62 protein-coding genes and 1 pseudogene (2 of these 63 running past the window's edge) are annotated in these 56077 nt (G+C 63.6%); 22 read left to right on the plus strand and 41 right to left on the minus strand.

What is annotated here, in order from left to right:
• On the plus strand, positions 1-621 hold the 3' portion of the coding sequence (locus APAU_RS09075; RefSeq protein ID WP_006301441.1) for a dTDP-4-dehydrorhamnose reductase family protein. 285 nt of this gene lie to the left of the window's left edge; 621 of the gene's 906 nt are visible here — the last part of the coding sequence; its start codon lies beyond the left edge, outside the window; the stop codon is at positions 619-621.
• The gene (locus APAU_RS09080; RefSeq protein ID WP_006301442.1) at positions 618-1697 is read left to right on the plus strand and encodes a polysaccharide biosynthesis protein; all 1080 of its coding nucleotides are present in this window, start codon (positions 618-620) and stop codon (positions 1695-1697) included. The genes APAU_RS09075 and APAU_RS09080 overlap by 4 nt, the downstream gene beginning before the upstream one ends.
• Before the next feature lie 22 nt (positions 1698-1719).
• On the opposite strand, the gene APAU_RS09085 is transcribed toward APAU_RS09080, so the two are convergent.
• Positions 1720-2121, minus strand: a complete 402-nt coding sequence (locus tag APAU_RS09085) for a nucleotidyltransferase substrate binding protein (protein ID WP_006301443.1) — start codon at positions 2119-2121, stop codon at positions 1720-1722.
• On the minus strand, positions 2106-2426 hold the full coding sequence (locus APAU_RS09090; RefSeq protein WP_006301444.1) for a nucleotidyltransferase family protein: 321 nt from the start codon (positions 2424-2426) through the stop codon (positions 2106-2108). The genes APAU_RS09085 and APAU_RS09090 overlap by 16 nt, the downstream gene beginning before the upstream one ends.
• A gap of 238 nt (positions 2427-2664) precedes the next feature.
• Here APAU_RS09090 and APAU_RS09095 point away from each other — a divergent pair, with 238 nt between their 5' ends.
• Genes APAU_RS09095 through APAU_RS12650 form a run of 4 tightly spaced genes read left to right on the plus strand, consistent with a single transcriptional unit; the run spans position 2665 to position 5622 of the window.
• On the plus strand, positions 2665-2946 hold the full coding sequence (locus APAU_RS09095) for a TA system antitoxin ParD family protein (RefSeq protein ID WP_006301445.1): 282 nt from the start codon (positions 2665-2667) through the stop codon (positions 2944-2946).
• Entirely contained in the window at positions 2943-3230 is a 288-nt protein-coding gene (locus APAU_RS09100; protein WP_006301446.1) for a type II toxin-antitoxin system RelE/ParE family toxin, read from the plus strand. Before APAU_RS09095 ends, APAU_RS09100 begins: the two co-directional genes overlap by 4 nt.
• A gap of 23 nt (positions 3231-3253) precedes the next feature.
• On the plus strand, positions 3254-4390 hold the full coding sequence (gene wecB / locus APAU_RS09105; RefSeq protein ID WP_006301447.1) for a non-hydrolyzing UDP-N-acetylglucosamine 2-epimerase: 1137 nt from the start codon (positions 3254-3256) through the stop codon (positions 4388-4390).
• Positions 4387-5622 (plus strand): glycosyltransferase family 4 protein, encoded by a 1236-nt coding sequence (locus APAU_RS12650; RefSeq protein ID WP_006301448.1) that lies wholly within the window; start codon positions 4387-4389, stop codon positions 5620-5622. The genes wecB (APAU_RS09105) and APAU_RS12650 overlap by 4 nt, the downstream gene beginning before the upstream one ends.
• Here APAU_RS12650 and APAU_RS09120 read toward each other — a convergent pair.
• From APAU_RS09120 to APAU_RS09245, 31 genes are all read right to left on the minus strand, one after another.
• A complete protein-coding gene (locus tag APAU_RS09120) occupies positions 5593-6717 on the minus strand; it encodes an N-acetyl sugar amidotransferase (protein ID WP_006301449.1) in 1125 nt (374 codons plus the stop codon). The two genes, APAU_RS12650 and APAU_RS09120, sit on opposite strands and share 30 nt — an antisense overlap.
• Before the next feature lie 17 nt (positions 6718-6734).
• A complete protein-coding gene (locus APAU_RS09125) occupies positions 6735-7496 on the minus strand; it encodes an AglZ/HisF2 family acetamidino modification protein (RefSeq protein ID WP_006301450.1) in 762 nt (253 codons plus the stop codon).
• Complete coding sequence (gene hisH / locus APAU_RS09130; protein WP_006301452.1) at positions 7493-8122, minus strand: imidazole glycerol phosphate synthase subunit HisH; 630 nt, start codon at positions 8120-8122, stop codon at positions 7493-7495. The genes APAU_RS09125 and hisH overlap by 4 nt, the downstream gene beginning before the upstream one ends.
• A gap of 38 nt (positions 8123-8160) precedes the next feature.
• On the minus strand, positions 8161-9594 hold the full coding sequence (locus APAU_RS09135; protein ID WP_156789473.1) for a hypothetical protein: 1434 nt from the start codon (positions 9592-9594) through the stop codon (positions 8161-8163).
• Positions 9595-9598: 4 nt separating this feature from the next.
• Positions 9599-10369, minus strand: coding sequence for an acylneuraminate cytidylyltransferase family protein (locus APAU_RS09140; protein WP_232207726.1), 771 nt, complete (start codon positions 10367-10369; stop codon positions 9599-9601).
• A gap of 388 nt (positions 10370-10757) precedes the next feature.
• Positions 10758-11486 carry a class I SAM-dependent methyltransferase gene (locus tag APAU_RS13070; RefSeq protein ID WP_006301455.1) on the minus strand — a complete coding sequence of 243 codons (729 nt, stop codon included), beginning with the start codon at positions 11484-11486 and terminating at the stop codon, positions 10758-10760.
• Between the two features lie 29 nt (positions 11487-11515).
• The gene (locus tag APAU_RS09145) at positions 11516-12604 is read right to left on the minus strand and encodes a nucleotidyltransferase family protein (protein WP_006301456.1); all 1089 of its coding nucleotides are present in this window, start codon (positions 12602-12604) and stop codon (positions 11516-11518) included.
• Positions 12594-13727, minus strand: coding sequence for an N-acetyl sugar amidotransferase (locus APAU_RS09150; protein WP_006301457.1), 1134 nt, complete (start codon positions 13725-13727; stop codon positions 12594-12596). Before APAU_RS09150 ends, APAU_RS09145 begins: the two co-directional genes overlap by 11 nt.
• Complete coding sequence (locus APAU_RS14910; protein ID WP_006301458.1) at positions 13724-14389, minus strand: acetyltransferase; 666 nt, start codon at positions 14387-14389, stop codon at positions 13724-13726. Before APAU_RS14910 ends, APAU_RS09150 begins: the two co-directional genes overlap by 4 nt.
• Positions 14367-15440 carry an N-acetylneuraminate synthase gene (neuB, locus tag APAU_RS09155; RefSeq protein ID WP_006301459.1) on the minus strand — a complete coding sequence of 358 codons (1074 nt, stop codon included), beginning with the start codon at positions 15438-15440 and terminating at the stop codon, positions 14367-14369. The genes APAU_RS14910 and neuB overlap by 23 nt, the downstream gene beginning before the upstream one ends.
• A 1-nt stretch (position 15441) precedes the next feature.
• Complete coding sequence (neuC, locus tag APAU_RS09160) at positions 15442-16605, minus strand: UDP-N-acetylglucosamine 2-epimerase (protein ID WP_006301460.1); 1164 nt, start codon at positions 16603-16605, stop codon at positions 15442-15444.
• The gene (locus APAU_RS09165) at positions 16602-17735 is read right to left on the minus strand and encodes an aminotransferase class I/II-fold pyridoxal phosphate-dependent enzyme (RefSeq protein WP_006301461.1); all 1134 of its coding nucleotides are present in this window, start codon (positions 17733-17735) and stop codon (positions 16602-16604) included. The genes neuC and APAU_RS09165 overlap by 4 nt, the downstream gene beginning before the upstream one ends.
• 25 nt (positions 17736-17760) lie before the next feature.
• The gene (locus tag APAU_RS09170) at positions 17761-18756 is read right to left on the minus strand and encodes an NAD-dependent 4,6-dehydratase LegB (RefSeq protein ID WP_006301462.1); all 996 of its coding nucleotides are present in this window, start codon (positions 18754-18756) and stop codon (positions 17761-17763) included.
• Entirely contained in the window at positions 18753-19760 is a 1008-nt protein-coding gene (locus APAU_RS09175; protein WP_006301463.1) for a radical SAM/SPASM domain-containing protein, read from the minus strand. Before APAU_RS09175 ends, APAU_RS09170 begins: the two co-directional genes overlap by 4 nt.
• Positions 19761-20128: 368 nt before the next feature.
• Positions 20129-20728, minus strand: a complete 600-nt coding sequence (locus tag APAU_RS13350; RefSeq protein WP_156789474.1) for a hypothetical protein — start codon at positions 20726-20728, stop codon at positions 20129-20131.
• Between the two features lie 126 nt (positions 20729-20854).
• On the minus strand, positions 20855-21874 hold the full coding sequence (locus APAU_RS09180) for a Gfo/Idh/MocA family protein (protein ID WP_006301465.1): 1020 nt from the start codon (positions 21872-21874) through the stop codon (positions 20855-20857).
• 41 nt (positions 21875-21915) lie between these two features.
• Positions 21916-22209, minus strand: a complete 294-nt coding sequence (locus APAU_RS13555) for a nucleotidyltransferase family protein (RefSeq protein WP_006301466.1) — start codon at positions 22207-22209, stop codon at positions 21916-21918.
• Positions 22197-22646, minus strand: coding sequence for an HI0074 family nucleotidyltransferase substrate-binding subunit (locus tag APAU_RS09190; protein WP_006301467.1), 450 nt, complete (start codon positions 22644-22646; stop codon positions 22197-22199). The genes APAU_RS13555 and APAU_RS09190 overlap by 13 nt, the downstream gene beginning before the upstream one ends.
• Before the next feature lie 34 nt (positions 22647-22680).
• Positions 22681-23997, minus strand: a complete 1317-nt coding sequence (locus APAU_RS09195) for a nucleotide sugar dehydrogenase (RefSeq protein ID WP_006301468.1) — start codon at positions 23995-23997, stop codon at positions 22681-22683.
• Between the two features lie 25 nt (positions 23998-24022).
• Entirely contained in the window at positions 24023-25120 is a 1098-nt protein-coding gene (gene wecB, locus APAU_RS09200; RefSeq protein WP_232207729.1) for a non-hydrolyzing UDP-N-acetylglucosamine 2-epimerase, read from the minus strand.
• 46 nt (positions 25121-25166) lie between these two features.
• Positions 25167-25928: an acyltransferase gene (locus APAU_RS09205; RefSeq protein WP_006301470.1), complete on the minus strand. Its 762-nt coding sequence runs from the start codon at positions 25926-25928 to the stop codon at positions 25167-25169.
• A 103-nt stretch (positions 25929-26031) separates the two neighbouring features.
• Complete coding sequence (locus APAU_RS09210; protein ID WP_006301471.1) at positions 26032-26316, minus strand: hypothetical protein; 285 nt, start codon at positions 26314-26316, stop codon at positions 26032-26034.
• Positions 26313-26960, minus strand: a complete 648-nt coding sequence (locus APAU_RS09215) for a DUF4276 family protein (RefSeq protein WP_006301473.1) — start codon at positions 26958-26960, stop codon at positions 26313-26315. The genes APAU_RS09210 and APAU_RS09215 overlap by 4 nt, the downstream gene beginning before the upstream one ends.
• Positions 26957-28141, minus strand: a complete 1185-nt coding sequence (locus tag APAU_RS09220) for an AAA family ATPase (protein WP_006301475.1) — start codon at positions 28139-28141, stop codon at positions 26957-26959. The genes APAU_RS09215 and APAU_RS09220 overlap by 4 nt, the downstream gene beginning before the upstream one ends.
• A 148-nt stretch (positions 28142-28289) precedes the next feature.
• Positions 28290-28868, minus strand: coding sequence for a hypothetical protein (locus APAU_RS13360; protein ID WP_006301477.1), 579 nt, complete (start codon positions 28866-28868; stop codon positions 28290-28292).
• Complete coding sequence (locus APAU_RS13080; RefSeq protein ID WP_006301478.1) at positions 28865-30004, minus strand: AAA family ATPase; 1140 nt, start codon at positions 30002-30004, stop codon at positions 28865-28867. Before APAU_RS13080 ends, APAU_RS13360 begins: the two co-directional genes overlap by 4 nt.
• An 81-nt stretch (positions 30005-30085) precedes the next feature.
• Positions 30086-30640, minus strand: coding sequence for a winged helix-turn-helix domain-containing protein (locus tag APAU_RS09225; RefSeq protein ID WP_006301479.1), 555 nt, complete (start codon positions 30638-30640; stop codon positions 30086-30088).
• Between the two features lie 40 nt (positions 30641-30680).
• Entirely contained in the window at positions 30681-31661 is a 981-nt protein-coding gene (gene galE, locus APAU_RS09230) for a UDP-glucose 4-epimerase GalE (protein WP_006301480.1), read from the minus strand.
• Positions 31658-33748, minus strand: a complete 2091-nt coding sequence (locus APAU_RS14685) for a hypothetical protein (RefSeq protein ID WP_006301481.1) — start codon at positions 33746-33748, stop codon at positions 31658-31660. The genes galE and APAU_RS14685 overlap by 4 nt, the downstream gene beginning before the upstream one ends.
• 7 nt (positions 33749-33755) lie before the next feature.
• The gene (locus APAU_RS14690) at positions 33756-35615 is read right to left on the minus strand and encodes a polysaccharide biosynthesis protein (RefSeq protein ID WP_006301482.1); all 1860 of its coding nucleotides are present in this window, start codon (positions 35613-35615) and stop codon (positions 33756-33758) included.
• A gap of 4 nt (positions 35616-35619) precedes the next feature.
• The gene (locus tag APAU_RS09245; protein WP_006301483.1) at positions 35620-36057 is read right to left on the minus strand and encodes a hypothetical protein; all 438 of its coding nucleotides are present in this window, start codon (positions 36055-36057) and stop codon (positions 35620-35622) included.
• 141 nt (positions 36058-36198) lie between these two features.
• On the opposite strand from APAU_RS09245, the gene APAU_RS09250 reads away from it, so the two are divergent.
• Together APAU_RS09250 and APAU_RS13085 are read left to right on the plus strand one after the other, a co-directional pair.
• A complete protein-coding gene (locus tag APAU_RS09250; protein ID WP_006301484.1) occupies positions 36199-37092 on the plus strand; it encodes a YitT family protein in 894 nt (297 codons plus the stop codon).
• Positions 37077-38699: a lipid II flippase MurJ gene (locus APAU_RS13085; RefSeq protein ID WP_083806803.1), complete on the plus strand. Its 1623-nt coding sequence runs from the start codon at positions 37077-37079 to the stop codon at positions 38697-38699. The genes APAU_RS09250 and APAU_RS13085 overlap by 16 nt, the downstream gene beginning before the upstream one ends.
• Here APAU_RS13085 and APAU_RS09260 read toward each other — a convergent pair.
• Genes APAU_RS09260 through ychF form a run of 4 tightly spaced genes read right to left on the minus strand, consistent with a single transcriptional unit; the run spans position 38665 to position 42539 of the window.
• Positions 38665-39603 (minus strand): ROK family protein, encoded by a 939-nt coding sequence (locus APAU_RS09260; RefSeq protein ID WP_006301485.1) that lies wholly within the window; start codon positions 39601-39603, stop codon positions 38665-38667. The genes APAU_RS13085 and APAU_RS09260 overlap by 35 nt on opposite strands.
• Positions 39600-40433, minus strand: coding sequence for a M55 family metallopeptidase (locus tag APAU_RS09265; protein WP_006301486.1), 834 nt, complete (start codon positions 40431-40433; stop codon positions 39600-39602). Before APAU_RS09265 ends, APAU_RS09260 begins: the two co-directional genes overlap by 4 nt.
• Positions 40430-41434 (minus strand): oxidoreductase, encoded by a 1005-nt coding sequence (locus APAU_RS09270; RefSeq protein ID WP_006301487.1) that lies wholly within the window; start codon positions 41432-41434, stop codon positions 40430-40432. Before APAU_RS09270 ends, APAU_RS09265 begins: the two co-directional genes overlap by 4 nt.
• Positions 41435-41444: 10 nt before the next feature.
• Positions 41445-42539, minus strand: coding sequence for a redox-regulated ATPase YchF (gene ychF / locus APAU_RS09275; protein ID WP_006301488.1), 1095 nt, complete (start codon positions 42537-42539; stop codon positions 41445-41447).
• A gap of 154 nt (positions 42540-42693) precedes the next feature.
• On the opposite strand from ychF, the gene APAU_RS09280 reads away from it, so the two are divergent.
• From APAU_RS09280 to APAU_RS09290, 3 genes are all read left to right on the plus strand, one after another.
• Positions 42694-43104, plus strand: a complete 411-nt coding sequence (locus tag APAU_RS09280; RefSeq protein ID WP_006301489.1) for a response regulator — start codon at positions 42694-42696, stop codon at positions 43102-43104.
• Between the two features lie 96 nt (positions 43105-43200).
• Entirely contained in the window at positions 43201-43458 is a 258-nt protein-coding gene (locus tag APAU_RS09285) for a FeoA family protein (protein WP_006301490.1), read from the plus strand.
• A complete protein-coding gene (locus APAU_RS09290) occupies positions 43455-45251 on the plus strand; it encodes a ferrous iron transporter B (protein WP_006301491.1) in 1797 nt (598 codons plus the stop codon). The genes APAU_RS09285 and APAU_RS09290 overlap by 4 nt, the downstream gene beginning before the upstream one ends.
• On the opposite strand, the gene APAU_RS12655 is transcribed toward APAU_RS09290, so the two are convergent.
• From APAU_RS12655 to cobT, 4 genes are read right to left on the minus strand one after another with little or no spacing between them, the layout of a single operon-like run.
• On the minus strand, positions 45223-45456 hold the full coding sequence (locus APAU_RS12655) for a hypothetical protein (protein WP_006301492.1): 234 nt from the start codon (positions 45454-45456) through the stop codon (positions 45223-45225). The genes APAU_RS09290 and APAU_RS12655 overlap by 29 nt on opposite strands.
• Positions 45426-45968, minus strand: a complete 543-nt coding sequence (locus APAU_RS13560; RefSeq protein WP_198004007.1) for an ATP-binding cassette domain-containing protein — start codon at positions 45966-45968, stop codon at positions 45426-45428. Before APAU_RS13560 ends, APAU_RS12655 begins: the two co-directional genes overlap by 31 nt.
• Positions 45969-46018: 50 nt before the next feature.
• On the minus strand, positions 46019-46981 hold the full coding sequence (locus APAU_RS09300) for a FecCD family ABC transporter permease (protein ID WP_006301494.1): 963 nt from the start codon (positions 46979-46981) through the stop codon (positions 46019-46021).
• 2 nt (positions 46982-46983) lie between these two features.
• Positions 46984-48069: a nicotinate mononucleotide-dependent phosphoribosyltransferase CobT gene (gene cobT / locus APAU_RS09305; protein ID WP_083806804.1), complete on the minus strand. Its 1086-nt coding sequence runs from the start codon at positions 48067-48069 to the stop codon at positions 46984-46986.
• 126 nt (positions 48070-48195) lie between these two features.
• Here cobT and APAU_RS09310 point away from each other — a divergent pair, with 126 nt between their 5' ends.
• From APAU_RS09310 to APAU_RS09355, 11 genes and pseudogenes are all read left to right on the plus strand, one after another.
• A complete protein-coding gene (locus APAU_RS09310) occupies positions 48196-48822 on the plus strand; it encodes a V-type ATP synthase subunit D (protein WP_006301496.1) in 627 nt (208 codons plus the stop codon).
• 2 nt (positions 48823-48824) lie between these two features.
• Entirely contained in the window at positions 48825-49166 is a 342-nt protein-coding gene (locus tag APAU_RS09315) for a hypothetical protein (RefSeq protein WP_006301497.1), read from the plus strand.
• Between the two features lie 3 nt (positions 49167-49169).
• Complete coding sequence (locus APAU_RS09320) at positions 49170-50258, plus strand: V-type ATPase subunit (RefSeq protein ID WP_006301498.1); 1089 nt, start codon at positions 49170-49172, stop codon at positions 50256-50258.
• Positions 50249-52216 (plus strand): V-type ATP synthase subunit I, encoded by a 1968-nt coding sequence (locus APAU_RS09325; RefSeq protein ID WP_006301499.1) that lies wholly within the window; start codon positions 50249-50251, stop codon positions 52214-52216. Before APAU_RS09320 ends, APAU_RS09325 begins: the two co-directional genes overlap by 10 nt.
• A gap of 77 nt (positions 52217-52293) precedes the next feature.
• Positions 52294-52719, plus strand: coding sequence for an ATP synthase subunit C (locus APAU_RS09330; RefSeq protein WP_006301500.1), 426 nt, complete (start codon positions 52294-52296; stop codon positions 52717-52719).
• A gap of 16 nt (positions 52720-52735) precedes the next feature.
• Positions 52736-53047, plus strand: a complete 312-nt coding sequence (locus APAU_RS09335) for a V-type ATP synthase subunit F (protein ID WP_006301501.1) — start codon at positions 52736-52738, stop codon at positions 53045-53047.
• Positions 53044-53658, plus strand: a complete 615-nt coding sequence (locus APAU_RS09340; RefSeq protein ID WP_006301502.1) for a V-type ATP synthase subunit E — start codon at positions 53044-53046, stop codon at positions 53656-53658. Before APAU_RS09335 ends, APAU_RS09340 begins: the two co-directional genes overlap by 4 nt.
• Positions 53659-53670: 12 nt before the next feature.
• A complete protein-coding gene (locus APAU_RS09345; RefSeq protein WP_040345050.1) occupies positions 53671-53940 on the plus strand; it encodes a hypothetical protein in 270 nt (89 codons plus the stop codon).
• A gap of 52 nt (positions 53941-53992) precedes the next feature.
• Positions 53993-54877, plus strand: a pseudogene (locus APAU_RS09350) (ISL3 family transposase); the annotation flags it as partial.
• A gap of 70 nt (positions 54878-54947) precedes the next feature.
• Complete coding sequence (locus APAU_RS14695) at positions 54948-55268, plus strand: transposase (protein WP_269490285.1); 321 nt, start codon at positions 54948-54950, stop codon at positions 55266-55268.
• Positions 55268-56077 carry the beginning of a V-type ATP synthase subunit A gene (locus APAU_RS09355; RefSeq protein ID WP_232207730.1) on the plus strand. The gene runs 846 nt beyond the window's last position, so 810 of the gene's 1656 nt are visible here — the first part of the coding sequence; the start codon lies at positions 55268-55270; the stop codon falls past the right edge of the window. The genes APAU_RS14695 and APAU_RS09355 overlap by 1 nt, the downstream gene beginning before the upstream one ends.

Raw genomic sequence — 56077 nt, forward strand, 5'->3', positions numbered from 1 at the left:
GCCATCACCGTGAACGCCCAGCTTCCCCACCGTATCAGCCTCATCTGTCGGGCCGCCAAGGCCCGGATGATCCAGATCGGCACGGACTGCGTCTTCGACGGGACCCGGGGGGGCTATCGGGAGGACGACCCTTCCGACGCCAAGGACCTCTACGGACGCACCAAGTACCTGGGGGAGGTGACCTATCCTCACTGCATCACCCTCCGGACCTCCATCATCGGCCACGAGTTGAAGGGGCGCCTCTCCCTGGTGGAGTGGTTCCTGGCCCAGAAGGCCCCCGTCCGGGGCTACACCCGGGCCCTCTATTCCGGTCTCACCACCCCGGAGCTGGCCCGGGTGGTGGCGGACTACGTCCTGCCCCATCCGGAGCTGAACGGCCTCTACCACCTCTCCGTGGATCCCATCAGCAAGTACGACCTGCTGCGCCTGTTGGCGACCCACTACGGCGTGTCCACCCCCATCGAACCCTTCGACAGGGTGGTCATCGACCGATCCCTGGACTCCACCCGGTTCCGGGAGACCACGGGGTATTTCCCCCCCACCTGGCCAGAACTGGTGGAGGCCCTGCATCGGGACTACCTGGCATGCGGCATCTACGCTTTGGGAGGCGACGGACGATGATCCTGCAGGACAAACGGGTTCTGGTCACCGGGGGCACCGGCTCCCTGGGCAAGGTGCTGGTGCGGCGCATCCTGGCGGGAGAGGTGGGGCTTCCCTCGAAGCTCATCGTCTTCTCCCGGGACGAGGCCAAGCAGCACGACATGCGCATGGGCTACCTGAACCGCACCGTGGCCACCGACGAGACCATCTACCGGAACTTCATGAACCTCCTGGAGTTCCGCATCGGGGACGTGCGACGCTTCGAGGATCTGGTGGCGGCGTTGCGGGACGTGGAGGTGGTGGTGAACGCGGCGGCGCTGAAGCAGGTCCCCGCCTGCGAGTACTTCCCCGACCAGGCGGTGGCCACAAACTGTCTGGGAGCCCTGAACCTGGTTCGGGCTGTGGGAGAGGCCGCCGCCCCCCCGGAAACGGTGCTCTCCGTGAGCACCGACAAGGCCTGCAAGCCCGTGAACGTCATGGGCATGACCAAAGCCCTGCAGGAAAAGATCTTCATCGCCGCCGGCGTCACCAACCCCCGGACCCGATTCGTGGGGGTGCGGTACGGCAACGTGCTGGCCTCCCGGGGCTCCGTCATCCCCCTCTTCCACGACCAGATCCGGGGCGGTGGCCCCGTCACGGTGACCCACCCGGACATGACGCGCTTTCTCATGTCCCTGGACCAGGCGGTGGACACCATCTTCGCCGCCCTTCGGGGCGCCTGCCCCGGGGAGATCTACGTCCCCCGGGTGCCCGGGGCCCGCATCCTCGACGTGGCCCGTGCCCTGGTGGGAGAGCGGAACGTGGAGATCCGCGTCACCGGCATCCGCCCGGGGGAGAAGATGCACGAGACCCTGGTCTCCGAGGAGGAAGGGGCCCGCACCGCCGCACGAGGCGCCTGGATGGCCCTGCGCCCCATGCTCCCGGAGCTGCTGGAGCGGTGCAAAGAGGGGGACTTCGCCCCCGTGCCCCTGGAGGGGCGGGAGTACAGCTCCGCCGACGACCTCCTGGACCTGGAGGGAGTGCGCGCCCTCCTGGCCCGGCACCGCCTGCGCCTGGAGGACCTGGAACCCGGCGCGAAGGGAGAGCTGCTGCGGTAACGCCCCGAACCGACGGGATCCTTCAGGATCGAGCCAAGGCAGCCTCGATCCTCTCCAAAAGGACCTCCATCAGCCCCCGGTAGAGGGGCAGGTTCCCGTGGATCCGTACCGCCAGAGGTTCCAGATAAGTGTGGACCGTCAGGTTGCGGTCCTGGGCCATCGCCAGGGCAAGGCTCGTCTCCTCCTGGCTCAGCAACCCTGCCAGGGCCAGGTTTCGGAAGACCCCGTTCGGGGAGTTCGCCTGCAGGGCTTCCACCACGTACAGGTAACGCTGCCCCAGCTTCCAGAGGGCTTCAAACGTGTATTCGAAGCGCTGGATGGCTCCGTCCCGCTCCAAAGGGGACGGAGCTTCCAGCGCCAACGCCTCCGTAAGGGTGACCAGGGATCTTTTCGCATCGTCGAGGCGCTCTACCAATCTCTCCATAGCAGCCCCTCCTTCCGCACCTTCTCCCGCAAACCCTCGGAGGCCCGAGCCCCGTCCACCAGATCGACGAAGCAGGGAACGACGCTTGCCTCCAGAGCCTCCGCCAGGCGAGCCAGAAGGTCCGGCGGCACCGCCCCGCCTTCGGGCATCTGCAGAAAAAGGTCCCAATCCGACAGGGGGCGCGCATCTCCCCGGGCCCGGGAGCCGAACAGCCACACCCGAACCGGAGACCCTTTCAGGACTTCCTCCAGGATCCCCCGAATCACCCCTTCCGAGGCCACCCCGTCCAGTGCCCCTCCCGTCATTCGGTCGTTCCGTTTCGGATCATCGCCATTACCGCACCCCCCTTGGGGGCTTCTTCCTCCCGAGGATCGGCCCACAGACTCCACTCTACCCTCCCGCAACTCCCCTGCCAAGACGCCCTTCTACGAGGACGCCCCCGGGAACCTCCATGCCTCCGCCGGGGGACAGCGGTCGCCTCGTCACGGGATCCTTGCGCCCCCTCCTCTCCCTGGCTACAATCGTAGGCAGGAGGGATGGGCCATGCAGACAGCTCGAAATCCCGCGAAAAAGCAGGACAGGCCCCCCCATCGGGGGACCTCGGTCCGCATCGAACGCAGCTTTTACGAATCCGCCATGAAAACAGCCAAGGCGGAATGCCGTACCATCTCGGGACAGGTGGAATACTGGGCCCGAATCGGCAAGGCAAGCCTGGACAACCCGGACCTGCCGGTGGAGTTCATCCAGCAGATCCTGGTGGCAAGGGAACGCATGGAAACGGAACCCTTTGTCCCCGAAGACACCTCTTCAGCGGACGTGCCGTGAAGGCCCCGGAAAATCCCGTTCAGGTCGTTCAGGAAAGACAGTTCCGGGTCGCCTACAAGAAGCTCCATCCCCATCAGAAGAGTGCGGTGAACCAGGCCATCCGGGACCTCGTGGAAAACCCCCTCGCAGGCAAGGAAAAAGCAGGAGACCTTCGCGGAATCTTCGTCCACAAGTTCTCTTGCGCAGGCACGGAATACCTCTTGGCCTACCTGTGGGACCCGCAAACCCGCGTCCTTCTCGCCCTGGGAGTTCACGAGAACTTCTATCGCGACCTGAAGCGCTAAACCAAGAAAAAGGAGAAACCGCCATGACCCTCAAGGTGCTCACCCTGGTGGGGACACGGCCGGAGATCATCAAGCTCTCCCGGGTGATCCCCGCCCTGGACGCCCACACGGACCACCTGCTGGTCCACTCCGGCCAAAACTACGACTACGAGCTGAACGAGATCTTCTTCCAGGAGATGGAGATCCGCCGACCCGACCGGTTCCTCGAGGCCGCCCGCCCCACCGCCGCGGAGACCATCGGGGAGGTCATCGCCCGCACGGACCGGCTGCTGGAGGAGACCCGTCCGGACGCCTTCCTCATCCTGGGGGACACCAACTCCTGTCTGGGGTGCCTCGCCGCCAAACGGCGCCACATCCCGGTGTTCCACATGGAGGCGGGGAACCGTTGCTTCGACGACCGGGTGCCCGAAGAGGTGAACCGCCGGGTCATCGACCACGCCAGCGACATCAACATGCCCTACAGCGCCATCGCCCGGGAGTACCTCCTCCGGGAAGGCATCGCCCCGGATCGGGTCATCAAGACCGGATCCCCTATGTTCGAGGTGCTGGAACACTACCGCCCCCGCATCGACGCCTCCGACGTCCTTTCCCGTCTGGGGCTCTCCGAAGGGGACTACTACGTGGTGAGCGCTCACCGGGAGGAGAACGTGGACTCCCCGGAGAAGCTGCGGCGCCTGGTGGGGATCCTGAATCGCCTGGCGACGGAGACGGGACGCCGGATCATCTTCTCCGCCCACCCCCGCACCCGCAAGCGCCTGGAGGCGGCGGGGCTCAGCCTGCACGAGAAGGTCCAGGCCATGAAACCCCTGGGGTTCTTCGACTACGTGCACCTGCAGCTCCACGCCGCCGCCACCCTATCGGACAGCGGCACCATCACCGAGGAATCCTCCCTCCTCAACTTCCCCGCCCTGAACCTGCGGGAGGCCCACGAGCGCCCCGAAGGAATGGAAGAAGGCTCGGTGATGATGACGGGCCTCGACCCGGACCGGGTCTTCGAGGGACTGGACATCCTGGCCCGTCAGCCCCGGGGGAGGGAACGCCTCCTCCGCCCCGTGGAGGACTACCTCATGCCCAACGTCTCCGCCAAGGTCCTGCGGATCCTGGAGTCCTACACGGACTACGTGGGGCGGAAGCTCTACGGAGACAAGGCCTCCTCGTGACCGACCCCGCAAGGGAACCCGACGTTCCCGCAAAGCCGCTGAAGGTCCTGTACCTGCACGCCTGCCCCACCCGGGGAGGGTCCTCCACCAGCCTCCGAAACCTCATCGCCGCCTTCCTCCCGGGAACGGTGGATCCGTTGGTGCTCTGCCCCGAGGGCTCGGCGCAGGACCTCTTCCGTGCCAGCGGGATCCCCGCAGAAACCCTGCCCCGCCTACCGGAGTTCTCCAACCTCCGGGCCAAGCCCATGAGGGGGCTCCAGAGCCTCCGGATGCTCTTCCATCTGCGCCGAAGCTACGAACCTCCCCTGAGGCAGGCCCTGGATCGGTTCCGCCCCCATCTGGTCCACCTCAACGACAGCACCCTCCTGCATCCCCTGGGCGTGGTCCGCTCCCTGGGCTATCGGACGGTGCTCCACGCCCGCTCCACCCTCTCCGAGACCCCCCGGTGGGCCTGGACCTACCAGACGGACCGGATGCGCCGCGAGGCGGATTCCATCCTGGCCATCGACGAGAGCGTCCTGCGCACCCTGGGGGATCAGCCCCGAGCCCGGGTGGTCTACAACCCGGTCTTCACGGAACCCATCCCTACATCCCCCGAACACGTTCCCTCCCCCGAAGGAGCCCTTCGGGTAGGATTCGTCTCCCTCTTCCACGATTTCAAAGGGGTCTGGGAACTGCTGGAGGCGGCCAGAATGCTGCGCGACCGCAAGGACGTGACCTTTCTGTTCGCCGGAGGCAACGGAAGGCCCGCGTCGTTCTACCGAAGCCCCGGGGGAAGGATCTGCGATCTTTTGGGGTTGGCCCCCGACACGGAGAGGCGCATGAAAGCCTTCGTCGCAAAGAACCGGTTGACCCACGTGACCATCCGGGGTTTCGTGGAGGACGTGCCGGAGCTGCTCCGCACCGTCGACCTGCTGGCCTTCCCCAGCCGTCTCGACGCCATCCCCCGAAGCGTCTTCGAGGCGGGCGCCCTGGGAATCCCCTCCGTGGTGGCCCTGGTCCACCGGGTGGACGACATCGTCCGGGACGGGATCAACGCCCTGGTGGTACCGGAACGGGACCCGCAGGCCCTGGCGGAGGCGATCCTCCGGGCCGCCCAGAATCGCCCCCTGCTCCAGGCCCTGGGGCAAAGGGCCCGGGAGCAGTACCGGGAACAGTTCTCCGCCCGCCGAAGCGCCGAAGCGGTCCTGCGTGCCTATGCCTCAGCGATCGGAGCGCAGCCTGCGGTATAGGGTCCGACCCCAGCGGTACCACCCCTGCTCCAGCAGGTCGAAATGGGGATAGTCCCGGTAGTCCTTCGGAGGATTCCGCAGGATCCCTTCGAACTTCTGCTCCGTCAGCCCGAACTTCTTGGTGGCGTACTCCCGATCTTCCCGCTGCAGCTCCTCCGGGTAGGGGGGCTTCTTGAGTTCTTCCAGCGCCTCTTCCCGGCTCATTTTCCCGGAACAGATCAAGGAGGAGAGATGGGTCTTTCGCTTGTCGAAACCGAACTTCCGGGGAAGGATGTACCCCTGGTAGAAGCGGGTGTAGATGGATTCGTAGTGCTTTCCTCCGTAGTACTTCCATCCCAGGGTCTCTTCCATCTCCCGGATCGCCCGCTCCTTGTCGTAGTCCACCAGATTGAGCAGGTCCACCCACTCCAGGCGTCCCGTGGCAAGCCAAAGACTCAGCTGCAACACGGAGACGTGGGGAAAGGTCCTCAGGGGACGTCCGCCGAAACGTCGATTCAGCTCCCGAATGTACTTCCAGTCCAGGTGTCCCGAGGACCAGCGCCTCGGAAGGTGGGATTCGGTCTGGTAGTTCCGCCCCGTCACCATGAATCGGATCCGGTGCTTCACCGCGGTGCGGCACAGCAGGGCTACGATGGCATGGTCCGAGGGAATCTCCGAATCGGGGGTGGAGGCCCTCAGGAAGGCCAGTTGAAGGTCCCGGAACTCCTCCCAGTCCACCACGTGGGTGATCAGATCGATTCCCAGTTTCGTCACCAGGTTCTCGATGTTCTTCACTGCCAGCTCCGAATTCCACCCGTTGTCCAGATGAACCGCCAGGGGACGCACCCCGTGACGCACCAGCAGATGGGCCACGTAGGAACTGTCCACGCCGCCGCTCAGGCCGATGACGCAGTCGTAGTCCTTGCCCTTCCCTTCCTGGCGCATCCGGGCGACGAGGGCGTCGAACCGCTGCTGTCGTTCCTCCGGCGAGAAGGCGAAGCGGGCGGCGTTGGCATCGTAGGCTCGACAGTGGTTGCAGATCCCTCGTTCGTCGAAGACGATCTCCGGATCGGTGATATCCATGACGCAGCGTGAACACACGCGGATCGGTTCCATCGCACCCTCCTGCCTCTCTAGGTCAGTCCCGCCTCCAGCAGTTGCTCGTCCTGGGGGAACTGGATGAGCACCGCCCGATGCTTGCCGTAAAACACGAACAGGCTGCCTGCAGCGGCGGCGGAGGCCCCCGCCTGCACCGCATCCCGAAGATCCTCCAGGGAACCCGCTCCTCCCAGGGCTACCAGGGGAACGGAAAGAGCGGAGGCCACGTCGCGGATCAGGGGGAGATCGTAGCCCCGCCGAGTTCCGTCCCGGTCCACCGCCCCCAGGATGATCTCCCCCGCTCCCAGGGCCTCCATCCTCTTGGCGTAGGGCGTCGGGGCCATGCCGGTCCTTCCGGCACCTCCCCTCGTCACCACTTCGACCTTGCCCCACAGACGACGCTTCACGTCCACGGAGACCACCACGGTGGAGCTGCCGAAGGCGTCCGCGGCGCGCCTCACGAACTCCGGATTCTCGAAGGCCACGGTGTTGAGGACCACCTTTTCCACCCCCAGGGACAGGATGATCCGGAGGTCCTCCAGATCGCGAACCCCTCCCCCGTAGGCCAGGGGCATGAAGCACTCCCCGGCAATCCGTTCGATCACGTCGAACCGGGGTCGGTATCCTCGCCGGGTGGCGTCGATATCCAGGAAAACCAGTTCGTGGCATTCCTTCTCGTTGAAGATCCTCACCGCATTGACCGGGTCGCCCACATAGCGAGGATCCCCGAAGCGCTCGGTCTTCACCAGTCCGTTCTCGTGCATCAGCAGGCAGGGGATGATCCGGGTATCGATCACAGCAGGCCGCACCCCCTGCAGAAATTCTCCAGAACCCTCATCCCATGACGCAGGCTCTTCTCCGGGTGAAACTGCACCCCCCGGATGTTCCCTCGGGAAACGGCGCAGACGAACGGATCGCCGTAGTCGCTGGTGGCCAGAACATCCGCAGGATCCTCACACGCCATGTGGTAGGAATGGACGAAGTAGAACCGAGCCTTGGGGTCCATGCCGTCCAGAAGGGCATCGGGTTTCCTCGGGGCAACGGGCCGCCATCCCATGAGCGGAACCCGCTTCCCCGGGGCTTCACGAAAGCGGACGCAGCGACCGGGAATCCATCCCAATCCCCGCAGATCTCCTTCCTCGCTCCCTCCGCACAACAGCTGCATGCCCAGACAGATCCCCAGCACGGGGACCCGGCGCTTCAAAACCAGATCATTCAGGAGCACCGCCAAACCCAGACGGTTCAGGTTACCCATGCCTCGGTCATAGGCTCCGACCCCCGGAAGGAAGATCGCCGAAGCACGAGAAAGGACCGAAGGGTCTCCGGAAATCTCCGCCTCCACCCCTAGGCGTTTGAGCATGTTGCGCAGAGAACCCAGATTTCCTGTTTCGTAGTCTACGATGACGGCACCCTTCGTCGGCATGTCCTCTCCCCCCGCCGCTTTTGGCCCGACAAATCGACCTAAAGACAACCCACCTGCTCCAGAAAGGAGCTGTAATTCTCCTGCCAGTTCGGCGCCCAGATCTCATCCACCGATTCCAGCGAAACCCTTCCGGCGTTAGGGTCCCGAATCTTCTCCGCAAGCTCGTTCACGTCCGTAAAGGATTCGAAAGGAAGCTCGGGGTAAGCGAATCGGGCTTTCGGGGTATCCCACACCAGAATCTTGTTCGCAAGCCCGACAGCATCGAAGAGTCCCGTGGAGACCTCGCTGACCACGGCAGAGGCCGCGAGGAGGGCACCATAGATATCCCGATGGTCGTCCAGAAACACATCGCCGCTCCTGCCCGAGGGGAAACTCTCCCTCACGCGACTTCGTTCCAGGGGATGGGGGCGAAACCACACCTGTCCCGAAGCCCCGAGAACCCTCGCCAACTCTCGACAAAGGGCCAGATAACGCTCCGTCTCGATCCCGTCGCCCAGCACCAGAACTCGGGAAGAATCTGGCACCGATTTTCCCCGATCCTCCAAGGCAAACTCCCGATACGGGTTGCCTACGACATGCTTCAGCAGGGGAGCGTTGAACTGCTCGTTCCACCACTTCCCGTATCCCAGGAAGTGCTCCGGAAGATTCCAGCGGAATTCCACGTTCTTCAAAAGGCTAGCAGCAAACATATATGCATAATGTCCCTTGCTTACAACTCCATGCTGGTACTCCGCCGTCGCAATCCCCAAAGAACGGGCGGCCGAAAAAAGGGGGGCGCTGTGCCCGTAGCACCCCTCCTCACGAAGTACCAGCCGGACGCTCAGTTTTTTCAGGAGTTCCCGGTATATCGTTTGGCGGGAGGACATCCCCGCAAGCTTCCGAACCAGCATCCTCTCGAGGAAGACCGTACGGTCCTCGTCCAGTCGCCAATGCAGAAGATCCTCCGCACGAACCCTCACCAGGGCCACCAAATCCCGAGCCAGTGCCCTTCGAGCTGATCCCCCTCCGAATCTCTCCCGTACCAGAGCCTTGACCAGAAACGGGAACCGATAGAGCACTCTCTGGTTGCATCGAGCACCAGGCCAATTCCAGTCGAAGAAGTCCTCCACAAGGACAGAACGGTCCGGGAACAGCAGCGCAAAGGGATCTGCCAGCCGATTGAACCACCGTCCGTCGTCTTGGCGAACTCCGGAACCGCTGGCCACCAATAACACATCACCCCTGCCGCGAAAGGCACGATTGTGTCCCCAGCCTTTCATGGATGTCCAGAGAGCCTTTGTCAGGGGCGGCTTGTTTTGAGTCTCCACCAAGGGGGCCCCGTAAAGCAGATCTTCCATCAGGAACCGAAAGAAGACACAGCGGATCGCGGGCCACAAAAGAATACCCGTCTCGGGGCACCGATAGTCCAGCAGGCAAGGGTCGTCCTCCACCGCCAGAAGGTCCTCCAGGCTCAACTCCCTTTCCCTAGTCACGCTGCTACACACCGGACAACGGGGACACGACGCTCCCATGCCCCTTCCGACTTAGGAGGAAGCGGGCCCAGAGGAGATCCTCTTCCGTGTCCACGTCCACGGATCTTTCGGGGGGCATGAAGAAACTCAGGGTTTCCTGGCCAATGAAAGCCTCGTTTTCGAGAAACCAGCGTCGCTCCATCACGTAAACCGCCCCGTTCAACACCCCCCAGGCTCCTTCGTCCCCTCGCCAGGCATCCTCATGAGGACACAAACGATCATTCTCGTCGACCCGGTAGATCCAGGCCGGTTTTTCCCTGAGGGAGCTCAGGGACACCACAGAAGGCGCTCGTCGCTCCACGCAGAGCGCGATACCCCGGTCAATGTCCTCCCCCAGCCGGAAGGGGGAAGTGGGCTGTAGGAGAACAACATAGTCGTATTCCTCCTCGAGGGATACCAGCGCGTGACGCACCACAGAAGCGCTGGTGGCCGTATCGGTGGCAAACTCCGCCGGGCGCTCGAAGGGGACTTCGCATCCCGCTTTGCGGCAGCAGGCCATGATCTCCCCATCCTCCGTGGAAAGGACCAGTCGGTCCAGGAATCTCGCCTGCCGCGCCGCCTCCACGGACCAAATGATCAGAGGACGACCGCCAAGATCCCTCAGGTTCTTTCCGGGGATCCTCTTGGATCCCCCCCGCGCGGCAAGAATGCCCAGGATCCGCTTGCCCTCAAACATCGACGCCCCTCCGCTCGGTTTCGTTATGGCCATAATCCTTGCAAACAAGAAAAACAACATACTCAAACCACTCAGAGCGAAACAAACCTTCTCCGACCAACCCAGGGGATTATTGGATAAAACTCAAAAAACGACACCCAAGCATATCGCATTTCCATAACAAGCACCTAGGATTTTTGGCCGATCCCCATCTCACTATGCATGTATAGCCAAATCCACTAAACAAACAGTCCAATCATCTCAATAAACACTATTTTTCTCTTTGTAGCGTTAGTTTCTTCGGTATCAATAGATAGACCCTTAATAGCCTCTCTAGAAGCCCCCGACTCAAATAGCCCGGATTAACCACCGATAACTACGAATTAATTCCGCAGCAACAACACTCGAACAACAAAAAATACCATAATTACCCATTTTTATCCATTATACGGCAAGGAATATTTCATTATCAGCCATTTGTTTTTCTTCCAACGAAAATATAATGGAAATTGCTATACATATCAAACATGCTTTGGTCAAAATAACCCACTGAAACCGGCTCGAATGATTTAAAAAGACGGCATAAATCCGATTCATCTCTTGCTATGAGGATCAATTCTCTAACCCCGAATAATCTATGGTTAGGATCGTCAATTATAACTTCATATATCCGATCATTAATTATCCTCTTGGAATGATGCGTAATATAGTAATTTTTCATTCCCATCATAGTAAAGAAGACATATCCGCCAGGCTTTAGCACTCTTAGCATTTCAGCACATACTTTATGTAAAAAATCCTCATTAGGCATATAATAAAGAACTTGATTGGACACTATAAAGTCAAAAAAGCTATCAGGAAAATCAATTTTTGGCGTATTGGGATCCTTTTGCCGAAAATTGCTTATTAAAGCTTCATTTAATCCATTGCTTTTGAGATTCTTCTCTACTAGGCTTATAAAAGAAGGTGCTACGTCTACTCCATAAACTTCGTAGTTGTTTTTTATAAAAAAAACAGAGTTGTTCCCGGATCCACAACCGAAATCTAATATCTTCGCTCCCTGGGGAATATTTTCCCTCATGAACATATTATGAAACCTAATAATCCAATCCGCAGGGTACCTTAGAAAGGCTTGTTCTTTTGAATATAGGCCCTCGTAATTATTTTTATTTGCCTCTAGAATAGAAAGATCATCCATATTTCACTACCTCCCCTTCGTTAAGATAGCTATACCCTATTACTTTTGAAAATCCTGTGTCTCTGCCCCCCCCAGTCACACAACATTTTTTGCGCTAATGCAAAATCATCCATCCTGCCCACATCCATCCAGAGTCCCCGGATGAGATGGGAGCACACCCTTTCCTTCTTCGCGATCAGCCGTTCCAGCAGGGCAGGCATGGAACAGGCTGCCCCGGGCTCCACCAAGGCGCAGACCCGCGGTTCCAGCACGCAGATCCCCGCACTGGCCTGATAGGAAAAAACGGGTTTCTCTCGGATCGCCGCGACCTGTCCGTCCTTCTCCTCCACCACCCCATAGGGAACCTCGTAACGCACTTCCCGGAGGCACAACGTCGCCGCAGCCCCGGATTGCTCGTGCCGGTCCACTAGGGCTGCGAAATCCATGTCCGTGAGGATGTCCCCGTTCATCACCAGCAGGGAGGACTCGGGAGATGGTGACAGCAAACCCAGGGCACCGGCGGTATCCAGGGGCGATTCTTCCCGGAGGTATTCGATGTGCGCCCCCCTGGAAGCTCCGTCTCCGAAGTGACCTTCAATCTGTTCCCCCAGGTAGTTCACGGAAAGGATGAACCGTTCAAAACCGTAGGCGATCAGGTTCTCCAGGATCAGCTCCAGGATAGGCTTGTCCCCGATTCGAAGCATCGGTTTGGGGCAGGATTCCGTGAGAGGCCAGAGACGGGAGCCACGCCCGCCCGCCATCAGAAGGACGGGGTTCTTCCTCTTCCGGGGCATGGCCATATCGGCAAAGCGAACGATTCCCGCGACGCGATCCTCTTCGTCTACTTGGACCAGGAAAGGCAGATCCAGGTCCTTCATGCGACGAAGCTGAGAGAACCGAGGTTCCTCCGGTCGGGTCCTCTGAGGCCTGGGATTCATCACGCGAACCACAGGGGCATCCAGGGAAACCCCTCGAAGGATGCCCCGCCGCACATCTCCGTCGGTCACGACCCCAAGAAGCTTTCCTTCCGGGTCCGCCACAAGGGCCATCCGTTGGGAATTCCTATCGATCACGGAAAGAGCATCCCGAATGGTGGCCTCCGGCGCCACCAGAAGACCTTCCAAGTCGCTAACGGGCATCCGATACCCTCTGTTGTTCCCAGACCGGATGTTTGAGAACCCATCGTCCGAAGCGATCCTTCTCGAACAGATCCCGATTGTAGAACCGCTCTACAATCCCCCAGAACTCACGTTCGGAGTAGCCGCAGAATGCACAGAAATCCCTTACCGCCAACGGGTCCAGATCGTGATCGTGCCGACGGACCCGTTCGACGGCCTCCTCCCGTGTCATCAGCCCGTAGCGGATAAAGCGGGACGCATAGTCCGTGGCGATCTGGTGCCCGAATTTGGGGTATTTCATCCAGTAGTGAACCGTGTAAGCTCTGCTGTCCACTTGGTCGAAGTTCTCGATGTTGTGCTTCCGTTCCCACTCGTGCGTCAGATCGTGGAAGCCTGCGGATTTTGCAAAAAGGTAGTTTGAGTAGCTGTTCCATGGAAGGAAGTAGCTGAGGTAGACAGGCTTGATGGAGTTCATCTCCTCCTCTGTCGGCGGTTGGCAGAGGGTGAGATCCTTGGTGGAGACAACACCGTCCAGCAGTTCTTCCACAGGGATGTCCGCCGCGACACCGTTGGAAATCTGCTCTCTTGCCGAGGAAGTCTCCTCTGCTCCGTGTCCGCCGTACTCGTAGCTGATGTTCTCTCCGTATACCAGAAGAGGTATCTTGAACTTCACGGCCATGTGAAGCGGATAGGTGTAGATAAGACGGTCGACGTACCACGTCGGCTTGCCGTGCTTTTCGAACATGGTGCGCATGAGGCGCTTCTGCGCGCGGATGTTCGGCTTGATGGCGATGATTTCGCAGCCGAACGCCTCGGAGATGTTTCGAATGTTGTTCTTCCCCGCCTCGGTCATCGGGAAATTGTCCTCCACGGTGACGAGAAGAGGGTTCATCCCCATTCTCTCCTTCATCACGTGCGTCTGAAAGTGACTGTCCTTGCCGCCGCTGACGGCGATCATGCAGTCGTAACCGAAGGGACCGGTGTTGCGGTGTCTGTCGCAGAGGGCCTTCAGCTCTTCGTAGCGCTTTTCCCAGTCGATCTCTTTTCTGCGCTCGTACGCCCGGCAAGCGGAGCAGACCCCCTCATCGTCAAAGCGGATGCCCGGTCTTGTATCTGGCATGACACAACGGGTACAGAATCTCACGACAGACCACCCCTTTCGTTTACCCGGGCAGGGATACCCCTGACTCGTCTTGCGTCTGCGACATCTCCCGTCACCACGGCCCCTGCTGCCACCAATACATCTTCCCCGATTCGGATGCCCTGGATCACCACGGCTCCCGTCCCCAGATGGGTCCTCGCTCCCACCCGAACCCCCCCCGAAAGCACACAGCCGGGCGCCACATGTACATGCTCCCCCACATCGCAATCGTGATCCACCATCGCTCCGGTGTTGACGAGGACATTCTCTCCGATCCTGGTCCCCCCCTGGATCAGCGCCCCTCGGTGAACCTGCGCACCCTCCTCCAGGACAACCCAGGAGGAGACGCAAGCGTGAACGGAGACGAGAGGAGGGAATCGAAATCCCCTGCGGCGGCACTCTTCGAATACCCGGACGCGAGGTCCCGGATCTCCAACGGATCCGATCCCGTTGGCCAACGCCACCTGATCGGGGGTCCATTCTCCGAGGATCTCGTCTCCTCCCAGTCGGGAAATTCCATAGAGGAACGAACACGCATCGTCGGGACTCAGAAAACCCAGGACTCTGTCGCCCCTTTCCTGCAGAAGATCCAGGACAACCCGGGCATGCCCACCACCTCCCAGGAGAAGGAAGGGCAGAGAGCTAGAGGAAGTCGTCCGCGTCATAATCCCGCTCCGCAACCTCCGAACACGCCGCCCAGTATTCCATGGGCGATCGCCCCGTGCCGGGACGCTTGACGCCAAGGACCCCTTCCAAGGGTTCTCCTCTGCGGATCCCTCGATTCACCACCAGACTCCTACGGACCAGGGAACGGTTCTGTTCCTCCTCCGGGGAGAATCTCTTCCGAGCCCCCCCCAGAGCCCGTTCCACCCGCCGAACCCCCCGAACCAGGGATTGCAGCTCCCCCGGATCAAGAGATGCCTTATGATCCGGCCCGGGCAAGGTCTTGTCCAGGGTGAAATGCTTTTCCAGCACGCAGGCCCCTAAAGCCACCGCCGCCAAGGGGACATCGACCCCTTCCGTGTGGTCCGAAAACCCCACGGGGAGGCCAAAAGCAACCCGAAGGGCCTCCATAGCCTTCAGGTTCACCTGTTCCGGGGGCGCCGGGTATTCACTGGTACAGTGAAGGAGCACCACCCTTTTCCCCAGGGCATCCTGGCCCCGCTGCGAACAGAAGGCCCGCAAAAACGCTTCCCTGGATGGAGGCTCTTCCCCCTGGACATAAGCATAGGCAAGAACCGCCAGGGCTTCCTCCACCTCCCCCAGGGTGCTCATGCCCGTGGACAGGATCACCGGATACCCCCTCCTTGCCAAGTGCAGCAGGAAAGGACCGTTGGTGATCTCGCCGGAAGGGATCTTGACGCGCTCCATGCCGAATCGTTCCACAAGCCAATCGGCGCTCTCCTCGTCGAAAGGGGAGGAAAGGAAGCGGATCCCGCGCTGGGCACACCGATCCACCACGGCACCATGCATGGCCTCGTCCATCTCCAAGGCCCGCAGCATGTCCAACTGGGTCCCCTCGCCCCCCATGTTCTCCACCTGGTAACGGGCCTTCGGGGTATCACGGCGCACCAACCGGGAGGCCCGAAAGGTCTGAAATTTCACTGCGTCAGCCCCCGCCTCGGCCGCCGCATCCACCAGCCGCAGCGCCATGTCCAGGGATCCGTTGTGGTTCACCCCCGCCTCGGCGATGATCAGGACCTTTCCTTCGGACATCTCAATCCCTCCCCCGAGGCAGGTCATAGAATCCCTTCGTTCCGCCAGGCTTCCAGGTACGCAGGATGCGGACCATCTCCGCCGCCGGGTTCCTGCGGCAGGCTTCCTCCCGTTGTCGTCGGGCCTGCCCCTTCATCGCCGATTCCAGGCAAAAAGAAAGGGCTTCCCGGATCCGCCCCGCGTCGAAGGGGACGTCCAGGACGGTAGGCGGGCGAAGTCGACCCTTCTGTCGGTCCCCCACGTTCACGGTGGGAGTCCCCAGTAACGGAGCCTCAACGATCCCGCTGGAGGAGTTGCCCAACACCACATCGCTAGCCGCCACGAGAGCCGGATACAGGCGCCTTCCCAGGGATTCGACAAACCGGCAGGGTTCTCCATGGCGTGCGCAGAACGCGAGGATTTGTTCTCTGATACAGGTTCCTCCCGTGTCCGCATTGGATCCCGTGAAGACCCAGGTCCCCCAGGGGAACCCCTCCAGGGCCCCCAGCAAAACGCGCACCTGCTCGTCCGGAGAAAGAGAACAGAGTGTCTCCGGATGGTACGTCACCACCCCGACAGGAGCCACAAGGGGAAAACCCAACTTCTTCTCCAAATCCTCCCTGCCCAGCAGAGGTTCCCGGGTAAGGGAATCAATACAGGCGGGTCCCACCTCATGCACCGTTTCGGGGACCTCACCGAGCTGGATCACCCGATCCCGATAGACCGGATAAGACACGAAGTGCAGCGAAGCCATCTTGGTGACGGCATGACGGATGGCATCGTCGAAGGCCCCTTGGGTCAACTCCCCCCCGTGCAGATGCGCCACCGGAATCCTCGCCACCAGCGCCGCCTGGGCAGCGGCCAACGTCTCGAATCGGTCTCCCAGCAGCACCACCACATCGGGACGCAAACGGGCGAAGGTTTCCGCGAAGCCGATGGTCCCCAGGCCCAGGGATTTCCCTACCCCCTCGGCGGAATCGGAGGCCAAAAGCATATCCACCCTTCCGGCAATGGCAAACCCGTCCGCCTCGATCTCCCGAACGGTCTCCCCAAACCGAGGAACCAAGTGGGTCCCCGTGGCCACCACCTGAAGCTCCAGGTCCCCTGCCGCCTGAATCTCCCGCATGAGCCAGTACAGGAGCCCGTACTCCGCCCGGGTGCCGGTGACCACGCAGATCTTCCTCATTGATCGCCTTCCGAAAGCACCCGCCGCAGCGCTTCGGCGGCGAAGCGAATCATCCCATCATCGTTGCAGGTGGACCCGGGGAGGTTCAGCCCCCGGGCGAAGAGATGCTCCGCCACGGGATACGTCCCCTTAGCAAAAGGAGCAAACTGGGGCAGCGCCGGGAGAGGCTGGAACACCCGCCGGGTGGGGACTCCCCGTTCCCGGAGGGCTTCCTGCGCGGAGGACACGGAAGCAGTACCTTCAAGCGTCACGGAAGGGAGCCACCAGGAGGGCAGGCTACCTTCCGGTGCCTGCTGGAAGCGCACCTGCGGCAAGTCGTCCAGGATTTCCCGATAGGCGCCGACGAAATCCCGCTTCTTTTCCAGAAAACCGGGAAGGCGCTGCAACTGCGCCAGGCCCAGGGCCGCCTCCAGGTTGGTCATGCGGTAATTCCAACCCAGTCCGGTGTGCCAGAACCCCTTCTGCGGGTCTCGAGCCTGGTTCACCAGGTGCTTGATCCGCCCCCCCAGCTCGTCGTCGTCGGTGACGATCATGCCCCCGCCTCCGGTGGTGAGCACCTTGTTGCCGTTGAAGCTGAAGCACCCCAGGTGTCCGAAGGTGCCGGTCATGCGCCCCTGGTAGGTTGCCCCCAGGCTTTCCGTGGCATCTTCGATGACCGTCAGGCCGTGTCTCCTCGCCAATTCCCCCAGCTCGTCCATGGCACAGGGAACCCCGTAGAGATGCACGGGAAGAACAGCCTTAGTTCGGGGGGTGATGGCCCGTTCCACACCCCGAGGATCCAGGGTCCAGGTCTCCGGGTCCACGTCCACGAACACCGGGACGGCTCCCACGTAGAGGATAGGGTTGGCGGTGGCCACGAAGGTCAGGGCCGGGCAGATCACTTCGTCCCCAGGGCCGACGCCGGAAACCATCAGGGCCACATGGAGAGCCGCCGTGCCGCTTTGGACGGACACGGCCCGAGCACACCCCACATAGGCAGCGAAGCGTTCCTCGAACTCTCCCACGAAGGGGCCCACGGTGGAGACATAGTTTTCATCCACGCACCGACACAGATACTCCTTTTCCAGTTCCCCCAGGTTCGGGGCATCCAGAAGAAGGGAGCGCTCTTTCGAAGGAATCCCGCCGTTCATGATGCCTCATCCCCCTCGGCCCTGCTCATAGGATGTACCGGTCCGTACGGTAGCACGCCAAGTTTCGGGGATCGGAGAACCAGCGGACCGTCTCCTCCAGGCCCCGGCGCAACCCCTCGCGCCCTGCGTACTTCGGCTCCCACCCGAAAAGTTCCATCGCCTTGCGGTTGTCCGCCCAGAGGCGCTCCACCTCGGAGTTCTTCGGGCGCAGCCTTTCTTCTTCACAGCAGATGGAGACCTTGGCCCCCATCACGTCGGCGATCAGCTCTGCCAACTCGCCGATGGAGATCTCGTAGTTGCTGCCCAGGTTGGCCACCTCCCCCACTCCCGCATCGCTTGCAAGCGCCGCGAGAAACCCGGAAACCGTGTCGGCCACGTAGTTGAAGTCCCGGGTGGGGGAGAGAGCCCCCAGGCGGATCTCCCGGGCTCCCGAGGCGATCTGGGAGATGATGGTGGGGATCACCGCCCGAGCGGACTGCCGCGGACCGTAGGTATTGAAGGGACGCACCGTCACCACCGGCACCCCGAAGGAGGCGTAGAACGAATAGGCCAGTTGATCCGCCGCGATCTTGGAAGCGGAATAGGGAGACTGTCCCTGAAGGGGATGGTTCTCGTCGATGGGAACGTAGCGGGCCGTCCCGTAGACCTCGCTGGTGGAGGTATGGATCACCCGCCGCACCCCCAGTTCCCGAGCCGCCTGCAGGACGTTGAGCGTCCCCTTGACGTTGGTGTCGATGTAGGAATCCGGCGCCCGATAGGAGTAGGGAATGGCGATGAGCGCCGCCAGGTGCAACACCGCCTCGCATCCCTCCATGGCACCTCGAACCCAACGAGGATCCCGTACATCCCCGAGAGCAACGTCGAGCTTCGTCGCAAGCTCGGGGGCGATGCGATCCAGCCACCCCCAGGAACCAAGGGAATTGTACAGGCCCACAGCCCGCACGACGTACCCTTCCCTGACCAGGGCTTCCGCAAGGTGGGACCCGATGAATCCGTCCGCTCCGGTGACCAGAACGCTCATACGCAAACCACCAACTTGCCCTTGTGAGCATGCGACAGTGCCTCTATCTCCATACGAAGAGCTGCCACATCTTCCTTTAAGGGTTTGTGGAACATATTGCACCCAGCGCAGATATCGGGAGCGCCCCACAAAAAGCTTCGACGAATCTTTCGCAACATCGGGGAGTGAAACACCTTGTTCATCCCCACGACGATGTTGCCCAAAGGCAGTTCGGCAGAAAAATCCGCGCAGCAGAGGGATATTTTACCGTCGAAAGAAATTGTCAGCGTATCAAAAGGATAGTTGCAGCTACGTGCCCTTTTAAACTCAAAAGAATAGAAATCATCTTTGAGATCCTCCGGGTGTTCCGTGATAAAACGGCTTCCGTCGAAGCGCGTCGTCCCCATGAGGAAGCTGATGCTTATTTTATCGACGAACTCCCCCCAACAGTCGAGGTATTGAGCTATGTCCGTCTTTTTAGTTAAAAGCAAATGGGCCGATATCTCCGGACGATCCGTGTGTTCCTTCGCGTAGGCGGAGAACGAGCACACTTGCTCCTGTATGACATCGAACTTCAACGGATAGCGTAGCTTTTCGTACGACTCTTTGTCCCATCCGTCGATGGAGAGTTGCAGCGTATCCACAAGCAAGAGGCTGTCCCGGTGCCTCATGAGGAAAGCGCCGTTAGTGGAGACGCAGATGGACATCCCCTCGGCTTTCAGTCGTCGCACGATCTCGTCGAAGCAGGGGTGCAGCGTCGGCTCGGAAGTCGCGTACAGGCGAACGTCTTTAATCCTCTGCGCTTTCAGCTCGTTCACGCATCTTTCAAAAAGCTCCATCTTCATGAAGCCCTTCGTCCGCTCCTCCGGCATGTACACTCGCGGGCAAAACGGGCACTGTGCATTGCAGACGGCGGTGATGTCCAGGATCGCTAAGCTCGGACGACGTTTATTCCAAAGATAACGGATAAACGGAACGAAGCGGTGAGGAATGATTGCCCTTACTAGTTCCCTAAAGATCCCCAATTTTAGGACTCCTCTCTTTTGCTTGTCGACATAATCTCGCAACAGAGGGGGTGCATTTAACCAATTAACTTCCACAACAACCAATTCATGTCTAAATTTTACCTCTGAAGGCATGACAGTAGTTCTCAGGCAGGGCCTATTTTTATTCCATAGAGTTTTCCAAGAGATCAACACAAGGACCATCAAGAGTTTTTTAATCTAACCACTGCTTGGCCATTTCCTAGAGAGCAGCTTCCCCTTGTTACACCTCTTGGGCACCACATATCCTGCTTAATCGATGAAAGTAGCATATAAGGCATTTTCCCCGGCTAATTAAGTTATAACAACCACAAAATGGCTGTTCAATCTCAAAGAAGTTCCAAGGAACATTATCTGTTATCAGATTTGCCATCAGACCTAGCAACTGCAATACTGTCAAAATACAAGCTAATTGCATTATAAACTAACAAATGACCCAATTTAGTTAAGTGATGCCCATCTTCTATTGTCAGAATGTCGTCTTCGTGCATAAGATAAGGATTGATATACTCGCAATTCTCATTTAGCTGCGTTATTGTATCAATTGTTCCATTATACAAGGATATATCCTCTGATATTCCATGAACCATCGATTTTATATACCCTCCGGGAGGGCATATCCCAAGCAAACACAGCCTGATACCTTTACATACACATATATCTACAATTTTAGATATATTTTTTTTGAATTTATCAATTTCAACATACCTCGTGCCGAAGATCTTCGTAAGGGTGTATGAAAACTTCTTTCTTATTTTTTTATAAATAAAACCCACAAGAGGGACGCGAAACAACAAAAACTCAAGCCTTTTACCCACAATCCTCTTGCTACAATCACATATTCCCACCTGAACTACGGCAAAATCTGGAGAAAATTCACAAAATAAATCATTTAAGTCTAAAACCACATCATTTGTGGTTAGACCTCTCCTGAGATAGGTATAAGCCACCCCGTTACTCCCCACTTTTTGCAAGAATTGATATACCCAGGTATCTTGCACTGGCATCCCCTTTCTGGGCATGCCCAAAGAGTCAGTAATCAATATTATATTCAAAAAACTTCACCCTTTGCAATTTTATCCGCGTTTGCTTTCCGCAAAACCGTAAACCCCTTCAATTAGTTCAACTGTTTTCCTGCCTTCTCTGGCATTCACCACTTTAGCCTCCACTCCCACAGCTGCATTCAACACATTTTCGTAAACAAACTTATGCCCACTTCCATAAACACTCTTCGGTTCGTAACCAACAGATTTTACTTGTTGATCCATTACATCGTCATCGGCAAACTGCCACTGCTCGATGCGGTTCATGGCCACTCCTCCTACACGCACGGTGCCCCTCTCTCCCATGACGGTGATGCTGCCCTCCAGGTTGCGGGGGTAGGTGAGGACGGAGACGTTGATGCTGCCGATGGCACCGCTGCGGAACTTGAGGCCTACGGTGATGGTGTCCTCCGCCTCGATGCGCCGTCCCAGGGTGGAGGAGAGGGCGAAAACCTGCTCCACCGAACCGCCCATCCACTGGACCATGTCCACGTAGTGGGCCGCCTGGTTGGACAGGCACCCTCCATCGAACTCCCAGGTGCCCCGCCAGGGGGCCTGGTCGTAATACTCCTGCGGGCGGGTCCAGAAGACGTTGGCGGTGATCATGTGGAGGCGTCCGAAACGCCCTGCCTCCAAAGCCCGACGCAGCAGCCGGATGGGGGGGTTGAGGCGGTTCTGCTTGACCTCCATGTAGAGAACCCCCGCCTCGTCGCAGACCCGGATGGCCTCGTCCACCGCCGCCAGAGAGGTCCCCAAGGGCTTTTCGGAGAGCACGTGCCTGCCCGCCCGGGCCGCCTGAATGGCATGGCGGGGGTGAAGCCCCGAAGGGGTGCAGAGGGAGACGAGGTCGCACTCCACCTCCCGAAGCATGGTCGCGTAGTCCGTGAAGGGACGGCATGGGGAACCGGCGACGGCCGCTGCCGCCTCTGCCCGGTCCGAGAGGAGGTCGCAGACCCCCACCAGTTGGGCCTTCCCCTCCTGTCGAAGGGCTTCGATGGCCTCGATGTGGTTTTTGCTGATGCGGCCGCAGCCGACCAAGGCGATGCGCAGCATGGTTTTCAACCTCCAGAGAATGATCCTGTGATTGTTCTACTTTATACGATCCGCTCCGTCGTCCTTTTCAGGGAAGCAAGAAATGCCGGGTCCAGATCCCTCTCCTCCACCACGTCCACCCGAAAGGGCAGGGGGGACTCGCTCAAAGCCTGGCAGAGCAACCCCCGCTCCTCCAGGGAGAGGGGCCGAGGCAGGCACAGAAGCAGGTCCAGGTCGGAGAAAGGGCTGTGGGTCCCCGCAACCCGGGAACCGAAAGCCCAAACCTCCCCCTCGGGGACGCGGGAACGGAGAATCTCCCGCAGAACCCGAAGGTGCTCTTCTTCTACGTGGACCACGCGATCCGCTCCTCCAATCGCGCCAGGAGAAAGCGCGCCTCGTCCCGAAAGGCCGGGATCACCGCAAAGACCGCCTGGGCCTTGGCTCCATCGTAGGTGTGGCTGGTGGTGCCCCGGGCCTCCCGGTAGGCCATCCAGGCCGTCCAGTCCGACAGAACCAATCCCCGCTCGCACCCCCAGCGGATGAGATCCGGGAAAGGCAAAGACTTCACCTCCTGGGGGTTCGGCTCGGTGAGAGCCCCATAACGACGCAACATCTTCCAGGAGAGTTCGTAGGTGAACTCGAAGGCCTGGATGCAGGCGGCCCGAAGCTGTTCCGCCAGCTCATCCTGTCCTTCCTGGGCCGCCCTTTCGTGAAACTCCAGAGCCCGATCCAGTTGGGACAGGGCGTTCCTCAGGGCGGTCAGGTCCAATGGCGGTCGAGAAAGAATCGTCAACGGGACATCACCTCTCCTCGCGGGTGCGCCACACCTAAAGCCGGAAAACCCGGGGGCTTGCCGCTTCTTTTCCCAAAACCTGGGCAAGCACGTTTTTGGCGTCCAGCACCAGGGGTGCCCGGTCCAGAACCAGTCGGTAGTCCACCCGGTGCAGGTGCGCCGTGGTCACCAGGACGGCGTCGCAGGAATCCAGCAGCTCCGCAGTCAGTTCTTGGGTGAGGCACTCCTCTCCTCGCCACCGAACGGTGGGGCAGTAGGGGTCCACGGGGACCACCTGGGCTCCCTTCTTTTCCAGTTGTTCCCATACTTTGAGGGCCGGGGATTCTCGGAGATCTTCGATGTCTCCCTTGTAGGCCAGCCCCAGGAGGACGACCCGAGAACCCTTGAGGGGCTTGGCCTGGTCGTTGAGAAGGTCCTGAAGCCGCGAGACCACGTAGGAGGGCATTTCGTCGTTGATGTCCCCCGCCAGCTCGATGAGTCGGGTGTGGTAGTCCTCCGCCCGAGCCCGGTAGGTGAGGTAGTAGGGATCGATGGGGATGCAGTGCCCCCCCACGCCGGGCCCCGGATAGAAGGGGACGAAACCGAAGGGTTTGGTGGCCGCCGCGGCGATGACTTCCCACACGTCGATGCCCATCTTGTGGCAGATCACCGCCATCTCGTTGGCCAGGGCGCAGTTGACGATGCGGAAGGTGTTCTCCAGGATCTTGGTCATCTCCGCCTCTTTGGGGCTGCGCACGGGGAAGACGGGGGCCTCCAGTACCGCTTCGTAGAGGGCCCGGGCATGGCGGGTGCATTCGGGGGTGCAGCCTCCCACCACCTTGGGGGTGTTTTTGGTCTTGAAACGTGCGTTTCCCGGGTCCACCCGTTCAGGAGAGAAGGCCAGGAAGAGGTCCTTCCCCACGGTAAAGCCCCGCTTCTCGAAGATGGGGCGGACCACTTCCTCCGTGGTTCCCGGGTAGGTGGTGGACTCCAGGAGCACCAACATGCCCGGGTGGGCGTGCTGAGCCACCGACTCCGCCGAGGCCCTCACGAAGGAAAGGTCCGGCTGTTTGAAGGAATCCAGAGGGGTGGGGACGCACAGGGCCACCACGTCGCAGGAGGCGATGCGGGCAAAATCGGCGGTGGCGGCAAGCTTGCCCGAAGAGGCCAGGCGAGCCAGCTCCTCCGGCACCACGTCACCGATGTAGTTTTCCCCCCGGTTGACCCGGTCCACCTTGTCCGTCTGGATGTCGAACCCCAGGACGGAGAACCCCGCCTTGGCCTTCTCCACCGCCAGGGGAAGCCCCACGTACCCCAGCCCCACCACCCCGACGGTGGCGGTTTTTTGGGTGATCTGATCAAAAAGCGTCAACGATATCCGTCCCCTTTATCGAAACTCATGACGGGAAAGAAGCCCCCGCCAAAACGGCCACGAGAGATTCCGCCGCCCTTCCCTCCCCGTAGAGTTCCTGCGGGTAAGGGTAGGGATCGAGGGCACCCAGAGAAGCCCTCCAGATGGCCCCTTCTTCGGGGGCGGCCAAAAGGTTCCAACCGGTCTCCACCAGCTCTCTCCATGCCGTGTCGGGCATCAGAACCACCGCCCGCTTCCCGGCAAAGTACGCCTCTTTCTGGAACCCTCCGCTGTCCGTCAGGACCAGGGCACACTCCTGGAGGCAGGACAAAAGCTCCAGATACCCCAGGGGTTCGGTGACATGAAGGGGTTCCAAGAAAGGCTGAAGCCCGAACTCCTCCACTCGCTTTCGGGTGCGGGGGTGCAGGGGCAACAGAACCGGCCAACCCGTCTCCACCTGAACCCGGCAAAGGCCTCGCAGAATGCCCTCCAGGGACTCCGGACGGTCCACGTTGAAATCCCGATGGAGGGTCGCCAGGGCAAAGGCACCGCGTCGCAGCCCCCACCGCCGCAGGGCAGCGTCGGGGTCCAACGAGGGGACCATGGTCCGGTACAGATCGTACATGACGTCCCCCACCACGTGTACCCCCTGGCGGATGCCCTCGTCAGCCAAGACGGTCCGTCCCCGCTCGGAACAGCAGAAGAGGAGGGTCGATGCCCGGTCCGTCAGGACCCGGTTGATCTCCTCGGGCATGTCTCGTGGTTCCTGGCGCAACCCCGCCTCCACGTGGGCCACGGGGATTCGGAGCTTCACCGCCCCCAAGGCCCCCGCAAGGGTGGTGTTGGTGTCTCCGTAGACCAGCACCGCATCGGGGCGCTCCGACAGCAGAATCTCCTCGAAGCGGACCAGGACCTCGCCGGTCTGTTTCCCGTGGGACCCGGAGCCCACCCCCAGGAAATGGTCCGGCGCGGGAATCTCCAACTGCTGGAAGAAGATGTCCGACATGTTGCAGTCGTAGTGCTGCCCCGAGTGGACCAGCACATGCCGCCACGCCCCCAGGCGGCGCGCCGCCCGGCTCACCATGGCCTCCTTCACGAATTGGGGGCGAGCCCCCACCAACGAGACCACCTTCACCAGCGCCACCGTCCTTCGACTGGGGTTTCCTGTTCCCAACCACCTCTTCGTCTGTTCATCGGTCGTAGAAGACCTGGTGTTCCAAAAGCTGTTCCGTGGGCACAGGGCGCAGGATCCGGGCGGGGACCCCCGCCACCACCACCCCCGGGGGCACGTCCCGGGTGACCACGCTGCCCGCCGCCACCAGGGCATCCTCCCCGATCTCCACCCCCGGAAGCAGGGTGGCGTTGCCCCCGATGCGGGCCCCCCGGCGCAGGGTGGGGCCGCCGAAGTGCTTCCGGCGCTCCTCCGTGCGGCCCAGGAAGTTGTCGTTGGTGAAGGTCACCTCCGGGGCGATGAAGCAGTAGTCCCCCACGATGGAGAGGGCGGTGATGTAGGCCTCCGTCTCGACCTTCACCTTCCTGCCGATGGTGACCTTGTTCTCCACCGTGACGCCCCGGCCCAGGATGGTGAGGTCTCCCACGGTCACGTCCTCCCGAAGGGTGACCAGGTCCCCCACGAAGACCTTGGGGCCCAGCGTAGCCCCCCGATAGAGGACACACCCCGCCCCCACGATGCACCCTTCCCCCAGGACGAGGGGAGGCAGCTCCGGCGCTTCCTGCGTGACGGCGCTGTTGGCCGCCGAGGCGGGCCGCTTGCCCAGAACGGTCTGGTCGCCGATGCGACACCCCGGGCCGATGCGGACCCCGGAGCGAATCACCACGTGGTGGCCGATCTCCGCCCCCGCGCCGATCTCCACGTCCTCCTCCACCACCACGCCGAAGCCCAGGCGGGCGGTGGGGTTGATTGTCGCTTCAGCAGAAACCCAACGTTCCATGGGGACCACCACCTTTCCCAGAAAGCATTGCTCTGGTCACATTGCATCTGTCCACAAGGATTACCAACCGACCTCAAAGAGACCACGATTCTTGTAATGCTTCTCACGGAGCGATCCTGTGAGGCATGGGAGGGATCTCCTTCGAGAAACGGCAATGCCAGAAGCTCCAGGAGCGGGGCGAGAACTGCCCCATCTCCGCATGGGCCAAGACCTCCGCCAGTTCCTCGGGGGTGAAGAGCGCCGTCATGCGGCACCAGTCCTCCCACACTCCAAGGTTCATCACCTGGGCCAGGATCCTCCGGGGACACGCAAGGGCCTCCTCGGGCTGCTGCCACCAAAGATACCGCCCTGCGGCCTCCAAGAGAAAAGCCCTCTGCAACGGGCTCATTCACCCTGCCTCCTGGGAACGGGCCCCCTCTCCCGCGCCAACCGAAGCATTGTATCCAACAGATCCTGAAGCTGCGGGCACTTCTCACAGGCCCTGTCCGGGTCCAGCCGGCTGAAAAGGTCCCTTCCGTTAATGACCTTTTTGTAGGGATGCTTCGTATGTTGACGATAGAGACGATCCAAGAGCTTCGCTGGTGGTTCGTCGAAGTTCACCGTTTCCGGATCCACGATCTTTCCCGGGAAAGCATTACGGACACCTAAAGGGAAAAGGTCCGGCTGGCTCAGGAGCCAGGCCTCCACTTCGTGAACGGCGAAGCAATGAAAGAATTTTTCTTCCTTCACCTGGTTCTCCAACTCCCGTTTCCCCCAGGCAACTCGCTCGTCTATGCCCGTCAAGTGCACCGGGTAGATCGTCGGTCCATAAAGATCCAAGAGAGAGATCACCGCGATGATCTTATCCTTTGAAGAACCCTTCAAATACATCTTCGCCTTCTTCGCCGCACTTTGCCAAAGATCCGGCCAACCGTCAAAACGAACGGTCTGTATGCCGACGGGAAAGTCCAGCTTCGGATCAAGCCATCTCTTCAAAAACGCGGGAAGCGCCTTGTCTTCTGTGTGCCCTTCAACAAACAGAATAAACTTCATGACATCTGCTCCAGTTCCCCGGACTTGAAGAGGGTGCCAAGGGAGTACTCCTGCAACCAGTAGTCCAATTCTTTGCCGTTCAGGGTCCGAAGCACCGTCTCTCCGTTCTTCCAATCCGACACGGTGGTGACAGGCTTCGTCTCCGTGAAGGCATCCAGCAGTTGAGTGGAGTGGGTCGTCAGGACGACCTGGGAGCGGGAAGCCGCATCCACCGCAAACTCCGCCACAAGAGGCAGCATGGACGGGTGAAGTCCCGTCTCCGGTTCATCGATGGCGATCACCGAAGGAGGCGAGGGGTTTGCAAAGACCGCCAACAAGAGGAGAAAGCGAAGCGTTCCGTCGGACATCTCCGCCGTCGATTGTTCTCGTTTCAGCGTCTTCCAGCGAATCCGCATCTGCACTCTCTGGTCGGAAGCAGGGGGGAAAACCAGCTCCTCAAAATCGTCGCCAAAGGCACCTCGCATGGCAAGATGGAGATCCCGCTTGAACTCCCGGTCTCCCGTGTACAACGTGTGAAGCACCGAGACGAGGTTCTGTCCATCCGGATCCACTCGATCCTCCCTTCGGGCAACCACGGGGCCACGGACCGGGGCATTTCTATGGGTAAGGATGTCGTGGTAAACGGCTATCGAAGCCAGCTCCCGCTGGAAGGGCGGAATGCGCGGGTTATGAGTGAAGGGACCGGAAGCCAGGGAGAGCAGGGTCTCCTCCTCCGAAATAAAATCCTCGGGAGTGGTAAAACGTTTTTGTTCTACGTCAAAAAGAACGGCGGTCTTCCCCTTTCGATCAAGGAAAACAAAGGGCTGTTCCTTCAAACCTGATCGCACATCGAAAGAATTGATCAGGCGTTCGCTTCCGATCCGGTAGGAACTGCTGGTTCCCAGCCGGGCCATTTCCAGCTCGTATTGTTCCGGGGCTCGATCATCCCCTAGAGTGGTCGTCTTCAGGACACACCGGATGGAAGGGGCTTCCCCGTCCCAAACGATCGGGTCCATGCCTCCCAGGGACTGGATGTGCTTGCCCAGCCTGCCTTGGGCGGACAGGGAGAGAAGTTCCAGAAAGCGCAGCAGATTGGACTTGCCGCTTCCGTTGGGGCCGATGATGATGTTGAGGTTCCCGGGCCGCCAGCTCACATTGCGGAGGGAACGATAGCCTTCGATATCCAACTGTTCGATGTTCATCGTTTCCACCTCCTAAGGTTGCCGGGTCCCGGGACGGGACACGTTTTTGCGGCGAGAACCATCCTTCGGAGCAGGCTCCTTGAGGAAGCGGCAGGAGATAGGACAGGGCTCCGTCAACGGCGAAGCAAGGACGGCCAAGGAAGAACGATCATGGATAGTCCTGCATGGGGACGATGCGGGTTCGATACTCTCTGCATGCCATGGCCAGAGAATCAGGAGCACCCGGGGGCAGAGCCTTCGCCTTGCACGCGGAAGCAAGATTTGAAATACATGATCGGCAATCAATAACCATTGCCTTCCCCATCGCCTTGTAATCCTGCCCCTCGTCCACGTCGCACCCCTCAAGATAGGCAATCCACGTTTCAATGTTACGTTTAGGGACGGCAATCGCGACAGCTTCCTCCTGCGTCCTGAAGGGAAGCCCTATCCTTGTACAGTGATCCTCAAGAGATTTTATCCTAGTTTCAACCCTTTGGTTGTCCGCATCAATCATTACAATGAGCGCCGAGGCTACCTTGTTTTTGTGCTGCCTGTAATACTGAAGCTCCTTGGGAAAACTCTGCAGAACCCATCCAGAAGCAGCACCTTTACCCGAGGGACTTGTTTCGTATCGGATAGCAGCCCAGCGTTTCTTTCCCCACCCCATTGCCAGCAGAAAGTGTCTGACAAAAAACTCCTGCTGCTTGTCCTCGCAGAGAGCGACTATTTGCACACGACGCCTCTTCACTCTTGCCAACCCCTGGCGATGCGTTCTGACAGCTTCAGCGGCTGCCCCCATGCTCCCGCTTCGCCTTTACCTTCTTCCTCGCTCAATGCAATAGCTCGAATTCTTGCTGGGCCGAGAGGCTCTCGATCCATCCATAGTCCGTAGGCTCCCCCAAGATAATCGATCAACTCGGGGTTGTGGCTGATCAAAACCGCTTGTACCTCTTCTTCTGCACAAAGGTCACTCAGTTCTACAAGCCATGGCTGAATCTCATCAATGCTTAAATAATTGCCCGGCTCATCCAAAAATAGAGTGCGATGCTGCCCCTCTACGTCACACAAAAGAGAATAAAGGACAAGAAGAATACGCTGTCCATCGGACAGTCGGTCAAAATCAAAGTAAAAGGGAGATGACCCATGTATCTCTTCGTCTGCAAACCCCACTCTTAACACTCTTGTATTTCCTTCTTGTTCCAGTTTAAAGGAATAAAAGCCAGGAACAATCTCTTTCAATCGATTTATTAGAGAAAAGATCCTATCCTGATGTTCCTGGGATAAATAGCGATACCAAGAGGCAAAATTTGCACCGCTGTATTCCAGTCTCGATGATTCTTCGGAGGCTAAGGCGGTCATGTCCTGTGGAAGAGGCTTTAGAATGATCATTTGCTCCAGCCAGTTTTTAAACCAAGTCAACTTCGTATTGTCTGACCGAGAGATAATGGTCGACAAAGAAGAGTAACTCCAGTCAAAGGGGTAGATGGGGCCTGGTTCATGATCGTCATGGAAGAGGTGTACTGAACCTTGCTCGTAGCGAAAGAGCGGATTCCCATTAAATAGCAGCTCTTCAAGGTCGACCCTTTCTTTCTTGCGATCCTTCGTATGCCCTATGGCAAGTCTATAGGCATACAAGCCCCCATTGCCCTCAACATCCACCTCAAAGCGCTGTTCGTCCCGGGCTACCCAACTGGTCAAGTCCTCGGGGGGGAAAACCTCTGTCACTTTCGCTCCGTTTGTCACAAAACGACGAATTCTATCCACAATATCAAAAACAGTTGACTTTCCACAACCGTTTGCCCCCATAATCAGGTGCAACGAGCCAAACTTCACCTCAAAGTTCACTAAACAACGAAAATGATTCACATAAAGCCGACGAAGCATGCAGGCCCCCCCTCCCTCGTCCCTCATTCCCCAATCAACCGGACGAATCCCCCAAACCCCTGAGCTTGGCTACCGGGCAGCTCAACCCGCCGTAAACGGGCCTCCGTCGGCGGACCAGACCACCAGCGCCGCGTCCTCCTTGAAGCGTTCTTTGAGAGTCCCGAACTCCACACGGGAGAGCACCAATCCCCGGATCTTGCGGCCCACCAGGGCCTCCGCCTTGGCCACCAGGTCGTGGAAGTAGGCCTGGTCCACCTGGCCCACCAGCACCAGGTCGATGAGCCCCGAGTCCACCCCCTTGGCGTAGTCCCCGGTGACGAAGGCCAGTTCCACGTTCCCCAGGCGTCGGACCACCTGTTCCACCACCCGGTCCAACCCCAGGGTCTTGGCGGCGATGCTGCGGATCTCCGGGAAAAGGGGATGGCTCTCATTGGCCCGGTAGACCTTGGTGCGCCCTTCCGGGGCCACGGAAAGAAGCCCCGCCTCGGAAAGGCGGTTCAGCTCCACCCGGACCGCGTTTGTGGACTCGCCAAACTCGTCGGCCAGCCCCCGGAGGTGCGCCCGGGTGTCCGGATTGAGAAAGAACTTGAGCAAAAGACGTGTGCGGGTCTTGGAGGTGATGAGCGATTCGATCATGAGTCATAAAATGACTCAAAAAACCTCGACCGTCAAGGGCTCAGTCCGCAGGAAACCGCTTTATGTACCAGGCCCAGGCGGTAGACACGATGTCCTCCAGGTCCCCATGTTCCGGCACCCACCCCAGAACCTCCTGGGCCTTTCGGGAGGACGCCACGAGGCGGGAGGGGTCTCCGGACCGCCTCGGCCCCACTTCCAGGGGGACGGGTCTGCCCGTGGCCTTTTCCGCCACCTGGAGCACCTGGCGCACCGAATGGCCGTCCCCGTTCCCCAGGTTGAAAGCCTCGCACCGGTCCGGGGCCTCCAACAGGCGGCGAAGGGCCCGCACGTGGGCCTGAGCCAGGTCCGTCACGTGGACGTAGTCCCGGATGCAGGTGCCGTCGGGGGTGGGGTAGTCCTCCCCGAAGAGGGTCAGATGCTTCCGCCGTCCCTCGATGGCGTCGAAGATCAGGGGGATGAGGTGGGTCTCCGGGACGTGGTGCTCCCCCGTGCGGCATCGGGGGTCCGCCCCGGCGGCGTTGAAGTACCGCAGGGACACGCTGCCCATGCCGTAGGCATCCCGATACCGCCGCAAAGCCCCCTCCAGGAAGAGCTTCGTCTCCCCGTAGGTGTTGGTGGGAACCTTGGGGGCCTCCTCGGAGATGGGCTGTTCCGTCGGGTCTCCGTACACCGCCGCGGTGGAGGACAGGACGAACCGACGGACCCCATGAGCCCGCATGGTTGCCAGGAGGTTCAGGGTGCCCCGGAGGTTGACGTCGTAGTACCCCTCCGGGTCGGACATGGACTCCCCCACCAGGCTGCGGGCGGCGAAGTGCAGCACCCCCTCCACGGGGTACCGGGAGAAGACTCCCTCCAGGAAGGCGGGATCCCGCAGATCCCCCTCCTCCAGCCTATCCCCAAAGGCCAGATCTCGGTGCCCCTTGCTGAAGTCGTCCACCACCAGGACCTCGAAGCCCTCTTCCTTCAGGGCCAGGGTGGTGACGCTCCCGATGTAGCCCGCTCCTCCCGTGACCAGGATCATGCAGGTTTCCTCCTTGTATTTCTTGTATTTTGGGATGGGATCGAATAGAACCGCGCTCCACCGCGAAGGCAGGACAGGCAGAAAAGGCTGGTCTCCAGGACCACAAGCCCCCCTCCCCCGAAGCCGCCCGCGTCGCAGCCCCCGGGGGACCTCCCGGCCTCCGAGCCTCCCGTGGGGGAAGGGGACACAGGCAGGAGGCTGGGGCAGGGGGTGGGGACGACCAAGGGGGTAAGGAAAGGGCTCAGGGCGGGGGATGGGGACGGGGTTTCGGAGGGCAGGAAAGGGGTCGGGGAGTGGGGAACCTCGTCGGCTCGTCCGAAGAAGGCCCAAGGGTCCTGGAGGATTCCGTCCCGGCAGCCGTCGAAGACGGCGAAAACTCCCTTCCCCCGATGCACCAGGGGAAGGACCGGCCCTTCGGGGCGGGGACCGTCCGCCAGGAGCACCCGGATCCCCACGATCAGGGCATCCGAAGAGACGTCCCGTTCCAGGTCGAAAAAACGCCCCAGGGTCTCGTCGGTCCCGTCCGGGAGAAGGGGCAGCAGGAAGACCGGCTCCCCGGAAAGGACCTTCGCCGGGCACAGGTTCTCCCGAAGGAACGCCCGCAGGGAAGCCGCATCCGCTCCCCGAGGCGTCCCCAGGGCCGGATCCAGGGGCACCCGGAACTCCAGCACCAGGGGAAGGGCGCCCGTGCCTTCCTGCGCCTCCATCCCACACCGAAGCCCCGTCCCCTCCAGAAACCGCCCTGCCCCAGGGGGAGAAGAGAGGGAATCCCGGGAGACGGCCCAGACGTCCAGGGTCTCCACGTCCCGCCCCCCCAGGAGATCCGGGGAGACCACTCCCGCCAGGAGGGGGTGCTCCCCCAGGCCCCGAGGCCATCCGTCCTCCGGCACGTCCAGCAGCGCCAACCCCGCCTCAGGCCGCCTCTCCGGAAAGACCCGCTCCTCGAACCAGTGGAGACGGCCGCCGCTGCACCAGCCCCCCAGGAGTCCCTTGCCCCTTCGGGCCAGGAAGAGGGCCTCCTCTGTGAGGGGTTCCGCCGCGAACCCTAGGGTGCGGAGGCGATGCCTGTTGCCCTCCTTCCCCCAAAGAGCCAGGCGCACCGCTTCCCCCGATCCCTGCCGGGTGGCGAAGAGGACCGCGTCCCCCGCCTCCGCCGCCGCAAGCCGAGGGCCTGCGGCGGAATCGCAGGAGGCCACCTCGCGAAAGCCCCAGGCCGTCTCCTCCCGTTCCTCCCGGACCAGGGCCTTTCTGTTTCCATCCCGGTAGAACGCCCGGACCTTCTGGTCCGGGGAAATCCCCGAGACGGCCAGGGAGGGATGGTGGGCCGCCGAGGTCCCCTGGGTCACCCGAAAGGGTGCCCAAGCCCCCCCGGGGGACAGGGTCGTCCCGTAGCTCAAGGCCGTCGCCCCCTGGGAGAAGGCCCCGTGGGCGTTTCCCTCCTCGTCGAAGGCCAGGGCAAGGTACCGGCCCCGTCCCCGGGGGGGCTTGGCCTGACCGTCCGGGGTGCGCAGGAGGAGCTTTCCCTCCTGCCAGGGTCCCTCCGGGGCGGGAGCCCGGTGGCAAAAGGGGTATTCCTCCCCCTCCCGGACGTTGTCGTTCCCCAGAAGGTACAGGGTTCCCCCCGGGGCAACCCCCAGGACAAGGGAGCGGGCTCCCCTTCCCGTCTCCGGAGGACGGAAGACCACCCGCCACGTGCCGTCCCCCTCCCGGACCAGCAGGCGAAGCCGCCGGTCCCGGCGGTCATGAAAGGCCAGGAGTAGCCTGCGACGCTCCCGGTCCCAGGCCGGAGCCAGGGGCCCCTGGCTTTCCCCATCGGGCATCGGGGGATCCGGGGACCACCCCTCGGCGGTCTTGCGCAGGACCCGGACCTTTCCCTCCCCGTCCCCGTAGAACAGCCGGGGGGTCTCGTCGGCCAACGTCAGGGCCAGGCCGCCCGAGGAGCCTCCGGGAAGATCGCAGGAAGCCGCGGAAAAGCGAAAGGCCTCCCCCGGACGGCTCAGGCCCAGAAAGGCCAGGGTCAGGGCAAGGGGAAGAAGTCGGGGGATGCGGCGGGGGAGCGACGGGGTGGGAGCGGGACGAGGCGCCAAGGGGAGGTCACCGATCCCCCACCCCGGAGGGCGGGACGTCCTCGCAGAGGGCAAAGAGTTCCTGGCGCAGCCGGTCTTCCGGCAGCGCCGTCAGGGCTCGGATCTTCTCCGCCATGCCCCCGTCCCGACGATCCAGGCGGGCCCGAAAGATCTTGTCGTGGGAAGTCCGGTCCACGTGGTCCGGGTCGTAGAAAAGCTCCTCGAAGAGCTTTTCCCCCGGACGGATGCCCGAGTAGACGATGGGGATGTCCCGGTGGGGCTCCAGGCCGTGGAGGCGGATCAGGGTCTCCGCCATCTGGGCGATGACCACGGGTTCCCCCATGTCCAGGACGAAAAGTTCCCCCCCCCGGCCCATGGAGGCCGCCTGCAGGACCAGGCTTACCGCCTCGGGGATGAGCATGAAGTAGCGCCGCATTTCCGGGTGGGTCACCGTGACGGGACCTCCCCGGGCGATCTGGGCCTCGAACTTGGGCACCACGCTGCCTCGGCTCCCCAGGACGTTGCCGAAACGCACCGCCAGGAAGGCGGTCCCCGGGAAGGCCGACTGAGCCTCCTCCAGCATCCGCTCCGCCAGGCGCTTGGTGGCCCCCATGACGCTGCTGGGGTGCACCGCCTTGTCCGTGGACACCATCACCATCCGCTCGGCCCCGACCTCCCCCGCCAGAGAGGCCACGTTCCAGGTGCCCAGGGCGTTGACCCGCAGGGCCTCCCGAGGGTTCTCCTCCATGAGAGGAACGTGCTTGTGCGCCCCCGCGTGGAACACCACTTGGGGGTGGTGGGTCTCGAAGAGCCGACGCAGGGTGGCTTCGTCCCCCACGTCCGCCACCAGGGGACGGCAGGGGATCGTCACCCCCTCCTCGGAGAACCGCTCCAGCAGGTTGTAGAGGGACTGTTCCCCGTGTCCCAGCACCAGCAGGGACCGAGGTCCGTGGGCCAGCACCTGGCGGCAGATCTCCGACCCGATGGACCCCCCCGCCCCGGTGACCAGCACGGTCCGCCCCCGAAGCACCCGGTCGATGCCCTCCAGGTCCAGTCGGATGGGCTCCCGGCGCAGCAGGTCCTCCAGGCTCACGGAGCGAAGGCGGGAGACGGAGACCGCCCCGGAAGCCAGCTCATGCAGGGCCGGGAGGACCCGCACCTCCACCCCCAGGGGAGAGAGACGCTCCAGGAAGGCCCGGATCCGCTGCCCCGAGGCGGAGGGGAGGGCGATGAGCACCACCCGGACCCCCCGCTGCCTCACGATCTCCCCCAGTTCCGCCGCATCCCCCAACACCGGTAGGGAGGCGATGATCTTGCCCCGCTTGTCCGGATCGTCGTCCACGAACCCCAGGGGAACCAGGTCGTCCCCCCGGCGCAGCAGGTCCCGGGCAAGCCGGGACCCCGCGTCCCCCGCCCCCACGATCAGGGTGGGGCGGGGCTCCGCCGTTCCCTCCAAGGGGGGCCGCACCACCCGCCAGGAGGCCCGGAAGGCCACCAAGAAGAAGAGACCCAGGAGGAGGAGGATCGCCAGAGAGGTGCGGGGGACCGTCAGGTCCGTCCAGAGACGGTCGATCAGGAGGAACCCCAGGGCCCCCAGGGCGTAGCCCCGCCCCAGGCGCAGGTATTCCTCCACGCTGGCCTGGGGCCAGTAGACCCGGTAGACCCCGCAGACCCAGAGGGCGAGGAGAGTGACGGGGACGAAGGCCAGGGCTGCCCGGAGCAGATCGTCCCGGAAACCCTGCTGGATGAGGAGGGTGAGACGCAGGGCGTACCCCAGGTAGACCGCCGCGGCAAGCAGAAAAAGGTCGCCCGCCAGGACCCGTCGGTTCCTGGAGGCGACCTTCATCCACCCGGTCACGAGGCTTCGGGAAAGGCCGGTCACGCTCATGGGGCTAAAGGATCAGCTTGCCCCCCGGCTTGGGGCCCCCCATCTTGTCCAGCTGCTGGAGCACATTGGAGGACGCCACGGCGATGCTGGGCTTGCGGGTCTCCTGGGAAGCGTACTCCTGAAGCTTCTTCTCGTAGTCCTCCATGCTCTTCTTCAGGGCCGCCACGTCCCCCTTGATCCACTGCAGGAGACTGTCGGCGATGGCCTGGGCCATCTCCTCCGGAGGCTCCGCTGCGATGAGCCCCAGCTCCTTGAGCATCCGGTGCTCCTCCACCACCGAGTCCAGAATCTCCTGGTCCGTGAGGAGTCCCTTCTTGTAGAGCACCCGGGCGATGACGTTGAACTTGGTCTTGTTGTTCTCGTCGTTCAGGGCCAGGGAGTCCACCCGGGCCAGGAGCATGGACAGCACCTCGTCCAGACTGATCTGCATGGGCATCGGCATGACCGTGATTCCTCCCGTTTCCATAGGATTTCCACCGTCCGCCATTGTAGCACCCCCCCAGCCCCTTGCGGAGCCACCCCGCCCTGCGTAGACTCGTAGCGCCCGCCGCAAAAGAGCGGAGGAGCAGGAAGGGGGAGGAGTATGGACGGGTCGTTTCGCGTGAAGTGGCAGGGGCTGCGGTTGGCGGCGCTGGTGCGGGCGGAGTGGCCCACCTTCGTCTCCACCACCCTGGGCTGTCTGATCCTGGTGGTGGGCATCATGGGCTTCACCGTGCCCTATCGCTTTCCCGACTCGGGCATCACGGGATTGGCGGTGCTGGCCAACTACGTCTGGAACATCTCCCCCGCCTGGGTGGTGGGACTGGCCAACGTGGCCCTCCTCGCCTGGAGCTGGAAAGAACTCTCCCCCCGCTTCGTCCTCTGGACCATCTACGGGGTGGCCCTGCTGACGGTGCTCATGAAGGTGCTGGAGGGGATGCCCCACCCGGTGATCCACGACCGGCTCCTGGTGGCCATCCTGGCGGGGGTCATCAAGGGCATCGGGGGGGGGATGGTGTTCCGAAGCGGCGCCTCCCTGGGAGGCACGGACATCATCGTGGTGGCCCTGCGGAAGCGCTACGGCGTGGAGGTGGGCAAGTACACCTTCTACATCAATTTAGGGGTGCTCACCCTGTCCGCCTTCGTGGTGGGCATCGAGGGGGCCCTCTTCGGGCTGGTGAGCGTCTACGCCAACGGGGTGGTGACGGACAACGTCCTGAGCAGCTTCGACCGAAGGCGGCTGGTGTTCATCGTGTCCAAGGAATCCGCCTCCGTGACCCGGTACCTCACCGACCACATGCACCGGGGGGTGACGGTGCTCTCCGGCAAGGGAGGGTTCTCCGGGGAGGACCGCCCCACCCTGCTGTGCCTCCTCACTCCCCGCCAGACCATGGAACTGAAACACTACCTGGCCCTGAACGACCCCCGGGCCTTCATGGTGGTCTCCGAGGCCTCGGAGGTCCTGGGCCGGGGCTTCAAGGGATGGAAGGAGATTTGAGCGGCCCATCCCTCCCCGAGCGGCTCCGCAACGGCATCCACCGTATCCTGGGGGTCAAGGAGGCCCGCAGCGCCACCTTGGTGCTCACCTTCCTGACCCTGGCAGGGAAACCGTTTAATTACTTAAGAATACTGCTAGTGGCTAGTTTCTTTGGAGCTTCCCTTGAAATGGATGTTTTCAACGTTGCCTTTGGCATTATGTGGCTATTTGCAGGAACAGCCGGTTCTGCAATGGAGAATGCCGTTTTGCCGCTATTGGCTCACAAAAGAGAAACAGAGGGGGAAACGTCTGCCAAAAAAACAATGGCATTGGCTTGGTGGATTTTAATTTTATATTCCATGTTTTTATTTTTTACTATTTTGGCGTCATCTGAACAAATAATTAAACTATTTGCAAGTGGGTTCGATCAAAATAGACTAAGTATCGGTCGATCTATGCTTTTTTGGCTTTTACCATATACTATATCTACAATATTAAAATCAGGGTTCGATATTTGGGCCCAGCATTCCGGGAAATATTCTCTTTCTGCATTTGCCTCCTCGTTTTCCGGATTATTATCTTTAATTGCCTTCTTGGCGACCTATTCGTGGTTAGGTGTTTTTTCTATCCCTTTTTCTTTTAGTTTTTCGTGGTTTATAGTATCATTGTTAACCAAACTAGGCGTAAGAGATTTCCCATTCTGCTTAGCAGATTTCGATCGTAATTCTGTTTTTGAAATACTAAAACCTACGCTATTGTCGCTGATTTTTCTTGGTACAGGAGCACTTTACGGCATGACAGACAGATATTTTGCGTCTCTTCTGCCCATTGGATCTATTACCACTATAAGCTATGCTGATTTTATATTTGGGGCAGTTTCTATAATAACAACCCCTTCTTTGTTACTTTTTTTATCAAAGAGCAGCAGACTGGCTGCCAATGCCAGTTCAACGAATGACTATACCTCATTTTATTCCAGCGTAACCCAAGCCCTTGTAATTGTTTTGTTTTTGTTCTTTCCACTGGGTATCGTGCTATCCGGCGTTTCCATCTCGCTAGTTGACATTGTCATTGGGCACGGTGCATTTTCGTTTGATTCTGTTATTTTAACTGGCAATTGTCTTGCTGCGTACGCATTGGCAATGCCAGCATCCCTTGGCTGTGTTGTTTTCTTTAGAATCGCCCAGGCACAAAAAAAACTAGTCGGGCTAGCCTTTGTGAGTTTACAGCTGGTATGTGTCAACGCCCTGGGGGATTGGGCCCTCTCCCGGGCCTTCGGGGCCCCGGGGATCGCCGCGGCCACAAGCATCGTCTACTCGGTGGGGTTTCTGCTCTACGGGCACTGGCTGCTTCCGGGGTGGTGGCGACACGTGGGGATGGGGGCGCTGGCGAAACAGTGCGCCCTGACGGCCCTCTGGGCGGGGGCCTTGGGGTGGCTGGACCGGGTGGCGTTCTTCGGGAGCTGGACCCCCTGGATCGTGGCCCCCCTGGCGGGGATCGGCACGATCCTGCACTTTCTGCTGGTGGAACGGCTGGGCTGGCTGGACGCCCTCCCTCGGGGCTGGAAGCCCACGGAGCTGCTGGAACTGGTCCTCAGTCGGCTGCGCCGCAGACCTTCGGAGGAGTAGGCAGCCCCGCCGCCCCCAAGAGGGGCGCATCCGCCCCCAGGAGGGAAACCCGCAGGTCCAGGACGGCCCGGTACGGCTCCGCCAGGTAGGGCAGGGTCCGCTCCCGAAGCAGGGAGACCAACCCCTCCCCCCGGGCGATGCCTCCCCCCAGCACCACCACCTCCGGGTCCAGCAGGTGGACCAGGGAGGCCACACCCCGGGCCAGGGCATCCAGAAAGGGCTCCAGACATGCCGCGACAGCCCGTTCCTCCTGCCGCCCCCACAGGGTCCGTACGTCCTCCGGCAGACCCAAGGCTCGGGCACGGGCCTCGATGCCGTCCGCCCCCGCCAGGGTCTCCAGGTGTCCCCGCCCCCCGCAGCCGCAGGGAAGGTCCCCTCCCGTCACCAGGTGCCCCAGCTCCCCCGCCATGCCGTGGGAACCCGCGACCAGCCGCCCCCCCAGGACCACGCCTCCCCCCACCCCGGTGCCCAGGGTGAGGACCACGTAGTCCGAACACCCTCGTGCGGCCCCGGCCAGGCCCTCCCCCAGGGCGTAGGCGTTGGCGTCGTTTTCCAGGGCCACAGGAACCGGAAGCCCCGCATCCCTCAGAAGCGCTTCCAGGTTCCGGGCCAGGGGAAGACCGTCCCACCCGGGAAAGTTGGGACCCTTGAGGAAGAGCCGGCGGTCCCGGTCCACCATCCCCGGCACCACGAGCCCCGCCCCGACCACGGGGAGCCCCCGAGACACCTCCCGAACCCCCTCCGCCAGGGCGGCCAGCACCGGCTCCGGGTCCCTTCCCGACGGGGTGGGGCGTTCGCACCGGCATACCAGCTCGGGAATCTCCCCAGGGCGAAACCGCACCGTCCCAAAGGCCAGGGTGTGCCCCCCCAGGTCCGCCCCGACGCGGAAGACGTCGCCGGTCATCCGTCGGCCCTCACGCTCAGGGCGGAGGTGAGCGCCCCCTCGAACCAGCGCCGGATCTCCAGGGGATCCGGGGTGACGAAGCGCAGAGTGCGCCCGTCCATCCGTTCCCCCCCCGGGACCAGGGAGGCTCCGTCGGCCTGGTAGGTACACTGGAAGCGCACGTCCAGTCGATAGGGACCCGGGGGTGTCCAGCAGGACAGGCGTCCCGCCCCGAGACGTCCCACTGCCTCCCCCACGGCCTCGGAAAGCCGGTCCGCCGCCGCTTCCGGAGTCAGCAGCCGGGCGGAGAAACGTCCCAGTCCCTCCTTCACGGCACAGGTCACCAGGTCCTCTCCCAGGAGGGCGGAGGCCTCGTAGCCCACCGCCTCGTCCCCCGTCACCAGGGCCACGGGGACCCCCAGGGCCCCGCACAGAAAGGCGTTGAGTCCCGTCTCCCCCACCAGGCGCCCCCCCAGGCGCACCTCGTGGATCGCCCCGGTGGACATGGTGTGGTCCAACACCGCCTTCTCCGTCCCCGCCATGGCGTGGTACCCCACGAAGAACGCCCCGTCGCACCCCTGGGCTCCCTCCACCATTCCCAGGACCCGAGGGGTTCCGCTGATCAGCTCCACCTCCTCGGGCAGGTCCCGGGCTTCCAGGTTGATCATGCGGTCGTGGGAGTCCGCCACCACCACAGAACACCCCTCCCGAAGCAGCGTCTCCGCCACGGTCCGCACGTCGTGGAGCATCATGGCCCGACCCAGGGCGTACTCCTCCGTCCCCGCATCCACCTGGCAGGGCCGCACGATGCCCGTGCACCCCTCCATGTCCGCGCTGATGAAGATCCTCACGCCTCGTCCCTCCTCCAGGCCGCCGCGGCGGCGGGATCCGAAAGCAGAAGCCTCCCCACTCCCACCAGGTCGCAGCACCCCCGGTCCAGAAGCTCCCGAGCCCGGTCGTAGGAAGTCACCCCTCCGGTGCACTCCACGGGAATCCGCTTGCCCACGGCCTCCCGGATCGCCCCGGCGTAGGGACCGAACCCCCCGGGAGCGTCGTAGCCGCAGAGGTTGCCCGACACGGCGATCCAGTCCGCTCCCAGGGCGGCCAGCTCCCGGGCCACGGCACAGGCCTCCTCGACCCGGAGCCCTCGGGGTTCTTCCCCCGGGAAGGAATCCGCCGCTCCCAGGCGCACCCCCAGGGGCAGGTCCGGGAAGGCCCCCCGCACCGCGTCCACCACGTCCAGGAGCAACCGGGACCGCCCCCGGACGTCCCCGCCGTACCGGTCCGTGCGCCGGTTGGTGAGGGGGCTCAGGAACTGCCCCAGCAGGTAGCCGTGGCACCCGTGAACCTGCACGCCCCGGTACCCCGCCTCCCGGGCCCTGCGGGCGGCCTGGACGAAAAACCCCGGCAGCTCTCGGATCTGCCCTTCCGACAGGGGCTCGGGGATCCGCCCCGGGTCCCGTCCCGGGTGGGGCACCGGCGAAGGGGCCACCATGCGGAAGGCCGGGTCCCCGAAGAGGTCCGGATCCGCCACGCCGCTGCCCCCGTGGTTCAGCTGCACCACCACCGGGACTCCCGCCTCGGCGAAGAGCCCCGCCAGGGGGCGGTGCCCCTCCGTCACGTCGTCCCGATCCAGCATCAGCTGCCGCACCCGGACCCGCCCCCAGGGGTGCACCGCGTGGTGCTCCAGCACCACCAGCCCGGGGCGGGCGAAGAGGGCCTTGCGCCCCGCCTCCAGGGTCCGCTCCGTCGGGACCCCCTCGGGGGTGCAGGAGGCGGAGGCCAGGGGGGCCGCCACCAGTCGGCTTTCCAGTCGCAGGTTTCGGATCTCCAGGGGCTCGAAGAGCTTCATGGTCCCGCCCCTACACGTTGAACCGGATCTCGATGACGTCCCCATCCGCCACCCGGTAGTCCTTTCCCTCCAGGCGCAGACACCCCGCCTCCCGACAGGCCGGGAAGGCGAAGCCGTGGGCAGCATAGTCGTCGTAGGCCACCACCTGGGCGCGGATGAACCCCCGGGCCAGGTCGGAGTGGATGGTTCCCGCGGCGTCCACCGCCGTGGCCCCCTCCCGGAGGGTCCAGGCCCGCACCTCGTCGGGACCGCAGGTGAAGAAGCTGATCAGCCCCAGCAGGCCGTAGGCCCCGGCGATAAGCCGCTCCCTCCCCGGCTCGGTGATGTCCAGCCCCTCGGTGAACTCCGCCGCCTCCTCCGGGGAGAGGTCCGCCAGGTCCATCTCCAGGCGCCCGTAGAGGGAGAGCACCCGGATCCCCGCCGCCGCGGCATCCCGAAGGAGCGCCTCTCCCCCCGGGGCGTCGACGGCCCCCTTCTGCCCCTCGTCCAGGTTCAGCACCAGGATCTGGGGCTTGGCGGACAGGAAGGTGAAGCCCCGGAGCATCCGGGCCTCCTCGGGGGCAAGGGCGAGGTCCCGCAGGGAGCGCTCCTCCATGAGGCAGTCCTGGCAGCGCAGGAGCAGGGCCTTCTCTCCCTCCTCCTCCGGAAGGAGCTTCTTCTTGCCGTTCAGCCGGGAAAGGCGGTTCTCGATGACCGACAGGTCCCGGTAGATCAGCTCCATCTCCACGATCTTCCAGTCCCGGTGGACGTCCAGGCTCCCCTCGGGGTGCTCCACCCCTCCGTTGGCGAAGCCCCGAAGCACGTGGATCAGCGCATCCGCCTCGGCGGCGAAGGAGAGGAACCCGTTGCCCAGCCCCGCCCCCTTGCTGGCGTCCCGGGAGAGTCCCGCCAGGTCCACGAACTCCACCTGGGCGGGGGTCTCCTTCTTGGGCTGGTGCACCCGCACCAGCTCGTCGAACCGGGGGTCCGGCACGGAGACCACCGCCCGGTTGGGATCCGTCTTGCCTCCCGCGTAGGGCTTCACTTCCGCCCCCGCCCGGGTGATGACGTTGAAGACCGTGGTCTTGCCGCTCAGGGGCAGCCCCACGATGCCGCAGTGCAACATGTCCATTCCTCCCGTTCTCGGAACCTTCCTTCGTTCCGAATCCGCCCCCATTCTACCGTACCCCCCCGGGCTTCCGCGTCCCTCCGCTTCACCGGAGGGACGTGTTAGAATCGACACAAACAGGGTCGCACCACCGGGGGAGGAGGCGCAGGACGTGGCCAAGGTGCTCATCGCCGACGATGCGGACTTTATGCGCATGGTTCTCCGCCGAATCCTGGAGGACGGGGGTCACGAGGTGGTGGGGGAGGCGGACAACGGGCGGGACGTCATCGCCCTCTACTCCATGCTCCACCCCGACCTGGTGACCCTGGACATCACCATGCCCTTTCTGAGCGGCCTGGAGGCGGCGCGGCGGATCCTGGAGGAGCACCCCGACGCCCGCATCGTCATGGTCTCCGCCATGGGCACCCGGGAGAGCGTGAACAAGGCCCGGGCCCTGGGGGTCAAGGGCTTCATCGTCAAGCCCTTCCGGGAGGAGCAGGTCCTGAGCGCCCTTCGTCAGGCCCAGGAAGGGGAGGGGGACGATGTCCCCGGTCCGGCCTTTCCTGAAACCCCTTTTCGTTGACACCCTTCCAGAATCCGCAGTACAGTGAGGCAAGTCGACGATTCCGCCGATCCAGTCGGTTTGGGACTCGTCCCCCACCGGAGGGAGCGTTTTCACTTGAGCGTAAGTCTGTTGCGGCTGCAGGACGGAGGCTGGGCGGTGGTGGACCATCTCCCCCCAGGTGAGGCGGCGCTGCGCCTGGAGGCCATGGGGCTTCGCCCCGGCAAGAGGCTGCAGAAGATCTCCGGGATGCCCTTCCACGGTCCCGTGACGGTTTGCCTGGACGGACGGCAGTTCGCCATCGGACACGGCATCGCCCTGCGCATCGCCGTGATCCCGGAAGGAGACGAAACCCCGGAGGAGTTCTGCACGTGAGCTGCTCCCGATCCTGCCCCCGGCGCGGTTCCTGCGCCACCTGCCCTTCCCCCTCCTCCGGCGAACCCTGCCGGGGCAAGCTCCTCCTCGTGGGCAACCCCAACGTGGGCAAGAGCGCCCTTTTCTCCCGCCTCACGGGGACCCACGCCCTGTCCTCCAACTACCCCGGCACCACCGTGGGCTTCCTGGAGGGACGCCTGGCCCACGGGGAACGGTGCTACCGCCTGGTGGACGTCCCCGGGGCCTACACCCTGGAGGCCACCAACGAAGCGGAGGAGATCGCCTCCCGCATCGTGGACGAGGGGGCCGACGCGGCCATCCTGGTGCTGGACGCCACGGCCCTGGAGCGCAACCTGGTGCTGGCCCTGGAAGTGCTGGAGCGCAAGCTCCCCGCCCTGGTGGCCCTCAACATGGTGGACGAGGCGAGACACAAGGGGATCTCCGTGGACCCGGCGGCGCTGGAGGAGGCCTTGGGGATCCCGGTGGTGAGCACCGTGGCGGTGACGGGGCAGGGGGTCAAGGAGCTGCTGGACCGGCTCCCCGAGGCCCGTCCCGCCCGCTTCGCCCCCTCTTCCAAGGAGGAGCGGTGGGTCGCCGTGGGACGCATCGTGGAGTCGGTGCAGAAGGTGACCCACCGGCACCACACCTGGCGGGACCGGCTGGAGGACGCCAGCGTGGACCCTCTCTGGGGGATCCTGGTGGGTGCTCTGGTGCTGGGGGGGAGCTTCCTCCTGGTGCGCACCCTGGGGGAAGGGCTCATCGACCACGTCTTCGACCCCCTCTTCGAGAACCTCTGGCGCCCCCTCCTGGACCGGCTGGGGACCGCCCTGGGCCCCGGGACAGCCCGGGACCTGCTGCTGGGCACCCTCTTCGACGGGCAGGTGGACTTCGAGCAGAGCTTCGGTATCCTCTCCACGGGTCTGTACGTGGAGTTCGCCATGGTGCTCCCCTACATCCTGGCCTTCTACGGGGTCTTGAGCCTCCTGGAGGACGTGGGCTACCTGCCCCGGCTGGCGGTGCTCTTCGACGCCCTGCTGCACCGCATGGGCATCCACGGCTACGCGGTGATCCCTACCCTCCTGGGCCTGGGGTGCAACGTGCCGGGCATCCTGGCCACCCGGGTCCTGGAGTCGCGGCGGGAGCGGTTCATCGCCTGCACCCTCATCTCCGTGGCGGTGCCCTGCACGGCCCTGCAGGCCATGATCGTGGGCTCCCTGGGGGCCATCAGCATGGGCTACGTGGCCCTGGTCTACGGGGTCCTGCTCCTCTCCTGGCTCCTCCTGGGGCGGTTCCTCCACCGGATCCTTCCGGGCTTCAGCCCGGAACTCATCGTGGAGATCCCCCCCTACCGCCTCCCCTCCCCCCGGGCACTGGGGATGAAGCTGGCCCTGCGGGTGAAGGACTTCCTGGTGGAGGCCACTCCCCTGGTGCTGGGGGGCATCCTGCTGGTGGACCTCCTGGAGATGGTCGGGGCCATGACCCTGCTGGCCCGGATTCTGGGCCCCCTCTTCCGGTGGGTCCTGGGGTTGCCCGGGGAGGCGGCGGGACCCATCGTCATGGGACTCTTCCGCAAGGACATCGCCATGGGGCTGCTCCTTCCCCTGCACCTGAGCCCCCGCCAGCTGGTGGTAGCCACCACGGTGCTCTCCATGACCTTCCCCTGCATCGCCACCTTCGTGGTGCTCCTCAAGGAGCTGGGGGGGCGGGACACCCTGCGGAGCATGGGGCTCATGATCGCCGCCGCCCTGCTCGCCGGGGGGCTCCTCAACGCCCTCTTCCTGCTGTTGGGATGATCGGATCGGGGCGAGGCACCGCCACGGAGGTTCCTCCCTTCGTGCGGGCCAGCTCCCAGGGGACGCCGTATACCGATTCCATCAGGTCCAGGTCCGGCCGACGGGGCTCCGTCTCCCCCGCCAGCCGCCCTTCCCGGAGGAAGACCAGCCGGTCCGCCGAGGCCAGGGCCAGGTTCACGTCGTGGAAGGCCGCCAGCACCGCCACCCCCCCCCCGCCCGGTTTCGCAGCAACTCCGCCACCCGAAGGGTCTGCCGGGGATCCAGGGCCGCCGTGGGCTCGTCCAGGAGCAGCACCGGAGCCTCCCGCACCAGCGCCCGGGCCAGGGCTACCCGGGCCGCCTCCCCCCCGGAGAGGTCCGTGACGGGGCGCTCCTCGAAGCCCTCCAGCCCCAGCTCCCCCAGGACCTCCCGGGCGATCCGCCGATCCGTCCCGTCGTACCCCGAAAGCCCCTCCCGCAGGGCGTAACGCCCCATCACCACCGCCTCCATCACCGGGAAGGGGGCGTCGAAGACCGTGGCCTGAGGACAGAGGGCCACCCGGCGAGCCCAGGACCGGGGGGACCAGCCCGAGGTGCCCTCCCCTTCCACCCGGACCTCTCCGGAGGAGAGGGGCAGGGCTCCGGAGAGGGCCAGGAGCAGGGAGCTCTTTCCCCCCCCGTTGGGTCCCAGGAGGGCCGTCACGGTCCCCTCCTCCAGGCGGAGGTCCACCCCCTCCACGACCCTCCGCCCTCCTCGAAGCACCCCAAGGGAACGCGCCTCCAGGAGGATCACGGCCGTCTCCAGAGGATCAGGCAGAAGAGGGGCCCTCCCAGGAGGGCCGTCAGGACCCCCACGGGCAGCTCCTCCAGACAGCGGGCCCCCGCGTCCGCCAGGACCAGCAGCGCCCCTCCTCCCAGCAGAGACAGGGGCAACAGGGCGCGATGCCCCGGCCCCACGCAGAACCGAAGCAGGTGGGGTCCCACCAGGCCCACGAACCCCACCACACCGAACTGGCTCACCACCAGGGACGTGCCCAGGGACCCTCCCACCAGCAGGCGCAGCCGAACCCGCCCCTCGTCCACCCCCAGGGCCCGGGCCTGGGTGCCCGAGGCCAGGATGTCCAGCTCCCGCCAGGAGGCCAGCCCCACCAGGGCACAGACCCCCGCCCCCGCCGCCGCCAGGGCGGCCTGGGACCAGGTGGCGCCGGAGAAACTCCCCAGAAGCCACAGGACGATGGCCGCCACCTTCTCCCCCGCCAGGGCCTTCAGGAGGGTCAGGGCCGCCCCCAGGAGGCTGCCCACCACCACCCCCGCCAGCACCATCCGGGTGGCGTCCCCCCGGCGCCCCAGGAGCCACACCAGCCCCAGGGCGCCGAGGCTTCCCGCGAAGGCCGCGGGAGCCGTGGCGGAAAGGCCCAGGAGGATGGCGCAGGCGGCCCCGAAGGCCCCCCCGGAGGCGACCCCCAGGGTATAGGGCTCCGCCAGAGGGTTGCGCAGCGCCGCCTGGAACAGCACCCCCGCCCCGGCCAGCACCGCCCCGGAGGCGAAAGCCGCCGCCGTTCGAGGCAGCCGGATGCTCCAGAGCACCGAGGCGGCGGGGTCCCCGGACGCTCCCCCGGGCCCTTCCCGGAGGAGACGCAGCACTTCCCCCGCCGTAAGGGGCCACTCCCCCACCAGGAGGCCGCAGAGGAGGGCCCCTCCCGTCAGGCATCCCAGGGCGGCGGAAGCCGCCAGGACCCGCCCTCGGAGCACCCCTAGGCCCCCTGGGTCATGAGGCGGTACAGCTCCTCCGTTCGGGCGCAGACCCGCTGGGGGGACACCCCCAGGCGCTGGGCGTACCACACCGAGCCCCCCGCCCCCACTCCCTCCTTCACGAAGCCCCGCTCGTAGTCCGCCAGCCCGGGGAAGGGACAGGCGGAGAAGTCCAGGGGTGCCGCGTAGGCCTCCACCTCCAGGTCCCGGGCCATCTCCCGGAAGTGGGCCGACGGGTCCTGGTCCACGTACCGGGTGGTGGCCACAACGAGGGGACGGTCCTCCCCCAGGTGGCGCAGCACCGCCGCCACCGCGACCATCTGGGTGCCCCCCGCCAGGACCACCTCGCAGGTCCGGGGCAGCCCCGCGACGAAACCCGCCACGGCGGCCTGCATGGGGTCCCCCAGCTGGCGCACCGCCTCCAGGGGATCCGAGCCCAGGCCGCCGAAGGAGATCCCTCCCCGGGAGGAGGCCCGTTCCCAGACCTGCTCCTTGGCGGGGACGGGGTTCTCGGGCCCCGCGGAGGAGACCATGCCGGGACGGCCCAGGGCCCGCAGCACCAGCAGCGCCGTGGTGGTACCTCCGGGGACGGATTCCCCCAACACGAAGGGCCCCGGCAGGGAAGCCAGGTTGCCCCCCAGCTCCCGGGCGGCCTCGAAGATCCCCCGGGCCTCCGGCACCGCCGGGCCCTCCTGGGGGTCCCCTCCCGGGAGGGCCCCCAGGTCCAGGAACGGACAGGCGGGGGGCAGGTAGGACCCCGATCGGACCGCCAGATAGGGGAAGCCCGACTCCAGACGGGCCGCCCGGGTGACGAGGGCAGGGGTGGGGTGTCCCTGGGGGTCCACGGGGACCACGTCCACCACCCGGGGACGCCCCCAGCAGACCAGGTCCGCGTCCGCCGGGGCGGTGAAGGGGACCACCTGGGGGTTCGCCCCGGCGGCGGAAAGCCCCGGGACCTTGCAGATGTCGCTGGCGCCGATGAACAGGAAGAACATGTCCTTGTCACTCCTCCGATGCCCCGTTGGCTTTTTCGTAAGCTCGGGGTTAGAATCACGGTGCGGCTCGGGGCCGTTCGCTTCCGCGAGCATAGAACACCTTTCCGGGTTTCGGGAAGGCGGCCGTCGCCGGGAACGAAGCGCAGCCTCCGCCGCCTGATCCGGGGCGGGACGCGGCAGGCGACGCCCCCAGGACCGACCAAGACGGGCGGTGAACCCATGAAGTTGAAGATGCCCCCGACTCGGGGGAACCTCGTCAAGGCTGCGCGTGCCATGGTCCTGGCCCAAGGAGGACACGACCTGCTGGAGCAGAAGCGTCAGGTCCTGATGATGGAGCTGGTTCGGCACATGGATGCCGCCAAGTCCCTCCAGAAGGACATGGCCTCGGTCTTTTCCGGGGCCTACGAATCCCTGCAGCGGGCCAACGTCTCCCTGGGCATCGACACGGTGGAGGAGATCGCCCAATCCGTGCCCCTGGTCTCGGACATCACCGTCCGGCTCCGCTCCGTCATGGGGGTGGAAATCCCTGAGGTGGACCCGGTGGACCCCGTCCCCATCCCCAGCTACTCCTTCCACAGCTCCTCCAGCGCCATGGACAAGGCCTACCTGCGGGCGCGGGAGGTCCTTTCCCTCCTGGCCCGCCTCGCGGAGGTGGAGACCTCCGTCTATCGGCTGGCGGTGCAGGTTCGCAAGACCCACCGGAGGGTGAACGCCCTGGAGAAGGTGGTCATCCCTGCCAACCGGGAGGCCATGGTCTTCATCGCCGACGTGCTGGAGGAAGGGGATCGGGAGGATTTCGTCCGCATGAAGATTGCCAAGGAACACCGACCGGGAGGGAGGAACTAGACATGGCCGCATTGCAGGAGACCCTGGCGGTGCTGTTGGGGGCGGAGACCGAGGCCAAGCGGGTGGTGAGCGAGGCCAGGACCGAGTCGGAGGACCTGAGACGAACCGCCCAGGACAAGTTCGCCCTGGAGCGGGAGCACCGGATGGCCTCGGCGCGACAGCAGGCCACCAGCCTCCTGGAGACCGCCCGGACCGCCGCGGAGACCGAGGCCGCCCAGATCCTGGACCTGGGCAAGAAAGAGCGGGACCGGATGGCCCAGCGGTTCGCCGAGAACGCCCGGGCGGTGGCCCAGGCCCTGGCGGCGGAGACGGCGGAACGGATCCTCCGGCGGGAGGACGCCTAGATCTTGTTCGACACCGCGCTGGGGGAACGCACCGCCGTAGGGGTCAAGTCCCACGTCCTCTACGGTCGCCTTCTCAAGGACGAAGCGGTCTGGGAACTCCTCCACGCGGAGAGCGTGGGGGAGATCGCGGAGCGGCTGCGTCATGCCCCGGGATACCAGGCCCACCTGGAAACCCTGCCTCCCCGGGACGTGCACCGCTACGACCTGGAGGGCCTCATCAAGGCCATCCCCCTCACCGAGGCGGCGGCCTTCCTGAACTACCTCAACGGGCCCCGGGACGCCTTCCTTCGTGCCTGGGTGGAGCGCCACGAGGCGGACAACCTCAAAAGCCTGCTGCGCTGGATCCTCTCCGGGCGCCAGGACCGGGAGGAGCTGCGCCGGCGCCTCTGGGAGGTGCCGGACTCCAAGCTGCCGGGGGATCTGCTCCTCTCCGCTCGGGACTTCCCGGAGCTGCTGGAGACCCTTCGGGGCACCCGGTACTACCGAGTGATTCGGGAGCCCATGAAGCACCTCATCGACGGGGAATCCAACCTCTTCGCCCTGGAGATGGCCCTGGACATCGAGGCGGAGTCTCACATCCACCAGGCCCTCTGGGTCCTGGCCCCGGAGGACCGGAGGCTCATCCTCCCCCTCTTCGGGGCCCGCATCGACCTCATCAACCTTTACTGGCTCTACCGGGGGAGGCGGTTCTTCCGCATGGCCCCGGAGGAACTGATGAACCGTCTCCTCCCCTGCCGCTACCGCATCCGACCGGCTCAGCTTCGGGCCATGACCCGGGCCCAGACCCTGGAGGAGGCCCTGGAGCTGCTCTCCCAGACCCCCTACGGGCGGGTGTTCCACGAATCCGCCCCCCAGGACGAACTGGTGGTGGAACGGGACATCAAGCGCTTTCTCCTCCTCTCCGCCCGGGAGATCTACCGGGTGGGGCCCCCTGCCTTCCACACCGCCATGAGCTACTTCATGCTCCGGGAGCTGGAGATCGAGGACCTGACCACCATCATCGAAGACGTCCGGTACGACTACGACCGGCGCCACGCCGCGGTCTACCTGGCCCGGCCGCTCCTCTTCGGAGGTGACAACCCATGGCAGTGATCAAAATGATGGCCCTGACCCTCATCGGCCCCAACGAGGAGATGGAGGCGGTGGCCCGGCAGATGGTCCTCATGGGAGGGTTCCAGCCCCTCCCCCTGGACCTGCTCCTGAACGACCGCAACCTCCGGTCCCGGGTAAGCACCGAGACGGGCAACCCCTACGACGACCTGCTCCTCAAGCTGGGGGCGGTGTGGAAGGTCGCGGGGGAGTCCGCCCCGGACCCCTTCCCCGTTCCCCTGGACGAGTCCTTCACCCTGGAGCGCCTCTCCCGGGAGGTGCACGGGGCGGCGGGAAAGCTGGAGCTTTGGGAGCGACGCCGGGAATTCCTGGCGGAGGAACTGGAGGAGCTGGAGGCCACCCGCATCTGCGTGGCCTGCCTGAACGACCTGGGACGATCGCCCCGGGACCTGGCAGAGACGGAGTTCGTCCCCATCTTCTTCGGCCGGACCACGGACGAGAACTACAAGCGTCTGGAGGAGTCCGCCGAGGGGGCACCCCTCCTGGTGATCCCGCTTCGAAGCAGCGGGGGCAACACCTGGACTCTGGTGATCACCGTGCCGGGCTACCTGGAGGGGACGAAGAAACTCCTGGAGACCATCTACTTCAGGGAATATTCCCTCCAAGGGGTGGCGGAGCGCTTGGACCCAAAAAATCCCTTGGGGACCCTGGAGACGCGCATCTCCCAACACCGCAAGGCCATGGAGGCCCTCACCCGGGCGGGGAAACACCTGCTCTCGGACCACCGGACGGAGTACGAGACCCTCTTCTCCCGGGTCTACACCATGCAGCGAGTCTACGACCTCTGCAAGGGTCGGGGAGAGGTGAGCGGGCTCTTCGTCCTCTCCGGCTGGATCCCCGCGGACACTCTGGATTCGGTGAAGGAGACGGTGGGCAAGGAGGCCCCCCGAAGCTCCCTGATGGTGGAAGAATCGGGCACCCTGCCCTACCCGGGCATCCGGGTCCCCACGCTGCTGCGCAACCTGCCCCTGGTGCGGGCCTTCCAGGACGTGGTGGGGCTCTACAGCCTCCCCTCCTACGGGGAGATCGACCCGTCTTTCTTCGTGGCCCTGAGCTTCTGCCTCTTCTTCGGTTTCATGTTCGGGGACGTGGGACACGGACTGATCCTCATCCTGGGAGCCCTGTTCCTCCAGAAGAAGCGCATCCTCAAGAAGTCCCTGGCCACGGTGATGAAATCCGCGGGCACCATGTCCGTGGTCTTCGGCTTCCTCTACGGCAGCGTCTTCGGCCTGGAGGACGTGATCCCCGCCCTGTGGCTCTCCCCCATGAAGGACATGGGCAAGCTCCTGGGCATCTCCATCGGCCTGGGGGTGGGGATGGTCAGCCTGGGGATGGTGCTCAACATGGTCGCCCGGTACCGGGAGGGGGACTTCGGCAGGCTGCTCTTCGACGGGGGCGGCCTGACGGGACTGGTGTTCTACTGGTCCGCCGCGGGGGCGCTGTTCGCGGGCTTCGCGGGCATTTCCCTGCCCTTCCCCAGCTGGGCGGTCTCGGCGGCCCTGGTGGGCCTGCTGGCCATCATGTTCCTCCGGGACGTGCTGGCCCGGACGCTGCTGCACCAGAAAAAGGGCGCTCCCGGGGAGGAGGAGCCGGGGTTCCTCCACTTCTTCGAGGTGCTCCACGGGCTGCTCTCCTTCCTGAGCAACACCGCGTCCTTCGTGCGCCTTGCCGCCTTCGCCCTGAACCACGTGGGCCTGTCCCTGGCGGTGCTCATGCTCTCGGAGATGGTCCACGAACTCCCGGGAGGCCTCTTCTTCAAAGTGGTCATCCTGGTGCTGGGCAACGCGGTGATCGTGGCCCTGGAGGGGCTCATCGTCTTCATCCAGACCCTCCGGCTGGAATACTACGAGTTCTTCAGCAAGTTCTACCGGGGAGGAGGGAAGGCCTTCCACCCCGTCCGCTGGAACCGTCCCGAGCGGGCCCGGACCACCCCCTCCTGACGGAGGGGACGGGACGACGCCGGGACTTGAGGCAATCGCATCCACATTTCTATCTGCTGGCGAAGGAGTTGAGGTTCATGTGGGGTTTGGCACTGTGCGGGGTTTCTGTGGCGGGTCTGGTGGGCGCGGGTTTGGTGCTGCGAAACAGGCGCCTTCCCCGGGCGAAGGGGATCCTCCTTTCCAGCCTGTCGGGGTCGGCTCTGCTTCTGGTGGCGGGGGCCCTGGTGGCCCTGGGCAGCCATCCCGCCCTGGCGGCGGAGGGAGTTTCCGCCGTGGCCACCGCCAGCACCGGAGCGGGGCTGGGCTTTCTGGCCGCCAGCCTGGCCACGGGCCTGGCCTGCCTGGGGGCGGGTTTCGCCGTGAGCAGCGTGGGATCCGCCGCCCTGGGACTGGTGGGAGAGAAGCCGGAAATGCTGGGAAGCACCCTGATCTACCTGGGGCTGGCGGAAGGGATCGCCATCTACGGGGTCATCGTCTCCCTGCTGATCCTGGGCAAGTTCTAGGCGAGACGGGAGGGCCATGCACGCCTTTCTGGTGAGCGACAACCACGACACCCAGGTGGAGATGCGCCTGGCGGGGATCCAGGGAGTGGTGGTCCACGGCCCCGAGGGAACTCGGCAGGCCATGGAGGAAGCCCTGGCCCTCCCGGACCTGGGAATCCTGGTGGTGACCGAAAAGGCTGCGGCGCTCGTCCCCGACCTGATGCAGAGGCTTCGGGAGCGGGGGGAGCTGCCGCTGGTGGTGGAGATTCCGGACCGGCACGGAACGCTGCGGGGACCGGACTTCCTGACCCGGTACGTCCGGGACGCCATTGGGGTGAAGATGGAATGAGCGACGTCCAGAACGAGAAACTGAACGCCCTGCGGGACATCATCCTGGACCGGGCGGACGGACAGCGGTCGGTGCTCCTTCGGGAGGCCAAGCAGGAGGCGGACACCTGGACGGCCCAGGAGTCGGAGAAGCTGGATCGGGAGACGGACCTGGTGCTTCAGGACGCCCGCAACCGGTCGGAGGACATCCGGAGACGCCAGATCCTCACGGCGGAGCGGGAACGCTCCACGGAGACCCTGCGGCTTCAGAACCGCCTTCTGGGGGAGGCCCTGGGGATGCTCCAGGACGAACTGGTGCGCCTCCGGGACCGGGACGACTACCCCCAGATCCTGGCGGGCCTGGTGCTGGAGGGGGTGGCTGCGGCGGGTCAGGAGGGGACCTACCGGGTCCGCCTGGCCGCCGCCGACGCCGCCCTGGGAGACCAGGTGGTCTGGATGGTCAAGACGGAGCGCCCGGGGTTGGAGCTGACCTTCGACCCCAACCCCGCCCCCGTCCTGGGTGGCGTGTGGCTGGCCTCCGAGGACGGCAGGAGGCAGGTGAACGCGGACTGGCACCAGCGGGCCCGCGAGATGGCCGACGAACTGGCGGAGCGGCTCATGCCGCTTCTGTAGGAGGACCTCCCGGTGAACGGAGAACGGACGCGCAAGGAAGGATCCCTGACGGCCATCAACGGCCCGGTGGTCAGGGCGCGGGGCATGGGGGAATACGCCATGCGGGAGATGGTCCTGGTGGGACACCGGACCCTCCTGGGGGAGATCATCCGCATGGAGGAAGACGAGGCCACCATCCAGGTCTACGAGGACACCCAGGGTCGGCTCCTCATCATCCCGTATGGGCACCCTCGGAACAGGGTCTTTGAGGGCTGGCGCGATACGGGTTTGGTGCTAGCATAGAGTTCAAATTTCATGAGGCCTCTTCATGGTTCTCTCACAGGAGGACGGATTCATGCGCAAGGCGCGAAAGAGCAGCGGCAAGGAAGTGACGGACTTGAACCAGCTCTTCCTGGGTTTTCTGGGCCTGGAAGAGCCCTGGTTCATCCAGTCCATCGAATGGGATCCCCTGGAGGGACGGGTGGACCTGCACGTCTCCTTCCGGGAGGGCACCCGATTCCCCTGCCCGAAGTGCGGGGGTTCCCATCCGGTTCATGACTGCCTGGAGCGCACCTGGCGCCACCTGAACCTCTTCCAGCACAAGACCTACCTTCACGCCCGGGTCCCCCGAACGGAGTGTCCGGAACATGGAGTCCACCAGATCGCCGTCCCCTGGGGAGAGGAACGGAGCGGCTTCACCCTGCTCTTCGAAGCCTTCGTGATGGAACTGGCCCCCCTTCTTCCCGTGAAGGAGATCTCCCGCGTCCTGGGGGAGACGGACACCCGACTCTGGCGGATCATCCGCCGGCACGTGGACCGCTTCTTGGCCACCCAGGATCTTACGGGGCTGCGCAGGGTCGGGGTGGACGAAACCTCCTACCGCAGGGGGCACAGGTATGTCACCGCCTTCGTGGACCTGGACCGGGGACACGCCATCTGGGTCACGGAGGGGAAGGGCAAGGCCGTCCTGGCGCGGTTTGCGGCCTACCTGACCTCACGAGGTGTCGCCCCCTCCGTCATCACCGACTTCACCCTGGACATGTCCGAGGCCTTCATCCAGGGGATCGGGGAGAACTTTCCCCAGGCCCGCCTGACCTTCGACAAATTCCACGTCATCAAAATGATGAACGAAGCGGTGGACCAGGTCCGCCGAGAGGAACGCCGGGGTGCCGAGGAACTGACGGGAAGCCGCTACCTCTGGCTTTACAACCCCGAAAGTCTCTCGCCCAAGCAGCAAGCAGCCCTCACCGCCCCTGCTTGCCTCAAAGAACACCCGCAAGACCCAAAGGGCCTACGCCCTGAAGCTCCTCCTGCAGGAGTTCTACGAGAAGGTCCCGCGCTGGGGGACCGTGTGGCTGAAACGCTGGTACTGGCGAGCCAGCCACAGCCGCCTGGAACCGGTCAAGAAGCTGGCCCGAACCATCAAGAATCACTGGGAGGGGGTCCTGAATCACATCCGAACCGGGATCGACAACGGCATCCTGGAGGGACGCAACAGCCTCTTCAAGGCCGCCTCGGCGAAAGCCCGAGGCTACCGCACCTCCACCTATGCGGCTCTGAGCTATTTACTGGTCAACGCTAAGATGCAACTGCGGTTTCCTGGGCCCCGGGAAGCAGCCCATACGGGATGATGAGGAACCCCCAGGGTCTCCAGATCGGGGAACCCGTCACGGGCTCCCACGAGTCCCTCTCCGTGTCCCTGGGCCCCGGCCTGGTGGGAGGCTTCTTCGACGGCATCGGCCGCCCCCTGGGGACCCTCATGGAGCGCCAGGGGGTCTACATCGCCCCGGGACTCAACGTGCCCCAGGTGGACCCGACGACGGAATGGGATCTGGTGCCCGTGGCCAAGGTGGGAGACATGGCCACGCAGGGCTCCCTGTTGGCCACGGTGCAGGAGACCCCCCTTCTCCTCCACCGCATCCTCACCCCTCCCGGGGTGGAGGGGGAGATCGTGGAGATGGCCCCCCAGGGAGCCCTCCGCAGCGACGGGATCGTGGCCCGGGTGAAGGACCCCTTCGGCCACGAGACCCCCATCCCCCTGGTGCAGCGGTGGCCCGTCCGGCTGCCCCGGCCCTACCGGGAGCGGCTGTTGCCCAACGAGCCCCTGGTGACGGGACAGCGGGTCATCGACGGCCTCTTCCCCATCGCCAAGGGGGGCGCCGCCGCCATCCCCGGAGGCTTCGGCACCGGCAAGACCGTGACCCAGCACCAGCTGGCCAAGTGGAGCGAGGCCCAGGTGGTGGTGTACATCGGCTGCGGCGAGCGGGGCAACGAGATGACCGACGTGCTGGAGGAGTTCCCGGTGCTGGAGGACCCCCGGTCCGGGCGTCCCCTCATGGAGCGCACCATCCTCATCGCCAACACCTCCAACATGCCCGTGGCGGCCCGGGAGGCCTCCATCTACACGGGCATCACCCTGGCGGAGTACTTCCGGGACATG

This window comes from Aminomonas paucivorans DSM 12260, assembly GCF_000165795.1.
In the GTDB taxonomy this organism is placed as follows: Bacteria; Synergistota; Synergistia; order Synergistales; family Synergistaceae; genus Aminomonas; species Aminomonas paucivorans.

Excerpts from the sequence above, each read along its gene's own strand:
- APAU_RS09335 (WP_006301501.1), top strand. The coding sequence starts at position 52,736 with ATGCACGCCTTTCTGGTGAGCGACAACCACGACACCCAGGTGGAGATG.
- APAU_RS09325 (WP_006301499.1), top strand. The coding sequence starts at position 50,249 with ATGGCAGTGATCAAAATGATGGCCCTGACCCTCATCGGCCCCAACGAG.
- APAU_RS09315 (WP_006301497.1), top strand. The coding sequence starts at position 48,825 with ATGGCCGCATTGCAGGAGACCCTGGCGGTGCTGTTGGGGGCGGAGACC.
- APAU_RS09250 (WP_006301484.1), top strand. The coding sequence starts at position 36,199 with ATGGACGGGTCGTTTCGCGTGAAGTGGCAGGGGCTGCGGTTGGCGGCG.
- APAU_RS09330 (WP_006301500.1), top strand. The coding sequence starts at position 52,294 with ATGTGGGGTTTGGCACTGTGCGGGGTTTCTGTGGCGGGTCTGGTGGGC.
- APAU_RS09205 (WP_006301470.1), bottom strand. The coding sequence starts at position 25,928 with ATGGAACGTTGGGTTTCTGCTGAAGCGACAATCAACCCCACCGCCCGC.
- APAU_RS09310 (WP_006301496.1), top strand. The coding sequence starts at position 48,196 with ATGAAGTTGAAGATGCCCCCGACTCGGGGGAACCTCGTCAAGGCTGCG.
- hisH (WP_006301452.1), bottom strand. The coding sequence starts at position 8,122 with ATGCCGACGAAGGGTGCCGTCATCGTAGACTACGAAACAGGAAATCTG.
- APAU_RS09140 (WP_232207726.1), bottom strand. The coding sequence starts at position 10,369 with ATGTTGTTTTTCTTGTTTGCAAGGATTATGGCCATAACGAAACCGAGC.
- APAU_RS09210 (WP_006301471.1), bottom strand. The coding sequence starts at position 26,316 with ATGAGCCCGTTGCAGAGGGCTTTTCTCTTGGAGGCCGCAGGGCGGTAT.
- APAU_RS13080 (WP_006301478.1), bottom strand. The coding sequence starts at position 30,004 with ATGCTTCGTCGGCTTTATGTGAATCATTTTCGTTGTTTAGTGAACTTT.
- ychF (WP_006301488.1), bottom strand. The coding sequence starts at position 42,539 with ATGTTGCACTGCGGCATCGTGGGGCTGCCCCTGAGCGGCAAGACCACG.
- APAU_RS13070 (WP_006301455.1), bottom strand. The coding sequence starts at position 11,486 with ATGGATGATCTTTCTATTCTAGAGGCAAATAAAAATAATTACGAGGGC.
- APAU_RS13085 (WP_083806803.1), top strand. The coding sequence starts at position 37,077 with ATGGAAGGAGATTTGAGCGGCCCATCCCTCCCCGAGCGGCTCCGCAAC.
- galE (WP_006301480.1), bottom strand. The coding sequence starts at position 31,661 with ATGATCCTGGTCACGGGAGGAGCGGGCTACATCGGGAGCGTCACCACC.
- APAU_RS09215 (WP_006301473.1), bottom strand. The coding sequence starts at position 26,960 with ATGAAGTTTATTCTGTTTGTTGAAGGGCACACAGAAGACAAGGCGCTT.
- APAU_RS09080 (WP_006301442.1), top strand. The coding sequence starts at position 618 with ATGATCCTGCAGGACAAACGGGTTCTGGTCACCGGGGGCACCGGCTCC.
- APAU_RS09165 (WP_006301461.1), bottom strand. The coding sequence starts at position 17,735 with ATGAACGGCGGGATTCCTTCGAAAGAGCGCTCCCTTCTTCTGGATGCC.
- APAU_RS09085 (WP_006301443.1), bottom strand. The coding sequence starts at position 2,121 with ATGGAGAGATTGGTAGAGCGCCTCGACGATGCGAAAAGATCCCTGGTC.
- neuB (WP_006301459.1), bottom strand. The coding sequence starts at position 15,440 with ATGTCCGAAGGAAAGGTCCTGATCATCGCCGAGGCGGGGGTGAACCAC.
- APAU_RS09225 (WP_006301479.1), bottom strand. The coding sequence starts at position 30,640 with ATGATCGAATCGCTCATCACCTCCAAGACCCGCACACGTCTTTTGCTC.
- APAU_RS09120 (WP_006301449.1), bottom strand. The coding sequence starts at position 6,717 with ATGGAACCGATCCGCGTGTGTTCACGCTGCGTCATGGATATCACCGAT.
- wecB (WP_006301447.1), top strand. The coding sequence starts at position 3,254 with ATGACCCTCAAGGTGCTCACCCTGGTGGGGACACGGCCGGAGATCATC.
- cobT (WP_083806804.1), bottom strand. The coding sequence starts at position 48,069 with ATGCTCGCGGAAGCGAACGGCCCCGAGCCGCACCGTGATTCTAACCCC.
- APAU_RS14910 (WP_006301458.1), bottom strand. The coding sequence starts at position 14,389 with ATGACGCGGACGACTTCCTCTAGCTCTCTGCCCTTCCTTCTCCTGGGA.
- APAU_RS09095 (WP_006301445.1), top strand. The coding sequence starts at position 2,665 with ATGCAGACAGCTCGAAATCCCGCGAAAAAGCAGGACAGGCCCCCCCAT.
- APAU_RS09260 (WP_006301485.1), bottom strand. The coding sequence starts at position 39,603 with ATGACCGGCGACGTCTTCCGCGTCGGGGCGGACCTGGGGGGGCACACC.
- APAU_RS09170 (WP_006301462.1), bottom strand. The coding sequence starts at position 18,756 with ATGAGCGTTCTGGTCACCGGAGCGGACGGATTCATCGGGTCCCACCTT.
- APAU_RS09270 (WP_006301487.1), bottom strand. The coding sequence starts at position 41,434 with ATGAAGCTCTTCGAGCCCCTGGAGATCCGAAACCTGCGACTGGAAAGC.
- APAU_RS14690 (WP_006301482.1), bottom strand. The coding sequence starts at position 35,615 with ATGAGCGTGACCGGCCTTTCCCGAAGCCTCGTGACCGGGTGGATGAAG.
- APAU_RS09220 (WP_006301475.1), bottom strand. The coding sequence starts at position 28,141 with ATGAACATCGAACAGTTGGATATCGAAGGCTATCGTTCCCTCCGCAAT.
- APAU_RS09090 (WP_006301444.1), bottom strand. The coding sequence starts at position 2,426 with ATGACGGGAGGGGCACTGGACGGGGTGGCCTCGGAAGGGGTGATTCGG.
- APAU_RS09145 (WP_006301456.1), bottom strand. The coding sequence starts at position 12,604 with ATGCCCGTTAGCGACTTGGAAGGTCTTCTGGTGGCGCCGGAGGCCACC.
- neuC (WP_006301460.1), bottom strand. The coding sequence starts at position 16,605 with ATGAGGAAGATCTGCGTGGTCACCGGCACCCGGGCGGAGTACGGGCTC.
- APAU_RS09180 (WP_006301465.1), bottom strand. The coding sequence starts at position 21,874 with ATGCTGCGCATCGCCTTGGTCGGCTGCGGCCGCATCAGCAAAAACCAC.
- APAU_RS09245 (WP_006301483.1), bottom strand. The coding sequence starts at position 36,057 with ATGCCGATGCCCATGCAGATCAGTCTGGACGAGGTGCTGTCCATGCTC.
- APAU_RS09340 (WP_006301502.1), top strand. The coding sequence starts at position 53,044 with ATGAGCGACGTCCAGAACGAGAAACTGAACGCCCTGCGGGACATCATC.